Origin of the sequence: Marinibactrum halimedae, assembly GCF_021234875.1 — a bacterium.
GTDB lineage: Bacteria > Pseudomonadota > Gammaproteobacteria > Pseudomonadales > Cellvibrionaceae > Marinibactrum > Marinibactrum halimedae.
Window position 1 is genome coordinate 1 of the sequence record NZ_JAJQVM010000040.1, and the last position, 40,852, is coordinate 40,852.

Sequence of the window (40,852 nt, forward strand, 5' to 3'; positions counted from 1 at the left end):
TTCGGCAAAAGGAAGCCAAGCCGATTGTGGACAAATTAAAAGAATGGCTGGATAAAAGCCTGCAAACCGTGGCGCCGAAAACCAAGTTGGGTGTAGCACTGGTGTACCTAAATAACCAGTGGGATCGATTAATCGGCTATCTGGAGGATGGGCGCTACCCGATCGATAATAATGCAGCAGAGCGCGCAATCCGTCCATTCACGATTGGGCGTAAAAATTGGATGTTCAGCAAAAGTCAGGCGGGAGCGAAAGCCAGTGCCAATTTGTACAGTTTAATCGAAACAGCCAAGGCCAATGGGCTCAACCCTTACGAATATTTGCAGAACATTTTTAAAGAACTGCCCAATGTCAATGATGTTGAACAGGTGGAGGCTTTGTTGCCTTGGAATATCAAGGTGTAATTGGTTTGGCGTTTACGAATATCAACCTTTTATGTTTTTAAAGGCGGTTACACCCACCAGAGAGCACCCCATTGCCTTTGATGAAAATCGACTCTTAGATTATGAAGTTGAGCTTTGTGCCAAACCAATTCATCCAGTAAACCTTAAATCAGTAAAACATGCTCAATTTGCCTTTTTTCTATGCGGAGATTTTACCGATAGAGCTGCGTTAATGCGCAATGTTGATCCGAGCAACTTACAGAGTGGAAAAGGGTTCAGTAAAGCAAAAAGCCTTCCCGGTTATTTTCCAACTGGCCCCTATTTAGTCATTCCAAAAAATCAAGAAATGTTTTTAAACCACGTATCACTATCGCTTACCTACAATGGGCAACAAATGCAAATAGCATCAACTAAAGACTTAATATGGCGCTTACCTAAAATTCTGTCGCATCTACTGAGCTTAACCGAAAGCAATCAACCCACCTACAGTGAAATTAAGACTTGGCTTCCTTCTCGAGGGTTAGATAATGAAATAAGTTTTCTAACTGGCACCCCAGACGGGGTATTAATGCGACCTCCCAACCTTTGGTATAAAGTCAAAATGGCAATATGGTACTTCGTTAGCTTTCATTTTCTTACCAATGATGACTCAATTCGACAGTATGTATTAGAAAACTACCTTGCCAAACAGTTTGAAAATAAACATTACTTACAATCTGGGGATAATATTGTGCTTTCTGCCCGTTGGTTGGGGTTGATTCATGTGCACATTCAATAATACCCAATCAGCCTTACTCCTGTTTAACTTACGACTTGTGATCTGACTTCGCCAACCTATCGTAACGTGTGACTTAAAACCAAGAAAGGCTAGACGTAGAACGATCATGACATTTTCTGCCTTAATTATCGGTGCAAACAGCGCCATTGCTAAAGCGTTGATCAATCAACTGTTACAAGGAAATCAACCTTTAACGGAAGATTCGACGGGCAGGCATATTACAGAAATCATTAGTATTTCTCGAACGGACAATGAACCGCTATTGCACTCGCCCGTTATTCATCGAAGATTACAGGTTCAAGATTATTCAGAAGCCTCCATTACTGAAGTGATAAATCAGATCAACACAGAGTCAACGTGTTTACGTATGGTGTTTATCTGTAACGGTATTTTGCACGATGGTAATTTGCAGCCAGAAAAAAATATCGGGCAGCTTTCAGAATTCGCACTGCAACGGGTTTTTACGGTGAATACCGTGACGCCTACGTTATGGCTAAAACATCTCTTTCCCGTATTTGATCGTCAGAAAAAACAACATGGCAATACACCCTGCCATGTTGTGGTGTTTAGTGCTCGTATTGGCAGCATAGGTGATAATGAATTGGGCGGTTGGTACAGCTACAGAGCGTCTAAAGCCGCATTGAATATGGTGTTAAAAACCATGGCGATAGAATTTCGCCGACGAATTCCCAATGTAAAACTTATCGCCTTTCACCCTGGCACCACTGACACACCATTATCTAAACCATTTCAAAAATCTGTTTCAAAGGAGAAGCTATTTTCACCGGAGTTTGTGGCAACACAGCTTCTGAAGATTATTGACGAGACGCCAGTGGATGGAGAGTTGTCCTACCTTGACTGGGATAATAAGCCGATTATTTGGTAAACAACGGCTTATGGGCATCAAAAAAAATTTCAGAATTCAATATCCCTTGATAAATTTAATGAATCATTATTACACTATTTCATCAAGACAAATTTTCTGAACTTCTCGATACATTTCGTTTTTATAATTTGCAGGAACACATTGCCAAGCTGAACATCTTAAACTCTTAGGAATAGTCTCTACCATTTCAATTGCCTGGTCGAATAATTCTTTATTAAGATATACCGCTAATAAAAGGCCATAGCATTCGGCGAGGGGGTTGATATTTCCAAAAAGTCCGAGGCCATACCCCATTCCCATTAAACCTATACTACCCACACGACAATCGTCACCAAGCTTCTCTATTAACCATTTTGAATGAGCCTCACAGGCACTCCAATTTTTTTCTCTGTAGGCCAACCTCATGGAAATAAAGCGTAAACCCAAATCATCAAATTCAAATCTTTTCCACTCTCTTAAGGTATTTTTTGCAGCCAACAATCGGCCAGACTTTTCTAAATTATGTGTTATGACAGAATAAAGTAAAGAAAGGGTGTCTGTATTTTCTTTTTTCAAGTCTTTTCGAATTGCTATTTTTTTAAGTATTTTTGGCCAATATATATCCCACTGTGGATAATCAAGCCATGGTGTAATGACATTTTTATGCTTTAGCAATTCGATACAGTTTTCAACGTTATTATAGGCAAAAATCTTATTATTGATACATGCTTTCAATAAAGTTACCCCAAAACCTGGATGTGATTCTATTATTTGCTTACACCCCATCAATGCCGCTTCTGACACCTGCGCATTCGATTTTGGAGAAGATTCGAAAGGAGAAATCACGATGCTTGCTTTTTTCATTAAACCTAATTTACTAGGTCTTGTTACCGGACCGTTAGCCCAACCCTCTCCATAACAGGCTATATTGAATCCTTTTTTTGCAATTTCTTGCGCAAAAGCTTCTTGGCTATCTGAACACCTACCGAGTAATAGCACCTCATGTTGAGGGGCTAACTCATCAACCATTTTCACAGATCTTTTTGTTGTCAACCAAGGTACGATATACGTGCACTCACTTTTTTTACCAGCACCTTCAACAACCATCAAAAAATCGTAACTCTCTTCTGCCAATTCATTTCTTATTTTTTCTTGATTTTCAATAACGTATCCAACAAGTCGTGTACCTCCGCCACGAATGCAAAGTTTCGTTTTTTTCTCCAGAAAATCCAGTGGTGGCATACAAAAAAATATTTGTGGCTGAATCTCTTCCACAATTTTTACAATCCATTGATTAAAAGCACTTTCCCCAAAACAATGTACAGCTTCAAAAGTTGGGATGATAAAAACATCCCAACCAAGCCGCCTCAATACTGGAGAAATTAAATGAGGAAAAGGGCCATTAGGATCTATAGACTCTTGTACTATTGCTGTATATTTCATCGTAAAGTCAAGGAAGATGCAATTTATTGCCTCTTTAAGTGATACTCTTCAGTGTTGAATCCGACATACTTAAAACTATCGTTATCTGTTATTAGTTACCAGAATCACCTCCACCGGTGTTTTCTTTAGGCTCTTCTGGTGTTGAATCATCTCCTGCTGAAGTAACGTATTTGCCTGGGAAATATTTTGCGACCCACATTTGAGCAAGCTGAGAGGCGGTAATAGGTTTTAAATAAAAATTAATCGGAACCCCAACATTTCCTGCTATAGCCTTGTTTACAAAATCTGTAAAAGCTGTCATTAATGAATTGATATCCAGCATTTTATTTGAACCATCCTGATGTTCACTCACGGAGGACATGACACTCTTAATCTTTGCCGCTTCGATAGACATCATTTGCCCACCTGTTCTGGCATTTTGCGCTGCAGAAGTAACACTTGCTTGTTCAGACGCAGTTGCGTTTTGCAAGTCGGCCAATTTTCCCATCATTTCGGCAGGATCAAATTGAGAAAACTGCTTAACGGCAAGCTGGACATCATTTGCCTCAATCGTTGGAATGATACCCATTGTCACTAAACTGACATGAGAAGATATTTGCTGACTACTTAAAAGTCGTTTTGCACTGTTAGAAAAAGAACTTGATACGCCAAATCCACCCTCAAAACTCGAAAACCAACTTCCTACTTCCATTTGTGCTTGGAGACTTGCGGCGGCTGAATACATAGCTTGAGAGGACTGTGTTTTCGATTCCTTCAATACATGAACCATGCCAACAAAACTTGAGCCAAAGGTAGCTCCAGACAGTAAATTAAAAAACTTTTCCTTCTGCGTTTGTTGTTCTTCAGCTATTTTTGCAATCGAAGCAGGATCATTGGTTTTTATCATATCATCAGGAAATAATTCATTCCAAGCGCGTATACCTTTATCTACATCGATAAAAAAAGGGGCAAAGATATCCGCCATTTTATGAGTACAATTTGCTGTAATCACTAAAGTACCTTGTATACCGTGCTGCTCCCTTTGATGATTCACTTGGGACATTGTTGATGCTGTCGCCTCAGCACTCCGTTTATTCCCCAAAAATGAGGTCGACGCTGACACAAAAGACTTTAAAGATGACATTGCAGAATCTGAAGACTGCCCAGTTTCATCGAATGAAAAATACTGCGCATCCATTGTGAGTGAATCTGATGACAAAGGTAATTGTTTAATTTGACTGCGATTGTAATCGATAGGACTCTCAATATTATGGGAAACTTGAGGAATATTGGCCTTCTCTTTGGCTATCTCAGGCATGTTTTTAACACACACCTTAGCGTATTCAGACGCAGCCGTGCCTATACTTTTGCTTACATCATCCATCGATTTGGAAACTTCTGTGGTATCCACTTGTAAGTTAACCAACTCCTGCATGGTCATCTTTAGTTTTCGTTTTAACATAATGGATGAATTCAAGAGATCAAGCGCATTATCAATAGGTGTCTGAAGCGTTGATATTTTATCCAATACCGTTAAATGATCTTCTGGAACAATATTGCCGAGTGTGAGTGATGGGTCAAACGGAATAGACGTACTCATTTTACATCTCCAATTTTTTATCATACTTTTTCAGTATGGTTTAATTACTTTTAAATCCTTTAATACATCTGTAGATAAGAAATTTTTGAACATAATAATTAAAAAATTACCAAAAATGGTAATAAAATTATTACCGAATAAACAAAAACTTCTAACCATCATTACATCACAAAAAAATTCATTTACAACTCAACATAAAAAAAAGTTAAGAACTTAATGTAAAGGGAGGTTCTTCTGGTTATTTTGATTTGCAATGGGATTCAAAAAACACCACAACCTATTAATAGTATTTAACAAACGTCATTGATAACTTGCACTCAAGTTTTATTTCCAAAATCAGGCAACTGAACAATAATCGATTTTTTGATGATTGACTGCCCTTTTAAAAATTTCTCCATTATATTCCCTACCTCTGGTGAAGACATAAAAAGATTATGCCCTGCATTCACCACAGTCACAGCGGTTATATTTTTTAGGCCCGTTACTGCTTCGCGCTGACTTTCTATGTAGGTACGGCCATCCAATGTTCCACTTAATAATAACACTGGTATCGAGGATTGCGGTGGCTGCCTGAATTCATCTCCTAAATCCAATTCAGGTAACACATCGGTATAGTGAAACGAGAAGTTTAGGTAGCTGCCCAATAAAGCGGTTTTGGCTTGTTCTTCAATTTTGGTTCGTCGTTGTTGGCTCATTCCAGAAGCAATATCCATCGCAGTGGGCATGGCTCTCAATTGAATCGGCCTAGATGGAGCTAAATATCGTGCCATCTGTTGTTGTAATAATGGAACGTCGCCTTGGTCAACCGCAAGATAGAGCTGTAATAGCCTTTTTGTCCAAATTGGGTCGCTGATCATTCTTGAAGCAAATTGCTGCATCGTTCGACGCTGAAGAATGAATTCAAAAGGTGGCTTGTCTTTCGGGGAAAGCGTTAATGTCAGGGGTGACATTTCCAAACGTTGATGAACCCGTTGTATTAATTGAAAAATATCTGGGTACTGCTGTTTGGCCAATGGCTCATTGTGAATCGCCGTTTGCAGCCGCTTGAAGTAGGCATCTGTTCTTTGGGGCAGTTTTATCGTTTGTTGTAAACCCTCAACACTAGCAATAATGACCTTATCGATTCGATCGTCCATTTTTTTTATTGCAGCTAAGGCCAAGTGACTGCCGTAAGAGATACCCCATAAGGTGATTTTTTCTGCGTTTAAATGCTTTCTCAGTGCCTCTAAATCTGCCACGCTTTCCAACGTGTTATACCCCTTAAGATCCACTTTCTGTTCACCCCAAAATCGCACACATTCCTTTAAGGCTTTCTGGTGTCGCTCAATATAATCTTTATCGTCCATTATTTGGTCTGAGGGAAGCGGTTGTTTTGAACGGCAAGCGGGTGTTACATCAGACAACCCCGTCCCACGCTGATCCAACGCGATCACATCACCATATTTTCGGAGCTGCATAAATAAAGGAAACCGACGCCCCTTTGCGGTGTTGATTCCTGATCCGCCTGGTCCACCGGCCAAATAAACAATTGGTGAGCCAGGATTCTTGGTGGTAGCGGGAAAGCGAACGTAATGCAGTGGGATCATTGGGCTACCTCGCCGCTGCCGGTTTTCGGGTACCTGAATCACCCCCTTTAGCGCTTCTACACTCTCCCCATTTTGTGGGGTAAATGTCATACCACTCTCATTCTCATAACGGTGCGATTCGCCACCAAAAGCCAACACGGTACTCATACACAACACACCACTTACCAAAACACGAAGCCTTGCCAACACCCTATTGTTTTTCTTCGTAAACATCATTCCTCACTTCCTCTCAAAAAATACTTTAATCAACATAAACTTTGCTCATCGGCATGTTCACTATTCCATAACGGGTGTTTTCTAACTGTTAGCTTTCGGTCACAAGGGTAAAATTTTCGGTAAGAGGCAGAGCCCCACTCCACGAATATCAACAGTTTCCGGTCAACGGTTACGTTTTTTCGGTGAATGGTCGATACCGATTTCTTGGCATGACCGACTCCCAACCGGCACAATACCGTGATCGTTTGAATGGCTTTTTTTAAGAGGGTATTGCTGAACAATGCGGATGATTATCGTGGGGGTTTTTATTTTATCGTGCATTACATGGTACGACGGTTGGGCAAAGAGTGCAGAAAGCCATGAAACAAATAGTAACGACATTATTGCCATTGACCGTCAAACGGTGTGGATGTGTACATCGCCTTCTGATTCACCCTCTCAACATTCGAATCAACCACCCCACCCTATCGATTTGTCATCTTGCCACCAAAAGCCGCTCCGAGAGGTTAACCCCTTCCAGCAAACGGTATGGATTAAAGCCGAGTTTGAAGTTTCGAAGGCATTCTTACAGCGTCATCACGCTCTGGGTTTGGATGTCTCGGGTATGTTTTCCAGCACGACGTTTATCAACGGAGTTCACATTGGCAACAAAGGCACACCCGGCGCTGCAGCAAGTGAAGAAACCCCTGGCAAAATGGACGTCGTACATCCACTTCCAAATGATGTATTAAGGCCTGGTATAAACCAGCTGGTGATGCATCTCTCAGGCTTTAAACATTCCATCAAACTCAATCGTCCCATTCACTACCTGCGTATCACCCCATATCGCCTTCCCACAGACCGGCTTCTCCGCCACTACTGGCTATCATTATTGCCTTTTGGCATTTTAGTGGCGGGCGTGTTGTATTACATTGCACTGGCGGTGTTTAAACGAGAATGGCAGCAAAGCTGGTATTTACCCACCTTGTGTATCCTAGCGGCCAGCCAATTGCTCATCGAAGTTACCAGAGGCATTTTTGCCTACCCTTATCCTTTTCATGAAGTCAGGCTATTACTTATTCTTCTTCTATCGGGCGGATTTTCATTCGTTTTATTGGGTTTTGTGATAAGCCGGTTTTTAGAGAACCATAAAAAGAAAATCTTTGGCAGCAGTATTCTACTCACCGTGCTGACCATTTTTTTCACACCGGGATTTGATAACAAGTCTGGCCTCGCGCTATTCATTCCCATTTTTAGTGCCATTGCCCTTTGCCTCATGGCCTTAAAAAAACAAAAGGCAGAAGCCCTACCCTATACCGCTGCGTTAAGTGTGTTTCTTCTCACCTTACTTTTTGCACCATCGCAGTTTCTGGATGTCTACTTTTTTTACATCGTCGCCGGATTATTAATGTTCTTATTTGTTCTGCAAGCGAAAGAATTTGTACAAGAACAAACCGCCCATTACCAAACATTACAACGTGCTGATAAGTTACAATTCGCCATTGATCAAGCTCAAAAAGAAGCTCAACACGAAAACCTAAAAGTGAAACAGGGCTCAGAAATACGAGTAGTCGACCTCAATGAATTGAAATACTGTAAAGGTGCTGGTGATTACGTAGAGTTATACCTGGATGACAACCGACCTATCCTATACAGCAGTACACTCACGGAATTAGAAAATACCTTACCATCGACATTTTTGCGAGTGCACCGCTCTTACATCGTGAATACTCAGTTTATTCAAAGCCTAAAAAGGCATTCATCCGGTGCGGGAGAATTGGCATTATCTACGGGAGAGTGTGTACCGGTAAGCCGTAGGATAATGCCGAAGGTTCGGGAGCGGTTGTGAGGTTTTTACTTGCTAACGACTATTTAGCTCTTCATCCCAAACAAAATCATAGCCGTTTTTTCTCATATATCCATTCACGATATGAGATAGCTTTTGCATCCAAAATTTTAAATCAACAACACCTTCTACTTCTAACCCATTGTGATAATCGTCGATCGCCAATTTTTTCATTAACCCAAACCCTTGCATTACCTCACGTGCTTGCGCTTCAGACACGACACAACATTTTGCAGACATAAAATGAATGAGCAAATCATTATCTACTTTATTGGCATAGTGTTTTGCTAATACTTTGGCGTTATGATTTTCTGCATTAAAATCCAGCATTGCAGGCTCATGGTGAGGGCAGCCTGGAAACTCCCACCCCATATCTTCAAAGGTATGTTCAATGTCGTAATAGTGTGATTCTGGAAAATTCTGAACATTCGGCTGGCCATAAACGAGATAAAAAGCATGTTCAGGTGCTTTGCAACCGGGAAAGTACCCAAGCATTGCCAAGTCAGCGAGCACTTTTTTCCTTCGCATTTTGGCAACAACCCGATGCTCACCTTCTCTTAAATATCCGTTTGGATTGACTTCTTTTTCATGAGCATCAAGAAAAAATTGATTGTCAGACAAGATTAGGTGATTAATTTTTTCGACAGATTTGACTTCTATACGATAGCGTTCATCGATAGTGAAAAGGTAGCCTTTTGACATGGAAAAATTCTATTTACTCTTCGCTATCCCATTGTGATTCATAACCATTACTCACAAGATAGCCATTTAAACTATGAAAAATATACTCAATCCAATCTTCAACACCTTCTGACATTAAAATTGGCATATCTTTTCCCTGATCTTCAACGGCAACATCGATCATATCCCAATAGAACTTGGATAAAATCGCCGCTTCATCACCGTTTCTAACGCTACCATTATTCAAAATTTCAATGACAGGTTCACGTTTCATTTTTCTCGCATAGTGAAGCAAAATTTCTAATTCTTCTTTATATTTGTATTCAATCATAGTGCCTCCTACACCCGGTAAAAAGCTTAAGCAAGCGCTTTTATCACAGGCACCACCTCTGGCATTACACCTCGCCACAATCGAAACGATTCAGCGGCTTGGCCGACGAGCATACCTAGGCCGTCGGCCAATTGATTGCAGCCTTTTTGTTGTGCCCATTTGAGGAAGACGGTTAATTCTTTTCCGTACATCATGTCGTAACAAGCACTGTTGGGGTGGAGTAAGGTGTCGGGGAGTGGGGGAAGGTCGCCGGAGAGGCTGGCTGAGGTGCCGTTGATGATGATATCGAAGGGGGATTGTTGAGAAAGTTCATCGAAGCCACAACCCGCAATATTACCCAATTGTGAAAAGCTGTCTGCCAAGGTTTCCGCTTTAGATACCGTGCGATTGGCAATAAGAAGACTTTCTGGTTGGTGAGCTAAAAGGGGCTGTAACACGCCACGCACGGCGCCACCCGCCCCTAGAATTAATACCCGCGCCCCACGTAACGACCAGCCACAACGCTCCGTTATGTCATTCACTAAGCCAGCACCATCGGTGTTGTCGCCCAATAACTTACCGGCCTCGGTTAACAGTAAGGTATTAACCGCACCCGCACGACGAGCGCGTTCGGTGAGTTCATCGGCCAGGTCGTGGGCCTCTAGTTTAAAGGGCACGGTAATATTTAACCCTTTACCACCGTCTTCAAAAAAAGCGTTTACGTGTTGGATAAATTCGTCTTCGGGTACGCAAATTTTATCGTATTGAATTTGTTGTCCGGTTTGTTCAGCAAAGAGAGTGTGAATGACCGGTGATTTGGAATGGGCGATGGGGTTGCCGAATACAGCGTAACGATCGGTCATAAATCTCTCTCTTAAACTTTTCTTAAAGGACTCTTAAATATTTTTATTTACTGTATTTTTTAGAGTTGGATTTTTTATGTGTTTAATTTCAACCAGTCACGACCTTGTAGGAAATACTCGGTTAAACGCGCTTCCTCTGATTCGGGCTTAGGTTGATAGTTGTATTCCCACCGTACCAATGGCGGTAATGACATTAAAATCGACTCGGTACGACCACCGCTTTGTAAACCAAATAAGGTTCCGCGATCAAAGACCAAATTAAATTCTACATAACGGCCACGTCGGTATAGTTGAAATTGTTTTTGCGCTTCTGTGAAGGGAGTGTTTTTGCGTTTTTCTAGAATCGGACAAATCGCATCGGTATAACTGCTGCCAACGGCTTTTAGAAAATCGAAACTTTTTTCAAAACCCCACTGGTTTAAATCATCAAAAAACAAACCGCCCACACCACGGGGTTCATTTCGATGCTTTAAGTAGAAATATTCATCGCACCATTTTTTGTAATCGGCATACACGTTTTCACCGAAGGGATCGCAAGCCTCTTTGGCGGTTTGATGCCATGCAATGCAATCTTCTTCGTATCCGTAATATGGGGTTAAATCGTATCCACCCCCAAACCACCACACGGGGTCGGCGCCGTCTTTTTCGGCAATAAAAAAGCGAACATTGGCGTGGCTAGTAGGCGCATGGGGATTATTGGGGTGAATCACCAAGGAGACGCCCATGGCTTCAAAGCGTCGGCCCGCCAGTTCAGGACGATGAGCCGTGGCAGAGGCGGGCATGGATTCCCCAAAAACATGGGAAAAGTTCACGCCGCCTTTTTCAATAACGGCGCCATTGGTCATCACTCGGCTACGACCGCCGCCGCCTTCTTCTCGCTCCCAGGCATCTTCTTCAAACACAGCGGCACCATCCACACGCTGGAGCGAATCACAAATGGCATTTTGTAAGGCTAATAAATAGTCTTTAACGGCAGCTTTATTGGGTGCACTCATGGAAAATCCTTACGTTTTTCATTTAGCAGAACGAGTCGACCACCCTTGTAAAAACGTGATTTAAGCATTCAACGTTCAAAGGGAGGCAACAAAATAATGATGAGAGTTTACCAGCCAGCCATGAAGAAAATGCGGTTAATGTCCGCTGATTTGCGTTAGATCTAATGAAGGCTAAGAACGAAGCACGCGCCCTGATACCAAATCACTGATCGTGGAGGGTTTTGCGCTTGCTCCCACCACGCCGGGGGTGACGTAAACATCACGACCAAAGTAACGCTTTACCATCCAAGGAGTGCGAGCTTCTCGCATTCCCGCAGGGTTGGCCGACGTGGAGACGATAGGGCCACCGAATTGATCGCACAATGCGCGTACCACTGGGTGGGCACTGACCCGAACCGCCACTGAATCATGCTGACCAGAAATCCAATACGGCACCCAACGATTACGAGGGATCACCCAAGTATGGGGGCCGGGCCAAGTGGCTTCTAAGGTGTCTAGCTGCGAGGGAGATAAGCCTTCTAAAAACGGCGACATTTGATCCATCGAACCGGCCACCAATATCACGCCTTTTTCCACAGGCCGAGATTTGAGACGAAGAATATCACCCACCGCGTGCGCGTCATAAGGGTCACACCCTAGCCCCCAAACGGCTTCCGTCGGGTAGGCAATCACACCACCGGCCATCATATGGTGGGAAGCACGAACAATTCTGGGGTGACTAAACCAATTCACTTTTAACCTCGCATTTCTAACGCTTATGTGTCGTTCAATAATCAACAACTGACGGTACTATAAACTCATGATGAATCATAAAGTAACGAATCATAACCTAACGAATTCGCTCAATGACACCATCAACATGGGTAATCCACCCTTCCATTTCTAAAGTCAGTAGCTCAACCAATAGTTGATCTACCGGCTGTCCTGTTTGCTGAGCTAAAGCATCCACACTGGTGGTGTCGTGGCCAATGGCCTGGACTAAGGGTGGAATAGATGAGGGGGGAGTCGATAATGGCGGCACGGGCAGCGACTGAGAGATGTTATCTGCATCATGCGCAGCCATATCCAACTCTAGCTGCTTCGTGGATAACCCCCCTTGTAATTCATTCACGATATCCATCGCATTTTCGACGAGATGGGCCCCTTCCCGAATAAGTTGATGGCAACCTTTTGCCAATGGATTGTGAATCGAACCGGGAATAGCGAACACTTCTCGATTTTGTTGCAGTGCGGTATTGGCCGTAATGAGAGAACCGCTTTTGACTTTGGCTTCCACCACTAGCACGCCCAAACTCAACCCACTGATGACACGATTGCGCTGTGGAAAGTAGGAACGCAAAGGCTGAGTACCCAAATTAAATTCGCTGATCACACAACCATTATTGGCGATAATATTCTCAGCTAGCCCTTGATTACGGCTGGGATAAATACGATCAACCCCGGTGGCCATCACCCCTACGGTAATACCACCCGCTTCCAACGCCCCAGCATGGGCAGCACTGTCGATGCCTAACGCCAAACCACTAATGATGGAAAACCCACTGGCGGCCATTTCTTTGGAAAAGCTGTGGGCATTGCCTAAACCTTGCGCCGTGGCATTACGGCTACCCACCACCGCAATACCCGGCAAATGCAGCGCATTCACATTCCCACGAACATAAAGTAACGGTGGCGGTGCGGGAATTTCTCGCAGCATTTGCGGATACCCCTGTGAGCCCCACTCCACCAATTGAGCCTGACAATGCCTGAGCTGGTGTTTGGCTTGCTGCACCCAACCCCCTAATACACTTCCAGAAGGACTGCCAGAAGGGTCGCGTCGATATTCTGTGAATAACTGAAACGGCTCTGGCCCGATCAATTCGGGTGAAATTGAGCCAGCTGAATATCCCGATGGTTGAGCAATAAGTCGCTCTGCACTGCCAGCCTCAAAGATGGCTTTATGCAGTTTACGAGGCTGCTTAACCGGTAACAAAGCCAGCACCAATGCCGATTGTTGAGAAGGCGTTAAATCAGAAGCGTTGTGGTCATCCAAAGTGATAGCTCTTTTTAAATTAAAAATTCGCCCAAAAGAAAGATTAGATGATAAAAATATCTCAATCGAATAGATGTGTATATAAAAACAGTACCACTTTCACATACAAAAAAACCGCCATTAAGGCGGTTTTTCTTACAAACTCTGGATCATTATGGTCGCTTTACTCAAAGGCGTTAATCTTCAGCCACTTTACGCACCACACGGCGAGACGGGCTGTAGAGCTTGTCACCCACTTTTAATGGCCGCTCAGACTCCAACACTAAGCCATAACTCATTTTCTCGAAGGTACGGAAAACCATCAGTAATCCCGCTTGCTCTTCTGGCAATTTTACCTTATCCCCAGCCACTCGGTCTTTAATCACCAAACCTTCTTTATAAATGGATAAGACGTTGCCCACTTTCAGGCCATCACGATCTCCCAGGTTCAGAGCCACCACATCCAGTTTACCCACTTGGGTTAAACCACCACTGACCGACATAATTACCCCTTCAATATATTCATCAGAAGGTGGCGATGGGTAGAAAGTGGAATCGATAGAACGCTCTTCGTCTGGCAGTAAACGATCCGTAAGGCGAATTTCTTCTGTGGTACGAATGGCGTTCATGGTGGCGATATCACGATCGATTTCTTTCACCTTCACCGCGCCAATCTCGGCCGCTTCATACCCCAAGACTTCTTTGGTGAAAGGGTCTGTATAGGCTTGGCCTAAACGATAAATACCATACACCGGAATGTTTTCATCAAAGGTGCCTCGGGCATAAAGGCGATCACCCGCACCTAAGACAATGCGCTGCTCATGACCGGCGACCACATAGGGCGCAAGCTCCATTTCTTCACGAGACACCACACGGTTTTTATTTAAGAACTCATCAATCGCGTCCAACGGAATCGCGGGAATGGCTTCATCCAAAGGCACCACTCGTACCGCTGGGGCCATTTTTACCGTACCGGGCTGCAAGCGTACCGTGCGACGGTCCACCGTTAGGCGAGGCTTACCATCAAGGTAAATCAAAGAAATAATATCGCCAGGGAAGATAAGGTGAGGGTTTTCGATTTGTGGATTAGCGTGCCAAATCTCTGGCCACATCCAAGGATTTTTAAGGAAGGTATCGGAAATATCCCACAGGGTATCGCCTTTAACTACCGTGTATTGATCTGGATGATCATCTCGCAACATCACGTCTTCGGCCCATGCGGCAACCGCGCTTGCAGCCAGCAAGACCCCTAAAATAATCTTTTTCATAGAAACCTGTCCTGTTTTACTCGGCTCGGCCAACAGTTAAGGGTTATAATAGCGCACGAGACAAGCCATCGTAACGACGCTTTGTGAGACACCGCCGCCAAGATTGCGACTGTTTTCAACGGCACCCATTGCCACGCCAACCACTGAAATTGCTTTCTTAATAACCATTATAGATAGAACGATAATAGTTATGGATAGTGTAGAAAGGCAAAAAAATGTGTCCAATCAGAATGTTATCAGCGGTTATTGCGTAATTGCTAGAGCTTTGTCACAACTTGAAGTAAGTCACAAACTAGATATCGAATAGAGCACGTTATGGCACAACTAGAGATTCTTGAATTCCCCGATCCACGCCTTCGCACAGTGGCAACCCCCGTTGAGGAGGTGGACGATTCCGTGCGCCAGCTCATCGATGACATGTTTGAAACCATGTACAGCTGCCCCGGTATCGGCCTTGCGGCTTCTCAAGTCAATGTGCACAAACAAATCGTCGTTATTGACGTAAGTGAAGATCAAAGCGAACCGTTAGTATTCATCAACCCGGAGATTACCGTGTTAGATGAAGAGCTGTTTTCGTACGATGAAGGTTGTTTGTCCATTCCCGGTTTCTACGAATCCGTTGAGCGACCTAAGCACATCATTGTAAAAGCGTTAGATCGCCATGGAGAAGAATTTGAAATGCGCCCAGAAGGTTTACTGGCTGTGTGCATTCAACATGAAATGGACCATTTGGCAGGCAAGCTTTTTGTGGATTACGTTTCTCCCGTTAAGCGTCAGCGCATCCGTAAAAAGCTGGAGAAACAACAGCGTATTCGTGCGTAGTTTTCCCCGTATGAGATTTTATCCAGACATGAGTTTTCTCGAACATGGGTTTTTCTCAAACACCGATTTTCTCGAACACTGGTTTTTACGAACACTGGTTTTTACACACATAAGTGCGCCATTCCTTATTGGCCACTCGTGAGATTGCAATGAGAACGTTTCAAACAGGTTTGTGATTCATCGCAAGCCTGTTTTTGTTTCACCTTTCCAACGCTCACCACCTACTAAAAAACACAGACAGGATACGAATGACCACATCCGCTTTACGCATTGTCTTCGCCGGAACGCCCGATTTTGCCGCCCACCACCTTAACGCCGTTATTGAAAGTGATCATGAGGTTGTGGGGGTGTACACCCAACCAGATCGCCCTGCCGGGCGGGGTAAAAAACTCACTGCCAGCCCCGTTAAAACGGTCGCACTGGAACACAATTTACCGGTGTATCAGCCCGTTTCATTGCGCAACGAAGCGGCCCAAGCCGAATTGGCTTCGCTCAACGCAGACGTCATGGTGGTTGTAGCCTACGGTTTAATCCTGCCGCAAGTGGTGTTGGATACCCCTAAACACGGGTGTATCAACGTACACGCCTCCATTTTGCCCCGCTGGCGCGGTGCGGCACCAATTCAACGAGCTATTGAGGCGGGCGATACGGAATCTGGTGTGACCATCATGCAGATGGACAAAGGCTTAGACACCGGCGATATGCTGCTGAAAGCCACCTGCACCATCGAGCCCACCGATACCGGCGGCAGCCTTCATGATAAATTGGCCGATATCGGCACACCGGCATTATTGACCGTATTGGATGCGATTGCCTCAGGTACTATTGCCTCAGGGACTCTGTCGCCCGAAAAGCAAAACGATGATCTCGCCAACTACGCCTCAAAGATTTCGAAAGCCGAAGCCGCCGTTGATTGGTCGCAACCGGCTGAGGTGATCGATCAGAAAATTCGCGGCTTTTTCCCCTTCCCGATTTGTCATTGCGTACTGACCGATGAAAAAGGTAACGAAAAATCCATGCGTATTCATGCGGCCACCGTCGGTCAATTAGAAAATAACGCCTCTGCGTTGCCCGGCGAAGTACTGGAAGCCAATAACAACGGCATTACCGTTGCGTGTGGTACATCTGAAGGAGCGGCCAGTCAAACCATCACACTGACCAAACTCCAACTACCGGGTAAGAAAGCCATGGAGGTTAAAGACGTACTCAACGGCTACAGCCACCTGTTCACCCCCGGTACTCAATTAAAATAAATCCCTTTAGCGTTTAAGTAAGGCAACCATGGCAACCTATTCCGACGTGCGTGTACAAGCCGCGCAGGTAATCGCCCGACTCAATACTCACCAAGAAACTTTGGCACAAACCCTACCGCAGGCGTTGGATAAGGTCGCCGAACGAGACCGAGCACTTCTGCAAGAATTGTGTTTCGGTACGCTACGCTGGTATCCGCGATTAAAGCAGGTGTATCTGCAATTGATCGAGACCCCCCTAAAAGCAAAAGAGGCCGATATTGAAGCACTGATTTTTTTAGGCTTGTATCAACTGATTTACACCCGCATCCCTGACCATGCCGCCCTCAGCGCCACAGTGGATGCCACCAAAGCCTTAAAAAAACCTTGGGCCAGCAAATTGATTAATGCGGTTTTACGTCGCTTTCAGCGTGAAAGTGAAGCCCTACTGGCAACCGCCGACACCTCGGAACTCGGTCGCACGGCCCACCCCAAGTGGTTGTTGAAAGCCATCAATCAACATTGGCCGAACTACCGCGATCAAATCATTGAAGCCAATAACGCTCACCCGCCTTTTACTTTGCGCGTGAATACCGAAGTCAACACTCGCGAGCAATACCGCAGTGCATTAAACCAAGCAGGAATCGAACACGAACCTTGCACCTTCAGTACAGAAGGGATCACGCTCAACAGTGCAACCTCGGTGGATAACCTACCCGGATTTCGAGAAGGCCATTGCAGCATTCAAGACGAAGCGGCCCAATTGGCCGCTCATCTTTTACAGCCACAAGCGGGTGATCGAATACTGGATGCCTGTTGCGCACCGGGTGGAAAAACCGGCCATATTTTGGAAATCCAACCCGACATCCATCAATTAGTCGCGCTGGATATTTCCGAGAAACGCCTGCAACAAGTGACGGAAAACTTGGAGCGTCTTCGGTATGGACAACACGAAAGCGCTGGAGCGAAAGAAAAAACGGAAACAAACAGAATTCAGCTCGCCATCGGTGATGCCAGCCAACCCGACACATGGACGGACTTGGAACACCAAAATCTCAATCTCCAACAAACACACGTCTTTGATCGAATCTTAATCGATGCACCGTGTTCGGCCACCGGCGTAATTCGACGCCACCCAGACATCAAACAGTTGCGCATTGTCAACGACATCAAGACGCTGGCAGATTTGCAGCTGTCTATTCTCAATGGGTTGTGGCCCTTATTAAAACCGGGAGGAATACTCGTGTATGCCACCTGCTCCATCATGCCGACCGAAAACAGCGACAACATCGCTCGCTTTTTGGCAATGCATACCGATGCCACCGACGTCGCGTTAGCCGGCCCCTGGGGGATTGCTCAGCCACACGGACGACAATTATTGCCCCACGTCAGTGGGCACGATGGTTTCTACTATTGTGTTCTCATGAAACAAGCAGGGTAAACGCAACCCTTTTACAAATAACTGTGCCAAAATAGCAACGGTAAGGACTGTTTGGCCAAATTATGAAAATTATTATCCTAGGCGCTGGCCAAGTGGGGGGCACCCTTGCTGAAAACTTGGCCAGCGAAGCCAATGACATCACCGTTATTGATACCGATGAAACACGCCTGCGTGAACTACGCGATCGCACCGACATTGGTGTAGTAACCGGGGAAGGGTCTCACCCGCGCATTTTGATTCAGGCCGGTATTGAAGATGCCGAAATTCTCATCGCCGTCACCAATAACGATGAGATCAATATGATTGCCTGCCAAGTGGCGCATAGCCTATTTAACACCCCCACCAAAATTGCGCGCATTCGACATCATGCGTATTTGGCCAAACCCGAGTTGTTTCAAAACGACCGCATTCCCATTGATGTCTTAATCAGCCCCGAGCAGTTGGTCTCCAATTACGTGTCGCAGCTCATTGCTCAGCCGGGCGCTTTGCAGGTGTTGGACTTTGCGGGGGGTGAGGCACAATTGGTTGCCGTAAAGGCCTATTATGGTGGCCCACTTGTGGGGCAGGAATTACGCTTTCTCCGCCAACACATGCCTTCCGTAGACACGCGCGTGGCGGCCATTTTCCGTCGCGACCGAGCCATTCGCCCTGAAGGCTCCACCGTGATTGAAGCCGACGACGAAGTCTTTTTTATCGCCGCTAAACATGACATTCGAGCCGTAATGAGTGAACTGCGCAAACTGGAACGCCCTTACCGACGCATCCTAATTGCCGGTGGTGGCAATATCGGCGCCCGCCTTGCCCGTAAACTGGAACGGACCTATGCCGTAAAAATCATCGAATTTCATCGAGAGCGCTGTCAACAATTGGCCGAACAATTGGGTCATACCATCGTTTTGCACGGCAGTGCCTCAGACCAAGATTTATTATTGGAAGAAAACATCGAAGATACCGATGTGTTTCTGGCGGTCACCAATGATGACGAAGCCAACATCATGTCTTCCATGCTCGCCAAACGTTTGGGCGCTCGCAAAGTCATGACATTAATTAACAACCCCGCCTACGTGGATTTAGTCCAAGGTGGCGAGATTGACATTGCCATTTCGCCTCAACAAACCACCATCGGCAGTTTGTTAACCCACGTTCGCAGAGGCGATATGGTGAATGTGCACTCCCTTCGACGGGGCGCGGCGGAAGCCATTGAGGTCATTGCCCATGGCGACAGCAACTCTTCCAAAGTGGTGGGTAAAACCCTCGACACCATCGACCTCCCCGATGGGGCGACCATTGGCGCCATTGTGCGAGAAACCGAAAAAGGCAATCAAGTGATCATCGCCCACGACGATATCGTGGTGGAAACCGGCGACCATGTGATTGTGTTTTTAGTCGATAAAAAATACACCCGAGACGTCGAAAAACTCTTCCAGGTGGGATTCAGCTTTTTTTAATAGGCCACTTCGCTATGCACTTCAAAGTGATTTCTCGAGTATTAGGTGTGTTATTAATGGTGTTCAGCCTAACACTCATGCCACCGGTTGCGGTTTCTCTCTGGTTTAATGACCATAATTATTTTGCATTTTTAATCGCGTTTTTAATCACCTTTGTCACCGGGTTTATTATTTGGCTTCCGGTATACAACACGAGGCACGACTTAAATACCCGAGATGGCTTTTTAATTACGGCATTATTTTGGTTTGTATTAGGGTTATTCGGCGCCCTGCCTTTTGTGTTTTCTTCTGCACCGCATCTATCCATTACCGATGCGATGTTTGAATCCCTCTCGGGGCTCACCACCACCGGCGCCACCGTTATTACCGGGCTGGATTATTTACCGGAATCGATTCTGTATTATCGACAACAATTACAATGGCTCGGCGGCATCGGGATTATTGTGATTGCTGTAGCCATCTTACCCATGCTGGGTATTGGTGGTATGCAACTTTACCGCGCTGAAACACCTGGCCCTGTGAAAGATTCCAAACTCACCCCACGCATTACCGAAACTGCAAAAGCCCTATTTTTGGTGTACCTCAAACTGACCCTGCTTTGCGCAGCGTGTTATTGGGCCGCAGGAATGAGTGTGTTCGATGCTATTTGCCACGCCTACAGCACCATTGCCATTGGTGGTTTTTCTACACACGATGCCAGTATTGGTTTCTTTGAAAGCAACGCCATTATGGCCGTGTGTATTTTCTTTATGATTGTCTCTGGCATTAACTTTGCCCTGCATTTTTTTGCCTGGCGTGAGCGTACGCTCTCTCATTATTGGAGCGACCCAGAATTATCGTTTTACGTCAGAGTGATTGCCTTAGGCACAATCATCACCGTCTCATACCTGAGCTACACACAAACCTATGGCTTTAGCACTGCCTTTTGGCACGGCAGTTTTGAGTTGGTCTCTATTCTGACTACCACCGGCTTTGGCGTTGCCGACTTCAGCATCTGGCCCGCCTTTCTGCCTTTTCTCTTATTTATGCTGGCCTTTATGGGTGGATGCGCCGGCTCCACCGGTGGCGGGATGAAAGTCATCCGGGTGATGTTAATTTGCAAACAAGGCATGAGAGAAATTCACCGCTTAATTCACCCCAATGCCATTATGCCCATTAAAATTGGTAAACGCTCTGTCGCCGACCGTGTCGTTGAAGCGGTTTGGGGTTTTTTTGCGGTATACGTCATTTCGTTTATGGTGATGTTTATGTTGCTATTGGCGACAGGGCTCGATTTCATCACCGCTTTTTCTGCCATCGGTGCCACTATTAATAATCTTGGCCCAGGCTTAGGTGACGTCACGCTTCATTATGGTGATATCAATCCAACCGCTAAATGGATTTTGTGTTTTTCCATGCTATTAGGGCGACTGGAAGTGTTTACGTTATTAGTACTGTTCACACCGATGTTTTGGCAGCGTTAAACACATATTAAAGGGGTTGCTATTAGTTCTTTTCAACTTACCTTAAAAAAGTTCTTTTGCAGTGGCATAAAATCAAGGATGAATTGATTTATTTCGGGTTATCTCCTTCCAAGTCTCATACATTAGACCCGTTGTTATCTAGGTATCATCTTGTCACCGTGAGAGGAAAAAATATGCAACTACAATGGTCATCCGAATTAGAGCTTGGCATACCGGTGATCGACTCGCAGCATCAACGAATTGTCGAATACATTAACAGTGTTGAACAAGCCAATCACGACCAAGAAAAAATGCGGATCATCTTAAATGAGCTTATCGACTATACGATCTCGCATTTTGCGTTTGAAGAAAGCTTAATGGAAGAAGCCGGATACACCTTTGCCAAAGCCCATAAAAAGGTACATCAATTGTTTACCCGACGAGTTGAAACCTTTACAACACGGCTAGACGCTGGTGAAGATATCACCAATGACTTACTCATCGTTTTAAAATCTTGGCTGGTTAACCACATTAAACGAGACGATAAAGACTACTCCGATATCGTCAAAGCCAACTTACATGCCGCCACTACAAGAACCAAAGCAAGACAAGGCACTTGGTTTAATCGATTATTTGGGTGAAAAGAGGCATCATTTGTGAATAATTATTTTTACTAAGCACTACTTTTACTAAGCACTACTTTTTTAAATAACGTCAAAATAAAAATTATACTCGTGCCCAACACAATCGAAGGCCCTGCGGGAGTATCCCAATAAAAGGACGCTCCCAACCCCATAACAATGGCCATCATTCCAAAGAGTGATGCCATCACCGCCATAATTTCTGGTGTGGACGAAACCCGTCTTGCAGCAGCAGCGGGAATAATTAATAACGCGGTAATTAAAATCACCCCCACCACTTTCATGGCAATGGCAATCATTAATGCCATGGACAACATCAATACCGTACGTACCGCTTTGACATTGACCCCTTCCACTTGCGCAAGATCTTCATGAACGGTAAGCGTGATCAACTGCCGCCACAACGCCAGTAATAGACTCAACACAATACCAGACACGACCGCCATCGTTATCACGTCGGCTATCGATACACTGAGTAAATCTCCAAATAAGTACGAAGTAATATCAATTCGGGCATTCTCTAATTGGCTGGCAATCACCAACCCTAACGCCAGGGTACTATGAGAAAGAATACCTAATAAAGTATCGGTGGCGAGCACACGTTGTTGTTGTAAAAAAATTAATACCATTGCTAAAACCAAACAACCACAGGCAACAGCAAGGTTTAAATTAATCGACAATAACCACCCAAAACTTACGCCCAATAACGCCGAGTGAGCCAAAGTATCACCAAAATAGGCCATACGACGCCATACCGTAAAACAACCCAGAGGGCCCGTAACCAGCGTGACACAAAAACCAGCCAAAATGGCCATTAATAAAAAATCAGGCATAAATAATCAATCGTGTTAGTGGGAATGAGTGGCATCTGTACAGTGTGAGTGGGTGTCGGTATGTACGTCACCATGATGGTCGTGTGTGTGATCATGGTGGTGTGTGTAAACAGCAACACTGGCGGACTGGTTCTGCCCAAATAATTCCAAATACGCTGGGTGAGCGGTAACGGCCTCTGGATGACCATGGCAACAGACATGCTTATTTAAACACACCACGGTATCCGTTTTTGCCATAACCAAATGCAAGTCATGAGAAATCATTAATACACCAGCGGATAATTCATCTCGTAATTCAGCAATCAAATCATACAACTGAGCTTGTCCAGCCACATCCACCCCTTGTACTGGTTCATCCAAAACCAATAAATTCGGCTTACGCAAAAGCGCACGGGCTAACAATACCCGCTGAGTTTCACCACCGGATAAATCCACCATCGATTGCTTTTTAAGTGTTCCTACTCCAACTCGCGCCAAAGCGTTATTAATCTCTCCGGATTTTTGCCCCGTTAGCGCTAAGAATCGCTGAACACTTAATGGCATGGTGTTATCAATATTGAGCTTTTGAGGCATGTAACCTACAACCAAATCCTTAGATCGCTGAATCGCTCCCGAATCTGGCTTCATTAGCCCCAACAATAACCTGACTAACGTGGTTTTACCTGCCCCATTGGGGCCGATGAGTGTAACAATTTCCTGCGATGACACCTGAATATCTGCATCCTGCAGAATAGTTTTACCACCTCGCTGAAACCCCACGGACGTGGCAGAAAGTAAGACGCTCAAAACGCACCTCGTATTAACGAAGAAAAAAGGAAAGCAAATTTGAATGATTGAGGAGCTTAATGGTAAGCACCTAGTTGTAAATACTTGGTTGTAAGTACCTGGTTGCAAGTACCTAGTTGTAAGTACTTACTTGCAGTTAGGGCACAGGCCAACGACTTCTAATGTTTGTGTTTCAATGGTAAAGCCCATTGCTTCCGCATTTTTATCAATCGCTCGACTGATTTCTTTTGCCGGTACTTCCACCGCTACACCACATTCGCGGCAAATTAAGAAATATTCTTCATGATCATCAGAAGGTGAGTGACAACCCACATACGCGTTAAGGCTGTTAATACGGTGAATAAGCCCTTGATCGAGTAAAAACTCTAAACTCCGATACACTGTTGGAGGCGCCACACGCCGGGTATCTTCTTCTGCCAACATATCCATTAAATCATACGCACCAAGTGGCGCATGATTTTTCCAGATTAATCGAAGTACATTCCGGCGCAACGCAGTTAAACGAGCACCTCGTTTGGCACATAATTGTTCCGCCTTTATAAGGGCCTCTTCAATACAGTGCTCATGATTATGATCAGTGCAAGCAATGGGGGTTTTATTCACGGTGGACGACTTGGGCATTTTCGGTCTATTCCTATTGCGCAAGGTGGCCGAAATACAACCACGCTCATCTGTGTCTTTGGTTGCTGTTATATTATTACGTTTCAGATTGGGTTACACGCCCGCAAATCAACACCTTGAGGTATTTACGTTGAAGGCTATCGTTACTTTATTAGTATTGTCGCTGCTCGCTACAGCTTTTATCATTTTCAATTCGGTTTTCAGTACGCCTACGACGCAACCCAGTGATTATCAGGAAGATAAGCTATCACCTGCAAATGATGAAAACATGGAAGAAAAAGAAGGGTTCGTCTTACTCACCAGCATACAGCCACTGTATCTCATCGCGAATGATTTGATTGGTGACCTTATTACTGTCGAGCGCTTACTCCCCGCCACAACATCACCACACAGTTTTCAATTAGCCGTATCTGATCGTAAAAAGGTGGATCATGCTAATGTAATCGCTTGGGTAGGGCCAGAACTAGAAGCCTTTTTAGAGAAAGTAATTGCTCACAAACAAACTATCGAAGTCGGAGAAGCAAAGAATATCGAATGGCCCGATGGCGATCATCTTGAAGACGACCACGCCTTTGATCACCACCATCACGGACGAGATATGCACATTTGGCTGAACCCAACGAATGGGATTGTCATTGCCAAACAACTTACCCAATCACTTTTAAACCATCCACAATTGCCTGAATCGGTTAAATCACAGATGCCTCAACGCCTTGAAGGCTTTATCCACAGGGCGACTGAAATGACTCAAAACCTAAATCTCAGTCTTCAATCAAACCGCGATACATCGTTTGTGGTCTACCACGATGCTTACCAGCACCTGCAGTTGGGTTTTCAACTAGGCGGGTATATTGAATTGACCGAATCCCCCGAAATACGTCCCAGCGCAAAAAAAATCTATGAGTTAAAACAATCACTCAAGAACGGCCAATGCTTATTGGTCGAAAACTATTACAACACGCCTCTCGCTCAACAACTAGCCAATGAGTTTTCACTCAACGCTATTTCCATTGATCCACTCGGAGCGGAGTCTGAATCCTATTTTCAACTCATTGAACAAATGATTTCCCAATTAAGATCATGCTTAAACTTTGCTCAATAATGGAGTAATATCTGATCATGTTTTGTTCTCTTAACGATATAAAAGAGATATTTAAGCAATATTAATTTTAAGTTAGCGTATGTTTTCGTCATTTCAAGAAAACATGCGCAGACCCAACCCTGCCCTCCTCCCCTCTCTAGCCTCACCTAGCCCTCTTAAACTCACTCTCCAGTCATACCACCCATAACACTACAAACCTCTCAACCCAAAAAGCCAACACACTCAACTCAAGTCGTCTTCACCAAGCCACAGGCACTTCGAATCCACAGCCAAATGCGGTAGCTCGTAGGGTATAAAACCTAGAAAGGCTCAAAACTGAAAAGCGAAAATCAGAAAACACCGTCGCCGGCATAACGCAGGCAATAAGCAACTTAATGACGTGAGATATGCCAACAACCGAGAAATAAAAAACGGGAAAGACTAAAGGAAAGCTTGAAATACAAGCGCTCTAAACAGAGAAGTTCTAAACAGCGAGAAATAAAGAAGAAAAAGGTGGGAAATCTACCCAAAAAGGTGTTCCTCACGGGACCTTTCTGGGTAACTTTTGGGTACTGCTTTTTGACTGACTGATAGCCCTAAAAAAGGCCACGAGGTATGTGATCACTTACATACCCCATATACTTCCTTATTGCTCAAATGATGCAGCTAGCTTCGCGATGCGCGCTTCCAGCTTTGCATTGATTTTCTCGCTAAGGAGCTCATTCACGGTCGACAAAGTCTGAGCTTCACTTTCCGCCACTGCGTCTTTCACAGGGGCTTGGGTGGCCCAGCGAACACTGGCACCAGTTTCTACAGTGCGGTAACTCGCACTGGAGTAGTGGGAACCAGCCTCAGATGCCATGACAGAATTAGCGCCAAGTGCGAGAGCGAAGATAAAAAGTCCAAGTTTTTTCATAATAATGCCCCCTTTTTGTGCATGAGGATGGTAGAACCCGGTCAATTCACTTGGAAAAGAAGAGACCATTGATAGTAGGTATTATCAAATAACGTCTGTTCTGTTACTTGATGTTACACATGGTAACACCACTTGATTATTTTATCCACAGAAAAGTGATAAAAAACTCAATTTGGGGCAAAAAAATTGAGTTTGGTACTAAAAACACCATTTTGGCGCACAAAATTTCACGCCATTTTGTCTTTTGTCTGATCAAAAATTCAGAACAAAGTAAGGATATTGACGCTTTTTGCAGAATCTTATCGGGTGAAAGGGCACTTTCTTCTTAAAAAGTTTCGAAAATACACAATTTTTAGAATAGGCATCATTAAAGTGTCACAGCTGAGTAACCGATCACGACAGGATGTGGACTTACCCAAAAACCACCCATCGAGACTCATAAACAGAACGAAAAATCCATCAAACCATCAAACCATCAGCAAATGCCTTGTGTATAATCGTCACCGATAAAAACGGTAAGCGGCCTGTTACCAAATTCTGTTGAGTAACCCTATGTGAGTAGGTCTATGTAAGTAACTCTATGCGAAGTAGGTCTATGTAAGCAGCTTCTACCTCAATGACTGGCCCACCTTTCCATTCACCACAACAATCGAAACTTCCTTTGTATGACTGATAACACTTCCCCGCTCGTTCTCGTTGATGGCTCTTCTTATCTTTATCGCGCCTTTCATGCGCTGCCCCCGCTCAACAACAGCAAAGGGCAACCTACCGGTGCTGTGAAAGGCGTTATCAACATGTTACGCAGCCTCATTAAGGCGTATCCAAACAGCCCCATCGCGGTGATTTTCGACGCGAAAGGCAAAACCTTTCGAGATGACATCTACCCAGAATACAAAGCCCAACGCCCGCCCATGCCAGATGACCTGCGTTTACAGATCGAACCTATCCACAAGATTATTCAGGCCATGGGGCTACCAATGTTAGTAATCGACGGGGTGGAAGCAGACGATGTGATCGGCACCCTAGCGGCCCGAGCATCCGCTAAGGGGATCGAAGTGGTGGTGTCTACCGGGGATAAAGACATGGCCCAGTTGGTGAATGAGCACGTTACCTTGGTCAACACCATGACCAACACCGTGATGAACGAAGCCGCCGTTGTGGATAAGTTCGGTATACCGCCTAATCTCATCATCGATTACCTCGCCTTAATGGGGGACAAAGTGGATAACATCCCTGGTGTCGCCGGTGTGGGTGAGAAAACCGCGTTAGCCTTACTTCAGGGGTTAGGCAGCCTTGAGGATATCTACAACAACTTGGATAAAGTCAGCACGCTCTCGTTTCGCGGGGCGAAAACCATGGGCGCTAAATTGGAAACCAACAAAGACGATGCCTTCCTCTCTTACGAATTGGCCACCATTAAATTGGATGTTGACCTACCAGTAGAACCCGAAGGCATTGCGCTGGAGGCCCCAGACCAGAAGGCGTTGCATGAGTTATTCACAGACATGGAATTCAAAAGCTGGGTTAAAGAATTAGAAAGCCAACCTCAAGATAGCCCGTCTACAGGCGATGCGGATACGGCAGCCGCCGCAGAACCCATCGAAAAGCAGTACGTCACCATCCTTGAAGAAACCGAACTGGATAGCTGGATTGAAAAACTTCAAAATGCTGAGGTGTTTGCGTTCGATACCGAAACCACCAGCTTGAACTACATGGAAGCGCGAGTGGTGGGGGTGTCGTTTTCAGTCTCACCCAATGAAGCCGCTTACGTCCCCTGTAGCCATGACTACATGGGGGCACCTGAACAGTTATCGCTCGAGTTCGTCCTGAACAAACTCAAGCCCCTGCTGGAAAACCCAGAACAGGCCAAAGTTGGCCAGAACCTAAAATACGACCGTAGCGTCTTGGCCAACCATGGCATCACCTTACAAGGCATCGCCTTCGATACTATGCTGGAATCCTACGTGTGGAACTCCACATCCAACCGCCACGATATGGACACCCTCGCCGAAACCTACTTAGCCGCCAGCACCATTCATTTTGAAGACATCGCCGGGAAAGGGGCGAAGCAACTTACCTTCAATCAAATCCCCTTAGAGCAGGCCGCCCCCTACGCGGCGGAAGATGCGGATATCACCCTGTCGCTCCATCAAACGCTGTGGGCACAACTGGAAGACGAACCCCGCCTTCAAGAGGTTTTTAACACCATCGAAATGCCCTTAGTACCGGTGTTATCCGACGTTGAACGCACCGGTGCATTGATCGATGCGAATCGACTGGGTGCACACAGCCAAGAATTGGACGCCCGCTTAACCACACTGCAAAAAGACGCCTTTGATATTGCTGGGGAAGAATTTAACTTGGCATCGCCAAAGCAATTGGGAGCCATCTTATTTGAAAAGCTGCAATTGCCCGTGATCAAAAAAACCAAAAGCGGCGCCCCTTCAACTGCAGAAGAAGTGTTACAAGAACTGGCGTTGGATTACCCTCTGCCCAAACTGCTGTTGGAATACCGCAGTTTGGCGAAGTTAAAATCCACCTACACCGATAAACTGCCGCAAATGATTAACCCAGCCACGGGGCGGGTACACACCTCTTATCATCAAGCGGTTACGGCCACCGGTCGTCTTTCTTCGTCCGACCCGAATTTACAGAATATTCCCATCCGCACCGCTGAAGGCCGTCGTATTCGCCAAGCGTTTGTGGCCCCCAAAGGCTACAAAATTGTCGCTGCAGATTACTCGCAAATTGAATTACGCATTATGGCGCACCTGTCGGGGGATGAAGGGCTGCTCAGCGCCTTTCAAAATAACCAAGACGTGCACAAAGCCACTGCTGCGGAAGTGTTTGGAGTGGCCTTAGAAGACGTCACCAACGATCAACGTCGCAGTGCCAAAGCCATTAACTTCGGCCTGATTTACGGTATGTCGGCGTTTGGTTTGGCGAAGCAATTACACATCGGCCGTAACGACGCCCAGCAGTACATCGACCGTTACTTTGAACGTTACCCCGGTGTCGCCCAATACATGGACGACATTCGCGAAAATGCGGCCAAAAGTGGATATGTAGAGACCTTATTTGGTCGCCGGTTGCACCTGCCCGAAATCAATTCTCGCAACGGGATGCGTCGTCAAGCCGCAGAACGCACCGCGATTAACGCGCCAATGCAAGGCACCGCCGCCGATATCATTAAAAAGGCCATGGTGAACGTGCACAACTGGCTAAACGAGCGCAACCTAGATGCCCGCATCATTATGCAAGTACACGATGAATTGGTATTGGAAGTGGCTGAAGATCAGGTAGATATCATCACAGAGGAGCTTTGTCAGCTGATGTCTAACGCTGCAGAGCTAAGTGTACCGTTGTTGGTAGAAGCGGGTGTGGGCGATAACTGGGACGAAGCACACTAGCAAAGCAACTTTTTAAAAAAGTGTTGAACTAAAGCGTGAAGGGGTAGTCAGAGTATTTGAAGATTAGATAGAACCATCTATTGCTTCTGTTGTTGACTTCTCCGCTTAATGCGGATCTCTCCCTAAAGTGTGCTTGGCCCTACGTATCCCCGTACGTAGGGCTTTCTTTTATTGGCTCGGCAATAAAATTATTACCGAAATACCGCGTTAAAAACGGATTAGCCTTCTGTTGGAAGGTCCTCGGCTTCAGTTTCCAAAGCCAGCCACTGATTTAACACCCTCTCCAGTTCTTTCACTCCTTCTTTTTTGAGTGACGAGAAGGTTTGCACCGACACCAAATCTTCCACTTGCGCTTCTTGCAAATGCTTCTTGACTTGCAACAAAGTACCGTTAGCTTTACCTCGTTTAAACTTATCAGCTTTAGTAAGCAGAATGTGTACTGGCATTTCGACTTCAACCGCCCAATTCAACACCATGGTGTCGAATTCCTGCATGGGGTGACGAATATCCATTAACAACACCATTCCCCGTAGCGTTTGCCGCTCTTGAAGGTATTCTGAGAGGTGTTTGTCCCACTTTTGTTTGGTGGCTAGGGGTACTTTTGCAAAGCCATAACCGGGTAAATCAACTAATCTCTGGTCATCGTTCAGAAAAAAATAGTTGATCATTTGAGTACGGCCTGGGGTTTTACTGGTTCTGGCCAGCTTGCCATTCCCGGTAAGGGTATTGATGGCACTGGATTTACCCGCATTAGACCGCCCCGCAAAGGCCACCTCTGCGCCAGTTTCAGGTGGACATTCGCGCAAGGTAGGGGCACTTTGAACGTAGTATGCTTTACGGAAGTTAATCGAATCGGTCATAAGGTTCCAGAAAATAGTGTTATATCAAATCGTTAGTATATAATGTCGCCGTTTTTGCGCCGCCGAAAAGCGGTTATTGTAGCCTGGCCGACCCGTAACGAGCTATGCACCATTCGTAACGGGCACAAACGAGACGATAGATCGCGTTGCATGGCGCCGAAAGGCCCTGAATGAAACGGCAAACAGGCACCCGCAGAATGATACTGAAAATGTACGACTGATAATGTACGGATTAGCCAATGAATACACTTTTTAAGCAAGCGATGATTGCTCTAAGTTTCGTGGCCGCCACGCCTCTTTTGGCCGGCCAAGCCTCCGCCGCTGGTAACCCGGAGGCAGGTAAAGATAAAGTTGCCGTCTGTGCAGGTTGTCATGGCGCAGATGGGAACAGCCCCGCTCCAATCTACCCGAAGCTGGCTGGGTTGGGCGAAAAATACATCCATAAACAGTTGGTGGATGTACAAAGTGGCGCCCGTGTCATCCCTGAGATGACTGGCTTATTGAATAACTTGTCTGACCAAGATTTGCAAGATATCGCTGCCTTCTTCGCCTCTCAATCCATGCAATTGACAGGCTCGAAAGAGCTCAACGTTCTAGTGAATTCAGGCGCACAAGTAGATGCCTTAGCACTGGGTAAACGTGTTTACCGTGGTGGTAACAAAGAAACCAATGTCCCGGCTTGTATGGGGTGCCACTCACCAACCGGAATCGGTAACGCACCAGCGGGCTATCCACGTTTGGGTGGTCAGTATGCGGAATACATTGAGAAGCAGCTGCTCGCCTTCCGTGGTGGTGAGCGTACCAATGACGGTGATCGCTCTACCATGCGCGGTGTGGCCAAAAACTTAAGCGACGCTGAAATTACGGCGGTTGCGAACTACATTGCTGGATTGAACTAATCCCAGCGGTATTTGAAAAAGCGGCGTAAGCCGCTTTTTTATTGGCTTCTTTTTACTCACATTGACTGCCGAATAACAACAATGTCGTCGTGATTGAGACCGAAGCCACGTTATCACCTTGATGCCTGACTTTTTTTTCGAACGAATGACACCATGTCAGTCTTCGTTAAGCCTTCAATGGGTATCGTGCGTTTGTCGCTCAGCGATGGAACCGATACACCGAATACTGTCTAACAGCTATCACTTTGGAAATGGAGAAACACTATGCGTGTTATGTTCGGCCTATTGGCAATTTTGATGTCTTTAGCAGCATGTGCCGAGCCTGCTAAGAAAGAAACTCAGTATATGGCGGGTAAGCATTATCAAGTTATTGGCACCCCTGTAAAAACCGAAGACCCAAGCAAAATTGAAGTCGCTGAAGTGTTTTGGTATGCCTGTGGCCACTGTTTTAAAATTGAGCCTGTGATTACCCAGTGGAAAAAAACCTTAGGGAATGATGTTAACTTCGTTCGATCTCCCGCCATTTGGAACGGCCCGATGGAAGTTCACGCACGCGCTTTCTACGCCGCCAAAGCGTTGGGCATCTTCGACAAAGTACATCAACCGCTGTTCGATGCCATGAACGTGGAACGTAAGCGTCTTGCCACCCCGGAAGAATTAGCCGAATTCTTCACTCAATTCGGTGTGGAAGAAGAAAAGTTCATGAAAACCTATAAGTCTTTCGGTGTGGTCAGCCAAGTTAACCAAGCCAATGCCCGCGCTCGTGGCTACGGCATTACCGGCACACCTGAAATTATCGTAGACGGTAAGTACCGAATCAGCGCTAACCTCGCTGGCAGCCAGCAAGAAATGTTGAACGTCGCGAAATTTTTAGTGGAGAAGCTCCGCGCCGAGCGTTCTTAACCCCCCTTCTTCAGAATCACCTGAATACAAAGCCCGCCTGCATTTGGCGGGCTTTTTTGTAAAGTCCCTCATATACTCCTAATAAACCTTCTGTATCTGATTCACCCCCTGTATTGGTTTCTATTTCATCTTTTTTCAATCAGGAGAGTCCCCCTTGAGTACCGGTTGGCGAGAGAAGTATCTGCAAGCACTCAGTGATCAAGAGCGCATAGAAAAGATCAGTGCGGCACAGATCGAACAATTTCGCAAAGGCATTATTAAACTCTCAGAAGCCTCTTTAGGCGTGGATGAACAGCTGGACGAAGAACTAGAGCGAGTCATCGCCTACCTCAGGCGCCAAACTCGCACCCGTACAGCTCTGCAAACCGACGAGTTGCAAAAGCGTGCAGACGCAGCAATTGCCCGGCGAGAATCTAACGATGCCGCTAGCCTTAAGGCTCTTTCCTCTCTGACAGAAAGCTTGAAAGACTTGAACCCCAGCGGTGAGTTGGTCAGTGCGCTGAAGCAGTTTGAAAAGACGGTGAAAAAAGACCCTGTAAAGCTGTATCAGTACCCCAAAATGTTGGAGGAGTTATCTGAACTCCAATCACAAACTCTGGAAGCCATTATTGAAACCAAACCCGGTTGGTGGGGAAAGATCACCGGCACCAAGGCTACCTTAAAAGAATCTTCTTCCGAGTTAACGTCTTCAGAACAAATTGACTCACCGGAACTCAACGACCTTATCGATGAAGAAAACCAGGGGGAGGAACCTACTTCTCCAGATGATACCTCTCCAAATGATGATACCGCAGAGCCAGTCAATGATCGCACAATCGCAAGCCAGGAGTCGGATGCAGGCCCCGCCTTTTCTCGTATTGCCTCTCGCATTAGCCGAGTGCTAGCGGATATTCTTGATTCCATTCACATCGAACCCTGTGTGGAAGACAAGGCCAACACCACCCGAGATCGAATCGCCAACGGCCTTAATTGGTACGAATTGGTACCAACCTTGGAAGATGTACGTGACTTAGTACTCCAAGCGTATTTAGAGGCAAATCGATCCTTCACGGAATACCTCAACCAAGTTAACGACGCTTTGCTGTTTCTGAATGAACACTTGTCTATTGCCACCACAGAAAATCGTTCACAAGTCACCTTAAGTGGCCGTGTGCACGATGCCTTGAAATCAGAACAAGGACGCCTAGAACTGGCACTACAAGCAGCCTCTGACTTACAGGAACTAAAAGGCTCGGTGAAAGAACACATCGAAGCGCTCTATAGCAATCTCAGTGAGTTAGAACAACTAAAAACCAGCGGCCAAACATTGGATACCGAGCTTATTGCGGTACAAGAGCGCTTATCGCGTTTAGAACAAGAGCACCAAGAAGCGCTCGAAGAATTAGAAACCGAACGTAAAAAAGCACTCACTGACACTCTCACAGAATTGCCCAACCGTGAAGCGTTTAATCAACGCCTACACCATGAATTTCAGCGTTGGCAACGATACGGCCACCCATTGAGCCTTGCCATATGCGACGTTGACCATTTCAAAAAATTTAATGACACCTATGGCCACCAAACCGGTGATAAAGTCTTGAAAATTATCGCGAATTTATTGGTAAAACGCTTACGGGAAGTGGATTTTATCGCCCGATTTGGCGGTGAAGAGTTTGTCATTCTACTGCCAGAAACCCATGCCAGAGAAGGCTATAACGTGCTTGAGTCGGTTCGAGAGGCGCTCTCTCAAGCCGCCTTTCGTTTTAAAGATCAGCCCGTAACCATTACCGCGTCATTTGGCATTACCGACTTTCAAGAAGAAGACACCACCACAACCGTCTTCGCTCGCGCGGATAACGCTCTTTACCAAGCCAAAGACCAGGGCCGTAATTGTGTTGTGTATGCGGAGAAGGAAGAAAAAAAGCCCGACTAAAATAGATGTTTTTGGAGTATGGCTAATAGCTCCCCCTCATCAATGGGCTTGGTGATGAGCCCATTCACCCCAGACTCCAAAATGGATTCACGCTCACCTTTAATGGCGTGGGCTGTCACTGCAATAATGGGTAAGCCTTTTAAATTGGATCTTTCACGCATCTTGCGTGTCGTTTCTTTGCCGTCCATTCCAGGTAAAGAAATATCCATAAGGACCATATCAAACCGTTCTTCATCGACTAGCGATAAACTCTCTTCACCCGTTGCCGCACATTTATATTCGTACCCCTCGTCTTCTAAAATCCACGAAACGAGTTTTTGATTATCTGGGTTATCCTCAACCACCAAAATTTTATGAGCCATAAAAAAATACGCCTTATCGCCTCCAAATGGTTATACGTATTATTAACGCATTCCCCAAATAACATCACCTCCTTATTCTTCTTTAGGATAGCCTATGGAAAAGACACCCTTTCGTTATTCAACCAAGAGTCCTGAATATTATTTCCCATTACAGTATGAGTTTTTGTTCAAACCCGCGATGAAAAACAGGTAAATTGACAAATTTTTTGTCCAAAATGCATACAACGCAATCGTGATGTGCACTATGATGACGTATTCATACTTTGCGTATTTCTATTATTACGCATTTATATTTTATAGAAGTAAGTTGGAATCTGTATGTTTTATGACGTGATGAACACAATGACCCGCACCGACACCGGATACCGCTTTAGCGCCAGTGAAGCCTGGTCACAAGGGCGTAGCTTGTTTGGTGGATTAGTCACCGCAATGGCCATTAAATCTATGCGAGAGGAAGTACCAAAAACTCTGCCTTTGCGAGCACTACAAGTGACCTTTATCGGCCCAGTACCCTTTGGGGAAGTACACGTTACGGTCACTAAATTACGCCAAGGTAAATCCGTTACCCATATGCAAGCCAACATTTTAGTGGACGGCCATGTGCACTGTTTAGTGGTTGCTGCTTTTGGCGCTGCTCGTGAATCAAAAATAGAGTGTTCAAAATTAAAACGGCCTATACAAAAGCCCTTGAAAGAATGTATTTCGCGCCCTTATTTTGAAGGTTTAATGCCGAAGTTTTGTCAGTTTTTCGATGCCTATTGGGTGGAAGGGAACATGCCAAGCACCAATATTAAAGACACTAATTCGGTAATTTATGTTTCTATGAAAGATGTCGACAATGTAGATGAAACCGCACTGGTCACTTTGGCTGATAATATTCCTTCTCCCGCATTATCCATGGTTGATAAACTGATTCCCGCCAGCTCGCTTGTCTGGAGCTTAGAGTTTTTACATCATCAAGAAGAATACAGCGCCGAAGGCTGGCAGTTCGATACTCAATTGTTGTATGCCAAAGAAGGCTACGCCAATCATACCTGTACTATTTGGAGCCCCTGCGGGAAACCCGTTGCCTTAAGTCGCCAGTCGGTCGCTGTATTTGGGTAGCACTTGATTTGGGTAGAACTTGATTTGTATAGCGTTTGACTGAGATAGCGTTTAACTTGGATAGAAAACTCAGCAAACATTTTGGATAAAGGAAAGAACAATGACACTCTTAATGATTCTCGGCGTACTGGCTATTGCACTATTAGTGATTGTGCCATTGCTGGAAAAATTCGGGAAAGAATACTCGCCAGAGGAAGTGAAAAAAATCAGTCGTTGGATAATCCCCCTGTTGGCTTTACTGATGGTGCTACAAATTATTCGATATTTTTTGTTTTAATCCACCGTTTGTAGAACACTCATCAAGGAATTAGCCAAGGAATAGTCGGCCTGTGAAAAAGCTTTTCTAACCATACTTTTTCACAGGTTGTTTTTTCATACGACCATTGTCACACGGCAATATCAATATGCTGAATAGAACCGGATACCGCCCCACCATAAGTACTTTCATAGGCAGCACGAGCCAATAAATTATTGTCTTCATCCACATATTCAAACGATGCCTGTTCTGCCGCCAAATAAATAAACGACACCCCAGCCTGCTGAAGGCTAATACCAGAAATTAGGTTGCCATTATTTTGTTGAGTATTATCAGAATCATTCTCAACATTATCCGCATTAATAAAATCACTCACAAACGTGTCTGGCCGAAACAAACTCAATTGATTGAAAATTGAATCCCCAATATCAATCAAGCCATTACCATTGCCCCCAAAACTATATTGATCAAACAACGCTAACTCTTCAAAACCATTGCCGGTAGCTGGGCCGAACAATTCACTGCCGTCATCAATCTCATTATTACCATTTCGATCCAGCGCCAAAAAATACGAATTTTCCCCAATAAGCGGAATCGACTCTTCCTGACCGTCTGCGTCCAAATCAAATAACGTGCGTTGATCGGTAAAAGACAACGGCTCACCGAAATTTAACACCAGTGGGTCAATTAACTCTCGACGAGCGGGTGACGATTGAGGCGCTGTAGACTGAGACAACGCAATTTCTGCACTGAACGATTGCGAACGGCTTTCTGTGAAATCAAAACTAAACGTCTCATCGCCCAGTGAGAACGATGCTGATACAGACAACTCTACTGAAGAAGACTGCTCCATACTCAACAACGCACCTTGCCCATTACCCGCATTGCTAAACGCAAAACTGGATGAATATGACATGGAGCGACTGAAACTGAACTCGAAGCTGAAATCCGATTCATCAAAAGGTGAGGTGGATATTTCGCCACTGATTTCTTGAATCATGCGAAACATCGTCATCATTTCTGGGGGCACGCCATCCAAATCCCCAAACGGGCCTTGCTCATTAGTATCATCATTCGTGGTTGCAACGGGTCGCTCAAGTGCCCGCTGTGCCAATGCCAAGCCCTCTTCACTGAAATCAAGTCCACGACGTTCTCTATTGCCGCTGCCGGCTTCATCACGCCCACGGGGCTCAACCGGGCGTACCGCCTCTTGCGGTTCACGTTCTATACTCGGTTGCGAACGCGATAATGCTAGCGCATCAGTGTCAGGCTGAGGGGGCGCCGAATTTTGACGAAAGCTGAGCGATGTTTCAGATCGTGAAGAAGCGCTGAAGAAAGACGATGCGAAAGTCGATAGCATAAACCACCCCACTTAACCAATGACTAAGATCTCTGACGACCAAACCTCGCGCACAGAAGATCACCTGTTTAGGTTATCGACCACTCACCCAGCCACTACAGTTAAGGCACGCTCTTTTATCAGACTGTTTTGTCATAAAAACCCTGAACAGTTGGATACCGTCCTGTTTTCGACTATGTCATGTCTTCAACTACGCCATGCCTTCAACTACCTCATGTCTTCAACTGCATCATCCCTTCAGTTAGGCCATGGCTTATCAGACAAATATTCTTGTTCATCTTATTGCCTCATACCTAGGCTTTAGGAGCCTATTCAGAAAATTTTGGCGTAAATAACATCCACATTGACACATCAAACAGAATAAAAATTAGTACAATGTAATCTTTATTTTTTGTCGAATCAGTATTAAACAATAACCATCAAAGAACAGACGCGAATAATAAAGACATTAATAGCAGAGACATTAACGTCGAAAAACACTCTCACACTCTGAAATAAGGACGACTCAAGGCATGGCCATTTATGTAACCACCACCAACGGAGAGCGCTACACCCTCGAAATTGCCTGGCCAAACATGCCTTCTACTCGGTACACCTACTTCGACTTTATTGAGTTTGTCAGTGCCTGTCCCTCTTCAGAATTAAAGCGTATCCATAGCCACTACTTTGGGCTAACCAAAGACATCTCAAAGCCCATGTTGATGCCTCAAGAACAACCCAGGCTGAAAGATCAACACAATGCTTATTTAACCAACCCAAAATACCAAGCCCCCCGCCAATTTAATCAACTGCAAAAAGACATTTTTCTTGCGCTGGTCCACAACCGTTTAGAGATTAAAGAAGCCCCATTATCACTGGACGAGCTCAGTAATGAATCGGCGCTATTACGCCAAAAAATCCAATTGGGCTTACGTCAAATCATTGCCCAGGAACAAGCTGAAGCGGCGCAAATAGAAGCGGATTACCAACAACGTTCCACATTGGGTAAAGCCGGTGCCTATGTTCAATCGCTTGGCGAGGGGTTGGGTGAGGCGGCCTGGGGCTTGGCGGTCTGGGCAAAAGATATTGTGGAAGTGGCCCATAAAGTCTCGCCCCAGCATTTGTCTTACGTTGCATCAAAAGCCGCTTTTGATTACACCGCGAACAATAAAAGCTTCGCAGACTCAGGAGGCGAGTACCTTACTGGCTTAAAGAAAGAAGCGGTGGACGTGTTAGGGTTCGACCCCACCAAAATTACCCGCGCCCAATTTGAACAAGCCATGGACGTCGCCACCTTAATTTACGACGACCCCTCCTTGCGGCAAATGATAGGGGAGTTTGCCAAAGATTATGTGGCCGCCCAGCACAGCCTAGAGTGGACAGAAATTGCGGGCGGTGGCGTCTTCGAAATTATCCTCACCATTGTCTTAGCTGCCGTCACCGGCGGTGTGGGCGCAGCCGTTGCGGCGGCAAAAAACATTCGCTTAATCAAAAGCTTTAGAAAAGTGGGCGAACTCATGATGAAGTTTGCCAAGTCGCAAAAAAGTCGATTAAAAGCCTTAAAAAAACGCGCAGCTAAAGCCGAGAAAGCCGATTACAAAGACATCCCTACCTCCGACGGAACCCCAGAAACGCCCTCCTCTGACCCGGCCAAAGAAGGCCGAGAAAAGCGAATGGCGGACAAACAAAAAGCCGATGAGGCCAATAGTGAAAGTAAGCCCGAGTCCAGTTCGACAGAAACGGGCGAAAACGGGAATAATGACAAAACACCCAACGACGAAAAGGTGGAAAAACGCAGCGAACCCATCAACTTAAAAACCGGTGAAGAACAGCTCATTTTGCAGGACGCCGTTTTGGATGGCCCTTTGCCACTGGTGCTGGCTCGCGCTTATCGCAGCAGTAATGCTGCAAAAGACAGCCCGTTGGGTTTTGGTTGGAGCCACACCCTAGATGAATCCCTAACGTGGGACGGACAACCCGATTCCCAGGTGCAGTTCCACGATTACGAAGGCCGACGAATTACCTTCCCGGTGCCCGAGCCGCAAGAACGCAGCCACAATATCGTCGAACACTTAACCCTCACTCGCCTAAGTGATCAGCACTGGGTAATTACCCCCTATGGCGCCATTGACGGGGTACAAAAGCACTTTAAACACGCGGGAGAGGGTGATCCGAACCGATTTATCTTACGTCAAATCGCCGACGACTACGGCAACTATTACCGATTCCTCTACAGTAAGGACGCCTCACAAGGGCGGCGTTTAGCTCGAATAGAATCATCATTGGGCGATGCGCTGCATTTAACGCCTTCCCCCTGTGGCCGCATCCAACAAGTCATTCGAGAAACAGCCGATGGCCAGAAAACCGCTTTAGCCCAGTACCGCTATTCTGAGGCTGGGGACTTACTCTCAGCAACCGACACTCAAGGGTTTAGCGAGCATTACCAATTCAACAACCATATGATCACTCAGCGTACCCTCAAAACAGGGTATCAATTCCATTGGGAATGGAGTGAATTGGGGCCGGCCGGGAAATGCTTACACCAGTGGGGCGATCCCATTAATGATACGCCCACTTACGACTATCGCTTCCAGTGGGATGACGACGGCAAAGGGGTAACCGTCACGGATACCCGTGGCGGCGTAGAAGTGGTGCGCTTCGATGAGCGCGGCAATATGGTGTACAACAAAGACCCAATGGGCGCCGAAACCCATTACCACTACAACGCGCTTGGCCAATTACTGCAAACGGATTTACCCGCTCACCATAACGAGCACCGCACGGAAAAATTCGAATACGACAAACAAGGTCGCCTCAGTAAAAAAATCGACGTGGCCGGTAACGAACACACCATTGCCTACAATGCCAGTGGCCTGCCCAGCAAAATCACCAATCCAGACGGTCACACCTGGGAGCGTCGCTACAATTTGCGCGGGCAAATTAAAGCCACCATCGACCCGCTGGGCAATAAAACCACCTACACCTACAACCCCATCGGGTTGGTTGGCAGCGTAACCGATGCCTTAGGCAACACCACTCGCTACCTCTGGAATAATCACGGCAAACTCACCGCCGTGCACGACCCCATGGGGCGCACCCAGCATTATGTGTATGACAACGCCCAGCGGTTAATTGAAGTTAAACACGCACAAAAGCAATCGACTCATTACCAATACGACTCGCTCGATCGCATCAGTGCGGTAACCACCCCCGACGGCGCCAAAACCCAATATCGCTATAACCCGCAAGGGTTAGTCTCAGAAATTATCGATGCCGAAGGCCGCAGCACCCAGTATTTTTACGATGGCTTAAGCCAAGTCTCGAAGCGCATTAATCCCGACGGCACCGCACTGCATTACGCTTATGATGGCGAGCGGAATTTAATTGGGTTATTAAACGAAAAGGGCGAACGCTACCAATTAAAATACGATTTAAAAGAACGCTTAACTGAAGAAGTGGGTTTTGATGGCCGTACCACCCGTTACGCCTATAACCAAGCGGGCCATTTAATTGCCAGCCGTGCGGTGATGGACCCGCAAAATGGCGACGGCATCGATACCTTATTCGAACGTGATCCGTTCGGCAGATTATTACGAGAAAACACCCCGGATGGTGTCACGGATTTTCAATACAATGCCTCCGGCCAATTAACCGAAGCCAAAAATGCACACCGCACCTTAAAGTGGACCTACGATGCCTGTGGGCGAGTGATTCATGATTGGCAAGGGCACGACAAACTCACTCATC

General features: G+C 45.7%; 37 protein-coding genes. 19 read left to right on the forward strand and 18 right to left on the reverse strand.

Annotation, left to right across the window (positions count from 1 at the left end; translation table 11 throughout):
• The 3 genes from LU351_RS17940 to LU351_RS17950 form a co-directional block, all read left to right on the forward strand.
• Window positions 1–401 (forward strand): IS66 family transposase (locus LU351_RS17940; protein ID WP_232595475.1); only part of this gene is annotated, 401 nt, incomplete at its 5' end.
• A 31-nt stretch (window positions 402–432) separates the two neighbouring features.
• Window positions 433–1,158: a fumarylacetoacetate hydrolase family protein gene (locus LU351_RS17945; RefSeq protein WP_232595476.1), complete on the forward strand. Its 726-nt coding sequence runs from the start codon at window positions 433–435 to the stop codon at window positions 1,156–1,158.
• A gap of 106 nt (window positions 1,159–1,264) precedes the next feature.
• Window positions 1,265–2,044, forward strand: coding sequence for an SDR family NAD(P)-dependent oxidoreductase (locus LU351_RS17950; RefSeq protein WP_232595477.1), 780 nt, complete (start codon window positions 1,265–1,267; stop codon window positions 2,042–2,044).
• Window positions 2,045–2,113: 69 nt separating this feature from the next.
• Here the strand turns inward: LU351_RS17950 and LU351_RS17955 are convergent, their stop codons facing one another.
• The 3 genes from LU351_RS17955 to LU351_RS17965 form a co-directional block, all read right to left on the reverse strand.
• Window positions 2,114–3,466: a hypothetical protein gene (locus tag LU351_RS17955; protein WP_232595478.1), complete on the reverse strand. Its 1,353-nt coding sequence runs from the start codon at window positions 3,464–3,466 to the stop codon at window positions 2,114–2,116.
• A 91-nt stretch (window positions 3,467–3,557) separates the two neighbouring features.
• Window positions 3,558–5,045: a hypothetical protein gene (locus LU351_RS17960; protein WP_232595479.1), complete on the reverse strand. Its 1,488-nt coding sequence runs from the start codon at window positions 5,043–5,045 to the stop codon at window positions 3,558–3,560.
• 317 nt (window positions 5,046–5,362) lie between these two features.
• Window positions 5,363–6,847, reverse strand: a complete 1,485-nt coding sequence (locus LU351_RS17965) for an alpha/beta fold hydrolase (RefSeq protein ID WP_232595480.1) — start codon at window positions 6,845–6,847, stop codon at window positions 5,363–5,365.
• Window positions 6,848–7,127: 280 nt separating this feature from the next.
• Between LU351_RS17965 and LU351_RS17970 the strand changes: the two genes are divergently transcribed.
• The gene (locus LU351_RS17970; protein WP_232595481.1) at window positions 7,128–8,675 is read left to right on the forward strand and encodes a LytTR family transcriptional regulator DNA-binding domain-containing protein; all 1,548 of its coding nucleotides are present in this window, start codon (window positions 7,128–7,130) and stop codon (window positions 8,673–8,675) included.
• Window positions 8,676–8,687: 12 nt separating this feature from the next.
• On the opposite strand, the gene LU351_RS17975 is transcribed toward LU351_RS17970, so the two are convergent.
• The 7 genes from LU351_RS17975 to LU351_RS18005 form a co-directional block, all read right to left on the reverse strand.
• Entirely contained in the window at window positions 8,688–9,374 is a 687-nt protein-coding gene (locus tag LU351_RS17975) for a hypothetical protein (protein ID WP_232595482.1), read from the reverse strand.
• Between the two features lie 13 nt (window positions 9,375–9,387).
• Entirely contained in the window at window positions 9,388–9,684 is a 297-nt protein-coding gene (locus tag LU351_RS17980; RefSeq protein ID WP_232595483.1) for a hypothetical protein, read from the reverse strand.
• Between the two features lie 26 nt (window positions 9,685–9,710).
• Entirely contained in the window at window positions 9,711–10,526 is an 816-nt protein-coding gene (gene aroE, locus LU351_RS17985; RefSeq protein ID WP_232595484.1) for a shikimate dehydrogenase, read from the reverse strand.
• Between the two features lie 74 nt (window positions 10,527–10,600).
• Window positions 10,601–11,521: an oxygen-dependent coproporphyrinogen oxidase gene (hemF, locus tag LU351_RS17990; RefSeq protein WP_232595485.1), complete on the reverse strand. Its 921-nt coding sequence runs from the start codon at window positions 11,519–11,521 to the stop codon at window positions 10,601–10,603.
• A gap of 171 nt (window positions 11,522–11,692) precedes the next feature.
• Window positions 11,693–12,253: an L-threonylcarbamoyladenylate synthase type 1 TsaC gene (gene tsaC / locus LU351_RS17995; protein WP_232595486.1), complete on the reverse strand. Its 561-nt coding sequence runs from the start codon at window positions 12,251–12,253 to the stop codon at window positions 11,693–11,695.
• 97 nt (window positions 12,254–12,350) lie between these two features.
• Complete coding sequence (dprA, locus tag LU351_RS18000; RefSeq protein ID WP_232595487.1) at window positions 12,351–13,553, reverse strand: DNA-processing protein DprA; 1,203 nt, start codon at window positions 13,551–13,553, stop codon at window positions 12,351–12,353.
• A gap of 176 nt (window positions 13,554–13,729) precedes the next feature.
• Entirely contained in the window at window positions 13,730–14,800 is a 1,071-nt protein-coding gene (locus tag LU351_RS18005; RefSeq protein WP_232595488.1) for a LysM peptidoglycan-binding domain-containing protein, read from the reverse strand.
• A gap of 315 nt (window positions 14,801–15,115) precedes the next feature.
• Here LU351_RS18005 and def point away from each other — a divergent pair, with 315 nt between their 5' ends.
• The 6 genes from def to LU351_RS18035 all read left to right on the forward strand — a co-directional run bounded on the left by def (window position 15,116) and on the right by LU351_RS18035 (window position 21,823).
• The gene (gene def / locus LU351_RS18010) at window positions 15,116–15,622 is read left to right on the forward strand and encodes a peptide deformylase (RefSeq protein WP_232595489.1); all 507 of its coding nucleotides are present in this window, start codon (window positions 15,116–15,118) and stop codon (window positions 15,620–15,622) included.
• A 248-nt stretch (window positions 15,623–15,870) separates the two neighbouring features.
• Window positions 15,871–16,875 carry a methionyl-tRNA formyltransferase gene (gene fmt, locus LU351_RS18015; protein WP_232595490.1) on the forward strand — a complete coding sequence of 335 codons (1,005 nt, stop codon included), beginning with the start codon at window positions 15,871–15,873 and terminating at the stop codon, window positions 16,873–16,875.
• A gap of 28 nt (window positions 16,876–16,903) precedes the next feature.
• Window positions 16,904–18,292, forward strand: a complete 1,389-nt coding sequence (gene rsmB, locus LU351_RS18020) for a 16S rRNA (cytosine(967)-C(5))-methyltransferase RsmB (protein WP_232595491.1) — start codon at window positions 16,904–16,906, stop codon at window positions 18,290–18,292.
• A gap of 62 nt (window positions 18,293–18,354) precedes the next feature.
• Window positions 18,355–19,740 (forward strand): Trk system potassium transporter TrkA, encoded by a 1,386-nt coding sequence (gene trkA, locus LU351_RS18025; protein WP_232595492.1) that lies wholly within the window; start codon window positions 18,355–18,357, stop codon window positions 19,738–19,740.
• Window positions 19,741–19,754: 14 nt separating this feature from the next.
• Window positions 19,755–21,203: a TrkH family potassium uptake protein gene (locus LU351_RS18030; protein WP_232595493.1), complete on the forward strand. Its 1,449-nt coding sequence runs from the start codon at window positions 19,755–19,757 to the stop codon at window positions 21,201–21,203.
• A gap of 173 nt (window positions 21,204–21,376) precedes the next feature.
• A complete protein-coding gene (locus LU351_RS18035; RefSeq protein ID WP_232595494.1) occupies window positions 21,377–21,823 on the forward strand; it encodes a bacteriohemerythrin in 447 nt (148 codons plus the stop codon).
• A 32-nt stretch (window positions 21,824–21,855) separates the two neighbouring features.
• On the opposite strand, the gene znuB is transcribed toward LU351_RS18035, so the two are convergent.
• The 3 genes from znuB to LU351_RS18050 form a co-directional block, all read right to left on the reverse strand.
• Window positions 21,856–22,656 carry a zinc ABC transporter permease subunit ZnuB gene (gene znuB / locus LU351_RS18040; RefSeq protein ID WP_232595495.1) on the reverse strand — a complete coding sequence of 267 codons (801 nt, stop codon included), beginning with the start codon at window positions 22,654–22,656 and terminating at the stop codon, window positions 21,856–21,858.
• Between the two features lie 15 nt (window positions 22,657–22,671).
• Window positions 22,672–23,442: a zinc ABC transporter ATP-binding protein ZnuC gene (gene znuC / locus LU351_RS18045; protein WP_232595496.1), complete on the reverse strand. Its 771-nt coding sequence runs from the start codon at window positions 23,440–23,442 to the stop codon at window positions 22,672–22,674.
• Window positions 23,443–23,568: 126 nt separating this feature from the next.
• A complete protein-coding gene (locus tag LU351_RS18050) occupies window positions 23,569–24,063 on the reverse strand; it encodes a transcriptional repressor (protein ID WP_232595497.1) in 495 nt (164 codons plus the stop codon).
• Between LU351_RS18050 and LU351_RS18055 the strand changes: the two genes are divergently transcribed.
• Complete coding sequence (locus tag LU351_RS18055) at window positions 24,056–25,165, forward strand: metal ABC transporter solute-binding protein, Zn/Mn family (RefSeq protein ID WP_232595498.1); 1,110 nt, start codon at window positions 24,056–24,058, stop codon at window positions 25,163–25,165. The genes LU351_RS18050 and LU351_RS18055 overlap by 8 nt on opposite strands.
• A gap of 625 nt (window positions 25,166–25,790) precedes the next feature.
• On the opposite strand, the gene LU351_RS18060 is transcribed toward LU351_RS18055, so the two are convergent.
• Window positions 25,791–26,060, reverse strand: a complete 270-nt coding sequence (locus LU351_RS18060; RefSeq protein WP_232595499.1) for a hypothetical protein — start codon at window positions 26,058–26,060, stop codon at window positions 25,791–25,793.
• A 119-nt stretch (window positions 26,061–26,179) separates the two neighbouring features.
• On the opposite strand from LU351_RS18060, the gene LU351_RS18065 reads away from it, so the two are divergent.
• The gene (locus LU351_RS18065; protein WP_232595500.1) at window positions 26,180–26,389 is read left to right on the forward strand and encodes a hypothetical protein; all 210 of its coding nucleotides are present in this window, start codon (window positions 26,180–26,182) and stop codon (window positions 26,387–26,389) included.
• A gap of 336 nt (window positions 26,390–26,725) precedes the next feature.
• Window positions 26,726–29,470, forward strand: coding sequence for a DNA polymerase I (gene polA / locus LU351_RS18070; protein ID WP_232595501.1), 2,745 nt, complete (start codon window positions 26,726–26,728; stop codon window positions 29,468–29,470).
• Window positions 29,471–29,688: 218 nt separating this feature from the next.
• Here polA and yihA read toward each other — a convergent pair whose 3' ends face one another.
• Window positions 29,689–30,330: a ribosome biogenesis GTP-binding protein YihA/YsxC gene (gene yihA, locus LU351_RS18075; protein ID WP_232595502.1), complete on the reverse strand. Its 642-nt coding sequence runs from the start codon at window positions 30,328–30,330 to the stop codon at window positions 29,689–29,691.
• Window positions 30,331–30,569: 239 nt separating this feature from the next.
• Here yihA and LU351_RS18080 point away from each other — a divergent pair, with 239 nt between their 5' ends.
• Window positions 30,570–31,229, forward strand: a complete 660-nt coding sequence (locus LU351_RS18080) for a c-type cytochrome (protein ID WP_416053970.1) — start codon at window positions 30,570–30,572, stop codon at window positions 31,227–31,229.
• 264 nt (window positions 31,230–31,493) lie between these two features.
• Window positions 31,494–32,132, forward strand: coding sequence for a thiol:disulfide interchange protein DsbA/DsbL (locus LU351_RS18085; protein WP_232595503.1), 639 nt, complete (start codon window positions 31,494–31,496; stop codon window positions 32,130–32,132).
• A gap of 16 nt (window positions 32,133–32,148) precedes the next feature.
• Here the strand turns inward: LU351_RS18085 and LU351_RS20830 are convergent, their stop codons facing one another.
• Complete coding sequence (locus tag LU351_RS20830; protein ID WP_269783527.1) at window positions 32,149–32,271, reverse strand: hypothetical protein; 123 nt, start codon at window positions 32,269–32,271, stop codon at window positions 32,149–32,151.
• 15 nt (window positions 32,272–32,286) lie between these two features.
• Between LU351_RS20830 and LU351_RS18090 the strand changes: the two genes are divergently transcribed.
• Window positions 32,287–34,044 (forward strand): GGDEF domain-containing protein, encoded by a 1,758-nt coding sequence (locus tag LU351_RS18090; protein WP_232595504.1) that lies wholly within the window; start codon window positions 32,287–32,289, stop codon window positions 34,042–34,044.
• On the opposite strand, the gene LU351_RS18095 is transcribed toward LU351_RS18090, so the two are convergent.
• Complete coding sequence (locus LU351_RS18095) at window positions 34,041–34,406, reverse strand: response regulator (protein ID WP_232595505.1); 366 nt, start codon at window positions 34,404–34,406, stop codon at window positions 34,041–34,043. The two genes, LU351_RS18090 and LU351_RS18095, sit on opposite strands and share 4 nt — an antisense overlap.
• Before the next feature lie 318 nt (window positions 34,407–34,724).
• On the opposite strand from LU351_RS18095, the gene LU351_RS18100 reads away from it, so the two are divergent.
• On the forward strand, window positions 34,725–35,510 hold the full coding sequence (locus tag LU351_RS18100) for a thioesterase family protein (protein WP_232595506.1): 786 nt from the start codon (window positions 34,725–34,727) through the stop codon (window positions 35,508–35,510).
• Between the two features lie 100 nt (window positions 35,511–35,610).
• On the forward strand, window positions 35,611–35,787 hold the full coding sequence (locus tag LU351_RS18105) for a hypothetical protein (protein WP_232595507.1): 177 nt from the start codon (window positions 35,611–35,613) through the stop codon (window positions 35,785–35,787).
• A gap of 109 nt (window positions 35,788–35,896) precedes the next feature.
• Here the strand turns inward: LU351_RS18105 and LU351_RS18110 are convergent, their stop codons facing one another.
• Window positions 35,897–37,126, reverse strand: a complete 1,230-nt coding sequence (locus LU351_RS18110; RefSeq protein ID WP_232595508.1) for a hypothetical protein — start codon at window positions 37,124–37,126, stop codon at window positions 35,897–35,899.
• 512 nt (window positions 37,127–37,638) lie between these two features.
• Here LU351_RS18110 and LU351_RS18115 point away from each other — a divergent pair.
• Window positions 37,639–40,852, forward strand: a 3,214-nt coding sequence (locus tag LU351_RS18115; RefSeq protein WP_232595509.1) for a DUF6531 domain-containing protein, incomplete at its 3' end; no start/stop codon positions are given.

What these genes read in the sequence shown, in the direction of transcription:
- LU351_RS18095 (WP_232595505.1), bottom strand. Translation starts at nt 34,406, where the DNA reads ATGGCTCATAAAATTTTGGTGGTTGAGGATAACCCAGATAATCAAAAA.
- LU351_RS18030 (WP_232595493.1), top strand. Translation starts at nt 19,755, where the DNA reads ATGCACTTCAAAGTGATTTCTCGAGTATTAGGTGTGTTATTAATGGTG.
- znuB (WP_232595495.1), bottom strand. Translation starts at nt 22,656, where the DNA reads ATGCCTGATTTTTTATTAATGGCCATTTTGGCTGGTTTTTGTGTCACG.
- LU351_RS18050 (WP_232595497.1), bottom strand. Translation starts at nt 24,063, where the DNA reads ATGCCCAAGTCGTCCACCGTGAATAAAACCCCCATTGCTTGCACTGAT.
- yihA (WP_232595502.1), bottom strand. Translation starts at nt 30,330, where the DNA reads ATGACCGATTCGATTAACTTCCGTAAAGCATACTACGTTCAAAGTGCC.
- aroE (WP_232595484.1), bottom strand. Translation starts at nt 10,526, where the DNA reads ATGACCGATCGTTACGCTGTATTCGGCAACCCCATCGCCCATTCCAAA.
- def (WP_232595489.1), top strand. Translation starts at nt 15,116, where the DNA reads ATGGCACAACTAGAGATTCTTGAATTCCCCGATCCACGCCTTCGCACA.
- LU351_RS17970 (WP_232595481.1), top strand. Translation starts at nt 7,128, where the DNA reads ATGCGGATGATTATCGTGGGGGTTTTTATTTTATCGTGCATTACATGG.
- LU351_RS17955 (WP_232595478.1), bottom strand. Translation starts at nt 3,466, where the DNA reads ATGAAATATACAGCAATAGTACAAGAGTCTATAGATCCTAATGGCCCT.
- LU351_RS18105 (WP_232595507.1), top strand. Translation starts at nt 35,611, where the DNA reads ATGACACTCTTAATGATTCTCGGCGTACTGGCTATTGCACTATTAGTG.
- trkA (WP_232595492.1), top strand. Translation starts at nt 18,355, where the DNA reads ATGAAAATTATTATCCTAGGCGCTGGCCAAGTGGGGGGCACCCTTGCT.
- LU351_RS17960 (WP_232595479.1), bottom strand. Translation starts at nt 5,045, where the DNA reads ATGAGTACGTCTATTCCGTTTGACCCATCACTCACACTCGGCAATATT.
- LU351_RS17965 (WP_232595480.1), bottom strand. Translation starts at nt 6,847, where the DNA reads ATGATGTTTACGAAGAAAAACAATAGGGTGTTGGCAAGGCTTCGTGTT.
- LU351_RS18085 (WP_232595503.1), top strand. Translation starts at nt 31,494, where the DNA reads ATGCGTGTTATGTTCGGCCTATTGGCAATTTTGATGTCTTTAGCAGCA.
- hemF (WP_232595485.1), bottom strand. Translation starts at nt 11,521, where the DNA reads ATGAGTGCACCCAATAAAGCTGCCGTTAAAGACTATTTATTAGCCTTA.
- LU351_RS17945 (WP_232595476.1), top strand. Translation starts at nt 433, where the DNA reads ATGTTTTTAAAGGCGGTTACACCCACCAGAGAGCACCCCATTGCCTTT.
- LU351_RS18110 (WP_232595508.1), bottom strand. Translation starts at nt 37,126, where the DNA reads ATGCTATCGACTTTCGCATCGTCTTTCTTCAGCGCTTCTTCACGATCT.
- LU351_RS18100 (WP_232595506.1), top strand. Translation starts at nt 34,725, where the DNA reads ATGTTTTATGACGTGATGAACACAATGACCCGCACCGACACCGGATAC.
- fmt (WP_232595490.1), top strand. Translation starts at nt 15,871, where the DNA reads ATGACCACATCCGCTTTACGCATTGTCTTCGCCGGAACGCCCGATTTT.
- LU351_RS17980 (WP_232595483.1), bottom strand. Translation starts at nt 9,684, where the DNA reads ATGATTGAATACAAATATAAAGAAGAATTAGAAATTTTGCTTCACTAT.
- LU351_RS18080 (WP_416053970.1), top strand. Translation starts at nt 30,570, where the DNA reads ATGAATACACTTTTTAAGCAAGCGATGATTGCTCTAAGTTTCGTGGCC.
- LU351_RS18005 (WP_232595488.1), bottom strand. Translation starts at nt 14,800, where the DNA reads ATGAAAAAGATTATTTTAGGGGTCTTGCTGGCTGCAAGCGCGGTTGCC.
- rsmB (WP_232595491.1), top strand. Translation starts at nt 16,904, where the DNA reads ATGGCAACCTATTCCGACGTGCGTGTACAAGCCGCGCAGGTAATCGCC.
- polA (WP_232595501.1), top strand. Translation starts at nt 26,726, where the DNA reads ATGACTGATAACACTTCCCCGCTCGTTCTCGTTGATGGCTCTTCTTAT.
- LU351_RS17975 (WP_232595482.1), bottom strand. Translation starts at nt 9,374, where the DNA reads ATGTCAAAAGGCTACCTTTTCACTATCGATGAACGCTATCGTATAGAA.
- LU351_RS17950 (WP_232595477.1), top strand. Translation starts at nt 1,265, where the DNA reads ATGACATTTTCTGCCTTAATTATCGGTGCAAACAGCGCCATTGCTAAA.
- LU351_RS18065 (WP_232595500.1), top strand. Translation starts at nt 26,180, where the DNA reads ATGGTAACACCACTTGATTATTTTATCCACAGAAAAGTGATAAAAAAC.
- LU351_RS18060 (WP_232595499.1), bottom strand. Translation starts at nt 26,060, where the DNA reads ATGAAAAAACTTGGACTTTTTATCTTCGCTCTCGCACTTGGCGCTAAT.
- LU351_RS18035 (WP_232595494.1), top strand. Translation starts at nt 21,377, where the DNA reads ATGCAACTACAATGGTCATCCGAATTAGAGCTTGGCATACCGGTGATC.